The sequence below is a fragment of the Streptomyces sp. CNB091 genome, assembly GCF_000377965.1.
Genome location: NZ_KB899021.1, coordinates 1 through 49,686 on the forward strand (window position 1 = coordinate 1; position 49,686 = coordinate 49,686).

The window sequence follows — 49,686 nt, forward strand, 5'->3', positions numbered from 1 at the left end:
GGAGGCCGGTGAAGGTCCGGGCGGACAAGGCGTACTACTCCGCGGAGCACCTCCGCTGGCTCCGCAGCCGGAACCTCATCGCGCGGATCGCCCGTCCCGGTATCGAGTCCGGCGAGCAGCTCGGTCGGCACCGCTGGAAGATCGAGCGGTCGATCTCCTGGCTCTTCGGCTACCGCCGACTCACCGTCCGGTACGAACGAAAGGGCAGCCACTTCCTTGCCTTCCTCGGCCTCGCCGCAGCCCTGACCTGCTACAAAAGACTTGCGAAAGTCACCACGTGAGACGTCCTCTTAAGAGCTTTAAGAGGCCATGGCACGGGAGTTGGGGCGAGTGACACCACAGCCGAACACCGGACTTGAACGCCTGTACCACGAGAGCCGATGGACCCTGCGGCAGTTCGCGCAGGAGGTCAACCGCTTAGGCACCGAACGCGGAACACCTCTGCGGTACCGGGAGCCCTCGGTCCACCAATGGTTGAAGGGCCACCTGCCGAAAGAGACTGTTCGGCCGCTGATTCTGGAAGCGCTCTCCCGGAGACTGCTCCGTCCCATCACACATGCCGAGGCGGGATTCCCGCCTCCGGAAGGGTCCAGCAGTCACCCGACTACCGTCGAAGGGCTGGTAGACCTCGGGAGGCAAGACATGGACCCCTCACGCCGAAGCGTCCTGAGTGCAGGACTGTTCTCCGTTGCCCTTACTGTCCCAGGGTGGCCGGATGTTGTGGGGCGCGTAGAAGCACTGGAAAAAAACCCTAAACTCCGGATCGGACAGTCAGAGGTAAGCGCAGTCAGAGCAATGACGGAGCGCCTGTCGGACCTGGATGACGATTTTGGCGGTCGTTACGCGCGCCCCATGGCCGCAGCGTTTCTAGTCAACACGGTGACCCCTTATCTCAACGCTGACGCGTCTAGCGAGACACGAAATTCCATGCTGTCCGCCGCCGCCTTTCTCTGCTACCTAACCGGATGGATGGCAGTAGACGAAGGCTCGCACGGCAGAGCACAGCAGTATTACGTGCAAGCCCTCGAACTTGCCGGGGCGGGCGGGGACCACAACACCTACTGCCACGTTCTACGCGGCATGTCCGTGCAGGCCGCGAACCTCGGTCACGGAACCCCAGCGGCGAGACTCGCGAGCGCAGCCGCAGAGGCAGCACCCGAGTCCACTCCTCGCATGCGGGCATTCATGGCGGGGCAACAGGCCCACGCCTATGCTCTAGCAGGAGAAAAGACAAACGCGCTCACGAGCCTGCGCGAGGCGGAGCGGGCGGTAAATCAGGCAGAAAGCCAGCTTGGGACTTTCGGCGGTTTCAGTTCCGCCACCCTCGCCTACTCAACCGCGGAAGTACGTCACGCGTTGGGCGATACCAAGGGTAGTGTCGAGTCTCTGCACGACCATTTCCGACTTCGGGACTCGACGGACATGCAGCGCAGTAAACTGATCTTTAGTTCTCTACTAGCCGAGAGGCAGCTTCAAATCGGCCACCTGGAAGCCGCGTGCTCTACATGGACTTCCGTTCTCGATGAATATCCGGCTATCCACTCGGGAAGAATTGATGGGCAAGTTAGGAAAATCTCTTCACTCTTGTCTCCTTATCGCCGAAATTCGCTCGCTCGGCAAACAACTGAGCGCGCTATCTCGCTCACCGGGAAATTAAAAAAACCGCCCACTCACCTCGCAAGGGTAAAAGGGCGGGTTTCCTGGGCGCTGGAATTCAGTCCCAGATATCCGAGTCGTCGTCATCAAGTTCGGGGCTGGCAATAGAAGTTCGGGAACTCGGCGAGAGACCTAATTCCCTAATTTAGCGGGAAAGCTGGGAACGGCACTGGGCTGCGATGGCCGCCGCACCATTCTTCACCGTGCCCCGCTCGGCGGTCACCATGAGACCCCGGGAGGAGAGGTCTCGTTCGGTCTGGTCAATTCGCGCGACGCAAACGCACGCGTCTTTCACGGTGCTGTAATCAACCTCCCCGATACCGGCAGTGATTTCGAGTATGGGCACCAGACGTCGCCATTCGGCGGAGGCCACGACACGGCACCGGGTGTTGGCAATCTCGGTCGCACTGTCGGGCGAGCGAGTGAACACCTCGGTCCAGTCGGGTTCGATCAGGATGGCGCGGGGCGCGATCGATCCTTCTCTGATTCGCTTTTTGGATGGGTTCCCTTCGCGTGCCTGTTGAACGGCGGGCTTCGGACGGTATCGGTCTGCCATGAACTTCCTTTCCTGGTTTGCCGGGGTTTCCAAAAAAGGCCGCATCCCCACCACGCGACGCACGGTCCGCGTTCGCTTCCCTGGTGTGCTTCGGACAGCGACCACCACGGGGGCAGCTCGGGGCACCTGGGGACGGAGGGGGTCCGGGGTCTACAAGGCGCAGGGGCCCCTCCCCGGCAACCAGCGCTACTACTTGCACACACCGTAACGGGACGCTGATCGATAGCCGCACGTCAGGTGCGTGCATGCCGGGATGGCCCGGAGCGGGAGTCGCCCCTGCCATGACTGCCTGTACGTAGTGTCAAAGATCCCGGGCCGCTTTTGTACACAAGCGGCCCATGACGTCTCGGTAGCAGAGGGCGATAGCCTCAAGTCCTGACCAGCGCGATACGTCTCGGGGGCAGCGAAGCCCCTGGTCGCCGTCCGGAGCGTCTCCGAACCCGGACGGACCGCGAGCTCCCGACTCTGCGTAAGCCAACGAAAAGGCCCCATGCAGTCCCGGGTAACTCTCGAAGCGGCATAGCGTCAGCCGGACCGGAACCCTGCGTCGTGGCGGTACGCCGCTTTTCTCACCTACGTCACGCAACGGCGCGCGACAGGAGTCAGAGGACATGCAGACCAAGCCGAGCAGAGCCCAACGTGAGGACATCGACATGCACCGCAGTGCGGAGACCGTTCCCTGCGCAGTATTCGAACTCCGCTGCGGTGGGCTCCACCTGACGATCCAGCGCGTTCCCGGATGGCTGGTGGCAGCCCTCGCCACGGCCACAGGAACCGTGCTTGCTGCCTGGTTCACCTCGCAGTGACAACGGGGGCACCGGCCCGGCCACGACCGGTCGTCCTCCCCAAGGGAACGTCGACGCGTCCTCGGCCGTACTGACAAGGCGGCGAGTTGGGGCTGATGGACCCCGCCATCCGTCTCTCCCGGTCCATCGCCGCGACACCTCTCGACCCGGAGTTCGTCGGGATCGGACCTTCCGAAAGGCGGTGGACGTACGAGGAGATACTCATCGCCCTCCCCGGCACGGACGCCGGGGGAGCGGACAGCCCGCGCTACGAACCCTCCGGTATGACCGGAGTGGTGCTGGGGCCCGTGCCGGGGTGCACCTCACGTACGAGACCGTCCGACTCCCTGGGACACCACCCCGACGGGCCTGTGCCGCGCGGTGCCCCGTGCCGCGCGGCTCCGAACGAGTGGACTTCGCAGGGCGCGGCCGGGATGCGGTACGGAGTCCGAGGGGGCGGGTGGTGTCGTTGCCGTCGCTCCGCTCCCCTCCCTCCCTCCCTCCCTCCCTCCCGGTCCGGAAGAGGCCCTTGTGCGACGCTCCCCCACCCGACGCCTGTACGCCGCGATGCTCCTCGCGGCGTCCGTACTGGCCCCGATGGCCGTGGCTCCCGCCCCGGCGGTCCACGCCGCAAGCCTCGACCGGCACGATCAGCACGATCAGCACCAAGGGAACGACCGACTCGGCAGACATGACCGGCACGGCCAGGACGACTGTCCGCCCGGCGGTCTCGGTCCCGAGCTGACCTCCAAGCTGGACAAGGCCATCACGGACGTCCGCGAGCAGGCCGGCATTCCCGGGGTCGTCGTCGGACTGTGGATGCCGGGGAAGGGGAGTTACGTCCACGCGGGCGGCGTCGCCGACACGGCCACCGGTGAGCCGATGTCGGCCGGCACCCGGATCCGGATCGGCAGTGAGACCAAGACGTTCACGGTCACCGCGCTGCTCCAACTCGTCGACGACAAGCTCGTCAAGCTGGACGACCCGATCTCGCGTTACGTCCCCGGCGTGCGCAACGGCGACCGGATCACGCTGCGCCAGCTCGCCGGGATGCGCAGCGGCCTGTTCCCGTACACGGCCGACGCGGACTTCGTGCACGACCTGCTGAGCGACCCGTACCGTTCGTTCACCCCTCGGGGCGTGCTCGCGTACGGCATGAAGCACAAGAACACCTTCGAGCCGGGTGCGGAGTTCCAGTACTCCAACTCCAACCTCGTCCTGCTCGGCCTGGTGATCGAGAAGGTCACCGGTCAGAAGCTCCGCCAGGTCATCCACGAGCGGGTGCTCCGCCCCGCCCACCTGCACGACACGCTGTTCGCGACCGGGGCCGAGTTCCCCGAGCCGCACGCCCGCGGCTACACCGACCAGACGCTGAGCGGCGAGACCGAGGACGCCACGGACTGGAACCCGTCATGGGCGTGGGCGGCCGGCGCGATGATCTCCGATCTGCACGACCTGCGCCGCTGGGCCAAGGTCGTCGCGACCGGAGAGCTGCTGAGCCCCGCGACCCAGGCGCAGCGGCTCAGGACGCAGCCGACCGGCTTTCCGGGACTCAGCTACGGCCTCGGCATCTTCGACGCCGACGGGTGGATCGGGCACAACGGCTCCCTGCCGGGGTACGAGACCGTGACCGTCTACCTGCCCGCGCAGAAGGCCACCCTGGTCATCATGATCAACACGGACTCCCTCAGCGATGGCCAGGAGCCGTCCACCCTGCTCGCCCGCGCGGTCACGCGGATCGCCACCCCGGACCACGTCTACGACGGCAGCGCCTCCCGGGAGCCGGCCACTCCGGCCACTTCCTGAGGCCGCCCCGGCCGCTCCCTGAGAGGGCCTGTCGGCTTCGAGCACGTCGGGCTCCGCGTTCCCCGGGCCCGCACCTCGCGGTGGTCATTCATCGGCGGTGCTCGGAGCAGACGCCCCGAACGAAGCGTCGCCCCTGAGGTAGCGTCCCGGTGAAGTGCCGACGGCTCGCCGAAATGCCGCGAGGAAGGCGCTCGGTGTCGCGTATCCCACGGTGTGCGCGACCCGGGAAACGGGCTGGCCCTCGGCGAGCAGGGGAAGCGCGGCACGCAACCGCATCTGGGTGCGCCAGCGGTCGAAGTGCATGCCGGTGTCGTGGACGAACAGCCGGGTCAGGGTGCGTCGGCTCACCCCGACGGCCCGTGCGTGCGCCTCAAGGTTCCGTGAGTCCGCCGGGTCGGCGAGCAGCGCGTCGGCCACGGCGCGCACGCGGTCGTCGGTGGGGTGCGGGACGTCGATGGGCGTGACCGGCAAGGGGCGCAGCAGATCCAGGACGACCGCCTCGGCCCGTAGCCGCGGGCCGTCCTGGAGGTCCGTGCGGCTGAGGTGGGCGAAAAGGTGCGCCAACAGCCCGTCGACGCCGATCGGCGTGGGGTCCGCCCAGTCCAGGTCGCATCTGTCCGGCGCGAAGTAGAGGCTGCACAGCACCGCCTCGCGGGTCGCACCGGTCCGGTGGACCACCCCCGCGGGCAGCCACAGCGCCCGTGTGGGTGGCAGGACCCAGTAGGCGTCGTCGACGGCGACGCCGAGCACGCCGCGCCGCGCCCAGACCAACTGGTGCTGCAGGTGGCTGTGCGGGACGAACCACTCCCCGTACGCCAACGGGAAGCTCCCGACGACGATCGCGCCCACCCCGGGTGGGACAGCTCCCACGAAGGCCTCGGTCATGGCCCCAGCCTATGGCCTCATCGCGATACGACGTGGCCCTGTAGCGCATCGCGGTCAGCCCAGTCGGTGCATAGCGTCATTGGCATGCCGATCGATCACCCACCGCGCCACGGGCGCTACCGCAGTTCGCAGGGGCCGTTGACGAGGACAGGACGCTGCGCATGACGTCGGCACCAACCACCGTCACTGCCAACGCCCTTGGGCGCCGCCGTGCGGCGCTGGTCGTGCTGTGCTTCGTACAGTTCATGCTCGTTCTGGACGACAACGTGGTGAGCGTGGCGCTCCCCAGCATGAGGGAGGATCTCGGCTTCGGCACCGCGGGCCTGGCCTGGGTCGTCAACGCCTACTTCCTCGCCTTCGGCGGGCTGTTGCTGCTGTTCGGCCGCATGGCCGACCTGCTGGGCCGCAGGCGCGTCTTCCTGACCGGTGTGGCGCTGTTCGGCGCGGCGAGCCTGGTCTGCGGGCTCGCGCAGGAACCCTGGCAGCTGGTGGCCGGACGGTTCGTCCAGGGCGCGGGCGCGGCCATGGCCAGCCCGGCCGCGCTGGCGCTGATCGCGCTGTTGTTCCCGGGCACCGAGGAGCGCGCCAAGGCGTTCGGCATCTGGGGCGGCATCGCCGCTCTGGGCGGCACGATGGGCCTGGTGATCTCGGGCGCGCTGACCGGCCTGGCGTCCTGGCGCTGGATCTTCCTGATCAACCTGCCGGTGGCCCTCGCAGCCGTTGTGCTGCTCCCGCGTCTGGTCCCCGAGAGCCGGTCGGGGCGCGCGGTGCGCCTCGACGTACCCGGTGCGGTACTCGGCACCGGTGCCCTGGTGGCCCTGGTCTACGGGCTGCTCCGGGCCGGGGAGTCGGGCTGGGGCGACACGACCGCTGCCGGGTCCCTGGTTCTGGCCGTGCTTCTGGCCGTCGCCTTCGTCGCGGTCGAGGCACGGACCGCCGAGCCGCTGGTGCCGTTGTCGTTCCTGTCCTTCCGCATCCGCGCCGTCGCCAACGGGACGACACTGCTGTTCTCCGCCGCGATGTACGCGATGGCCTTCCTGCTGATGGTGCACCTGCAGACGGTGCTGGGCTATCGCCCGCTCACAGCCGGTGTCGCCTACCTGCCCTATGGTGCGGGCATCCTCGCGGGCATGTGGCTCTCCTCCCGGGCGGTGGCCAGGCTCGGCGTGCGCCCCGCCCTCGTCCTGTCCTTCCTGATCAGCGCGGCCGGACTGCTGCTGCTGTCCGGCGTGGCACCGAGCGACGGCTACGCCTGGGGGGTGCTGCCCGGAATGCTCGTCACGAGCCTCGGATGCGGACTGGCACTGCCCGCCCTGACCGTCGCCGCGCTCACGGGCACCACCGGGGAGAACGCCGGACTCGGCTCGGCCGTCCTGAGCTCCGTTCAACAGGTCGGCGGCGCCGTGGGGGTGGCGGTGCTCGTCGCTCTGGCTTCGCGCCGCAGCGACGCCCTGGCCGCGCGGGAGGGCACTCTGCACGCCGCGACGGAAGGCTTCGCATTCGCGCTCACCGTCGCTGCCGCCCTCGTCGCACTCGGCGCCGTCCTCATCGGCGCCTTGCTCGGGAAGAAACACCGCCTTCAAGGCGCGCTCGACGCCGCGGAGGCTCCGGCCGGCCACGACAACCGTACGTAGCCATCGCTCCGGTCGCCGCCGGGCTCACTCCAGCCCCTCCTCCACCAGCGCCGCCCACTGCGCCACCACCCGTGCCCGCCGGGCGGCGTCGTCGGTGAGGAGGTTGGCCAGGCCGAGGCCGCGGGCCATGTCCAGGAGGCCCTGGACCGTTTCGCGGGCCCCGGGGCGGGATTCGTCGGCGCCCAAAAGTTCGACGGCGATCCGGTGCGTCTCCCGGCCCACCCGCGCCTCCAGTTCCGTCACGCGCGGCCGGAGCTGGGCCTCGTTGGAGGCGGCGACCCAGAGCTGGAGCGCGGCCCGGAAGAGGGGGCCGGTGTAGAGGTCGACCAGGGCGGCGACCACCTCGGCGCGGCCCTGGACGGGGAGCGCGCGCAGGGCGGCGGAGCGTTCCTCGGCGACATACTCCACCGCCCCCGTGAACAGGTCCTCGCGGGTCGGGAAGTGGTGCTGGGCCGCGCCGCGCGAGACGCCGGCCCGCTCGGCGACGACGGAGACGGTGGAGCCCGCCCAGCCGTGTTCGGCCAGGCAGGCCACCGCCGCCTCCAGGAGCCGCTGCCGCGTCGCCCGGCTGCGGTCCTGCTTCGGCGCGTGAGCAGCCTTGGACGTGGAAGAGGAGGAGGTCACCGCACCCATGCCGGGTCCCGTCGTTCGAGGAAGGCCGTCATCCCCTCCCTCGCCTCGTCGGAGGCGAACAACGCGGCGGATCGGGCGACGAGGTCTTCGGCGTACTGGTCGAAACTCCTCAGCACGGTAGCCGTGACCAGCTCCTTCGATGCGGCCAGCCCCTGCGGCGAGGCCCTGCGCAGGCCGTCCAGGATGGGGACGAGTGCCTGGTCGACGTCCTCGGCGGCCGCCGTGACCAGCGAGATCCTGGCCGCCTCCGCCGCGTCGAAGCGCTCCCCGGTGAGGTAGTAGCGGTGCGCCGCCGTGCGGTCCAGGCGCGGCAGCAGGGTGAGGGAGATGACCGCCGGGGCCAGGCCGAGGCGGGACTCCGTGAGGGCGAAGGTCGAGGCCGGGCCCGCCACCGCGATGTCGCACGCCGCCAGCAGGCCCAGGCCGCCCGCCCGGACATGGCCCGTCACCCGGGCCACGACCGGTTTGGGCAGCGCGACGATCTCCCGCATCAGGCCCACGAACGCCTCCGGGTCCGGCGGCTCCTTCAGGTCCGCCCCGGCGCAGAAGGTCGTGCCGGTGTGGGTGAGCAGCACCGCCCGTACGGTGCCGTCCGCCGCGCACGCCGCCAGTGCCGTGCGAAGTTCGCGCACCAGGGAGGCGGAGAGCGCGTTGCGGTTCGCCGGGGAGTCCAGCGTCAACGTCGCCACTCCCCGGTCCGCCGTCCGTCCGATCAAGGTCACTTCTCCTCCGTCTTCTCCCGGTCGCGCAGCTCGCGCCGGAGGATCTTGCCGGACGCCGCCCGGGGCACCGCCTCGACGAACTCGGCCTGCCGCACCTTCTTGTACGGGGATACGCGTTCGGCGACGTACGCCAGGACGTCCTCCACCGTCAGGCCGTCCGCCGCCAGGCCCCGGACCAGGAACGCCTTCGGGACCTCGTTGCCGTCCGCGTCGTACACCCCGATCACCGCCGCGTCCGCCAGGTGCTCGTGCGTGAGGAGCAGGGCCTCCAGCTCAGCGGGGGCCACCTGGTAGCCCTTGTACTTGATCAGCTCCTTGACCCGGTCGACGACGAACAGCCAGCCGTCCGCGTCGACCCGCCCGACGTCGCCGGTGTGCACCCAGCCGTCCGCGTCGATCATGGCGGCGGTGGCGTCGGGGCGGCCCAGGTAGCCCTTCATCACCTGGGGGCCGCGGATGAGGATCTCGCCGTCCGCCCCCTCCTGCGCGTCCGTCGCCGGGTCTTCCAGCGACACGATCCGCATCTCGGTGCCCGGCAGCAGCTTGCCGACCGTGCCCGGCGGCGGCAGTTCGGCGGAGAGCGGCACCACGTGCGTCCCCGGCGACAGCTCCGTCATCCCGTACGCCTGCCGCACCGGCGGCACTCCCAGGCGGGCCGAGCAGGCGGCGGCCAGGTCGGCGTCGAGCGGGGCGGCGGCGCTGACGACGTACTGGAGCGAGGAGAGGTCGTACTCCCCCACCAGCGGGTGTTTCGCCAGGGCCAGCACGATCGGCGGGGCCACGTACAGGCCGGTGATCCGGTGCGTCTGGACGGCCTCCAGGAACTGCGCCAGGTCGAAGCGGGGCAGGACGACCACCGTCGCCCCGCAGCGGAGCGGGGCGTTCATGAGGGCCGTCAGACCGTAGATGTGAAAAAAGGGCAGCACCGCCAGGATGCGGTCGCCCTCGCCCATCGGGATGAACGGTCTCAGCTGCTCCAGGTTGGTCGCGATCGAGCGGTGCGTGAGCATCACGCCCTTGGGGGTGCCCGTCGTGCCGGAGCTGTACGGGAGCGCCGCGACGTCCTCGCCGGGGTCGATGGCGATCGTAGGCACGGGGGCGGTGGAGGAGAGCATGTCCAGGATGGAGGTGTGGCCCTCCGCCCGGTCGCAGACGTAGATCTCCCTTATGCCGCCGGTGAGTTCGGCGGCCCGACGAGCGGTCGCCAGGAGCGGGGAGACCGTCACGATCCACTCCGCCCCGCTGTCCGCGAGCTGCTTGGCGAACTCCTCGGGTGTGGCCAGCGGGTGGACGGTGGTGACCGAGGCCCCGGCGCGGGTGGCCCCGTAGAAGACCGCCGGGTAGGCGATGGTGTTCGGGCTGTGGAGGGCGAGGACGTCGCCCTTGCGGAGACCGGCCTCGGCGAGCGCGGCGGCGATGCGCCGGTGGAAGCCGTCGAGCTGGGCGTACGTGAGGGAGGCGCCGTTCGTCCCGTCGATCAGGGCGACGGTGTCACCGAACCCGGCGGCCCCGCCGAGGACCGCGTCGTGGATGGGCGTGTCGAGGGCCGGTACGTCTGCGTACTCGCTGCGGAACACCATGGCGGTCCCCTGTCGTCGCGGACTCCCGCACCGCCCGGGAGGGGCGGTGCGGGACGCCGTGCGGGTGTGGAGGGTCAGAATCTCCCCTGTGGGGGAGGGATGGGGAGAGGTCGGACGCGTTTCTCTCCGGCCGGGACGGGCCGGGGCGGGCCGGACCGGGGCGAGGCGGACCGGGGCAGACCGGGGCGGGGCGGGGCGAGGCGGACCGGGCCGGGGCGGGGCGAGGCGGGGCGACGCGGACCGGGCCGGGCCGGACCGGACCGGGGCTCAGTAGGACTTCGGCAGGCCCAGCGTCTGGTGCGAGACGTAGTTCAGGATCATCTCGCGGCTGACCGGGGCGATCCGGGCCACCCGGGACGCGGTGATCAGGGAGGCGAGACCGTACTCGCGGGTCAGGCCGTTGCCGCCCAGGGTGTGCACGGCCTGGTCGACCGCCTTCACGCACGCCTCCCCGGCCGCGTATTTCGCCATGTTGGCCGCCTCGCCCGCCCCGACGTCGTCGCCCTCGTCGTACAGCCGGGCCGCCTTCTGCATCATCAGGCGCGACAGCTCCAGGTCGATGTGCGCGGTGGCCAGGGGGTGCGCGATGGCCTGGTGGGAGCCGATCGGGGCCTTCCACACCTGCCGGGTCCTGGCGTACTCGACGGCCTTGGAGAGCGCGAAGCGGCCCATGCCGATGCCGAAGGCGGCCGTCATGATCCGTTCGGGGTTGAGCCCCGCGAAGAGCTGGAGGAGTCCCGCGTCCTCGTCGCCGACCAGGGCGTCGGCGCGCAGGCGTACGTCGTCCAGGACCAGCTCGAACTGCTTCTCGGGGGCGTGGAGTTCCATGTCGATCTGGTGCCGGCCGAAGCCCTCGGCGTCGCGCGGGACGATGAACAGGCAGGGTTTGAGTTTCCCGGAGCGGGCGTCCTCGGTGCGGCCGACGATCAGCGTGGCGTCGGCTATGTCGACGCCGGAGACGAAGACCTTGCGGCCGGTGAGCAGCCAGTCGGCGTCCGGGCCCGTGCCGTCGCGGCGGGCGGTGGTGGTGATGCGGTGGGAGTTGGAGCCGGCGTCGGGCTCGGTGATGCCGAAGGCCATGGTGAGGCTTCCGTCGGCGAGGCCCGGCAGCCAGGTGCGTTTCTGCTCGTCGGTACCGAAGCGGGCGATGACCGTGCCGCAGATCGCGGGCGACACGATCATCATGAGGAGGGGCGATCCGGCGGCCCCCAACTCCTCCAGCACGATGGAGAGTTCCGCCATTCCGCCGCCTCCGCCGCCGTACTCCTCGGGGAGGTTCACCCCGAGGTAGCCGAGCTTGGCGGCCTCCGCCCACAGCTCGTCGGTGTGCTTGCCCTCGCGGATGACGCCGGTCATGTAGTCACGCCCGTACCGCTTGCCGAGGGCGGCGACGGCGGCGCGCAGAGCCTGGTGCTCTTCGCTTTCGAGGGTCGTGCCGACGGCGGTGCGTGCGGTGCTCATACGGTCTCCTCCGGTACGGGGATGGCGGCCGGGTCTTCCTGGACCACGGCGAGCAGCGCGCCGACCTCGACCTGGAGTCCGGGGGCGGCGTGCAGGGCGGTGAGGGTGCCGGAGGCGGGGGCGAGGATGCGGTGCTCCATCTTCATCGCCTCCAGCCAGACCAGCGGCTGCCCGGCCTCGACGGGGCCCCCGGCGGCCAGGCCCTCCGCGAGGCGGACGACGGTCCCGGGCATCGGGGCGAGCAGGGAGCCCGGTGCGGTGTGCGTGGCGGGGTCGGTGAAGCGGGGCAGTGCGGTGAAGGCGTACGAGGCGGCTTCGGCGTCCACGTACACCCGGTCGCCGTCACGGTCGGCGGTCACCGTGAAATGCCGCGCCACACCGCCCACTTCGAAGGTGACCCGGTTCGGGGTGACGGCGAGGGCCCGGACGCCCGGGGCGTCGTGCGGTTCCGGGACGCCGGTGCGCGGGGTGCGGTAGGCGACCTCGTGCTCGGTCCCGTCGGGTTCGCTGCGGTACCGCTTGACCTGCGGTCCCGATGCGACGTTGCGCCAGGCCCCGAAGCGGGTGGGGGCGGGGCCGCCGGAGGCGGCGGTGCGGGCGGCTGCCGCCAGGGCCGCGGCGAGGGCGGCCGTCGCCGGAGCCCGGCCGGGGGCCGGGGCGGTCAGGTCGCCCAGGTGCCGGTCGTAGAACCCGGTATCCAGGCGCGCCGCCGCGAAGTCCGGGTGGCGCAACGACCGTACGAGCAGATCGCGGTTGGTGACCGGGCCGTGGACCCGGGCCCGCTCCAGCGCGCGGGCCAGCAGCCGGACGGCCCCCGCGCGGGTCGGGGCGTGCGCGATCACCTTGGCGAGCATCGGGTCGTAGTGCACGCCGATGGTGTCGCCGCCGGTGTACCCGGTGTCCAGGCGCAGGCCCGGCGCGTCCGGCACGTCCAGGGTGCGGAGGACTCCGGTCTGCGGCTGCCAGTCGCGGGCGGGGTCCTCGGCGTAGAGCCGGGCCTCGACCGCGTGGCCCGACGGCGACGGGGGCGCCGGTTCCAGTGGCTCGCCCTCGGCCACCCGCAGTTGCAGGGCGACCAGGTCGAGCCCGAACACGGCTTCCGTGACCGGGTGTTCGACCTGGAGGCGGGTGTTCATCTCCAGGAAGTACGGGCGCCCATCGGCGGAGACCAGGAACTCCACGGTCCCCGCGCCCCGGTAGCCGACCGCCCGGGCGGCCGCAATCGCCGCGTCGCGCAGCCGGGTGCGCAGGGCGTCGTCCAGGCCGGGGGCGGGGGACTCCTCGATGACCTTCTGGTGGCGGCGCTGGAGCGAGCAGTCCCGGGTGCCGAGCGCCCACACCGTGCCGTGCTCGTCCGCCATCACCTGGACCTCGACGTGCCGGCCGCGCTCCACGTACGGCTCGGCGAAGACCTCGCCGTCCCCGAAGGCGGACGCGGCCTCGGCGGCGGCTGCCAGCAACTCGCCCGGGAGTGCGTCGAGTTCGCGGACGATCCGCATGCCGCGTCCGCCGCCGCCGGACGCCGCCTTCAGCAGCAGCGGCAGATCGTCGGGGCCCGCCGTCGCCGGGTCCACGGGGGCCAGCAACGGCACCCCCGCCCCGGCCATCAGCTCCTTGGCCCGGGTCTTGGACGCCATCAGCTCGATGGCCTTCACCGGCGGGCCCACCCACACCAGGCCCGCGTCCCGCACGGCGGCGGCGAAGGCGGCGTTCTCGGAGAGGAAGCCGTACCCGGGGTGCACGGCGTCCGCCCCGGCGGCCAACGCGGCGGCCACGACGAGGTCGCCGCGCAGATACGTGTCGGCGGAGGCCGCGCCCGGCAGCCGTACGGCGAGGTCGGCCTCCCGTACGTGCAGGGCGCCGGCGTCCGCGTCGGAGTGCACGGCGACCGTGGTGATGCCCAGGTCACGGCAGGTGCGGAAGATCCGGCAGGCGATCTCGCCCCGGTTGGCGACGAGCAGGGTGCCGATGGTCATCTGGGCCTCACATCCGGAAGACGCCGAAGCCGCCACGGGCGCCCTCGACCGGTGCGGTGTGGATCGCGGACAGGCACATGCCGAGGACGGTCCGGGTGTCGCGCGGGTCGATGACCCCGTCGTCGTACAGCCGTCCGGACAGGAACACCGGCAGCGACTCCGCCTCGATCTGCTGCTCCACCATCGCCCGCAGTCCGGCGTCCGCCTCGTCGTCGTACGGCTGCCCCTTCGCGGCGGCGGAGGCGCGCGCGACGATCGACAGGACCCCGGCGAGCTGCTGCGGTCCCATGACGGCGGACTTGCTGCTCGGCCAGGCGAAGAGGAAGCGCGGATCGAAGGCGCGGCCGCACATGCCGTAGTGGCCGGCCCCGTAGGACGCCCCCATCAGGACCGACAGATGCGGGACCTTCGAGTTGGCGACCGCGTTGATCATCATCGCGCCGTGCTTGATGATGCCGCCCTGCTCGTACTCCTTGCCGACCATGTAGCCGGTGGTGTTGTGGAGGAAGAGGAGGGGGATGTCGCGCTGGTTGGCGAGCTGGATGAACTGGGCGGCCTTCTGCGACTCCTCGCTGAACAGCACCCCCTGTGCGTTGGCGAGGATGCCGACCGGGTAGCCGTGCAGCCGCGCCCAGCCGGTGACCAGGCTCGTCCCGTACAGCGGTTTGAACGCGTCAAAGTCCGAGCCGTCGACGAGCCGGACGATGACCTCGCGCGGGTCGAAGGGCGCTTTCAGGTCCCCCGGCACGATACCGAGCAGCTCGTCCTCGTCGTACACGGGCGGCTCGGCGGGACCCGGATCGGCGTGTGCCTTCCGCCAGTTGAGGCGGGCGACGATGCGTCGGGCCTGGCGGATCGCGTCGTGCTCGTCGACGGCGAAGTGGTCGGCGAGCCCGGAGGTGCGGGCGTGCATCTCGGCGCCGCCGAGGGACTCGTCGTCGCTCTCCTCGCCGGTCGCCATCTTCACCAGCGGCGGTCCGCCGAGGAAGACCTTGGACCGCTCCTTGATCATCACCACGTGGTCGGACATGCCGGGGACGTACGCGCCTCCGGCGGTCGAGTTGCCGAACACGACGGCCACCGTGGGGACTCCGGCGGCGGAGAGCCGGGTGAGATCGCGGAAGAGGGCCCCGCCCGGGATGAAGATCTCCTTCTGGGACGGCAGGTCGGCCCCGCCCGACTCCACCAGGCTGATGGCAGGGAGCCGGTTGGCGAAGGCGATCTCGTTGGCGCGCAGGGCCTTCTTCAGGGTCCACGGGTTCGAGGCCCCGCCGCGCACGGTCGGGTCGTTGGCGGTGATCAGGCACTCGACGCCCTCCACCACCCCGATCCCCGTGACGAGCGAGGCGCCGACCGTGTACTCGGGGGAAGCACTGCCCCAGGCGGCCAGGGGCGACAGCTCCAGGAACGGGGTGTCGGGGTCGACGAGCAGCTCGATCCGCTCGCGGGCCGGGAGCTTGCCGCGCTCCCGGTGCCGGGCGACGTACTTCTCACCGCCGCCCGCGAGCGCCTTGGCGTGCTCGGCCTCCAGCTCGGCGAGCTTGGCCACCATGGCGGCCCGGTCGGCCACGTACTCGGGGCCGTCGGTGTCGAGCCCGGTGGGCAGGACGGTCATGCGGTCACCTCCGGGAGGGGGACGCCTTCCAGCAGCGGTACGGGGACGGGGAGCCACCGCGACCGCAGCCACTCCCCCAGCGCCTTGGCCTGCGGGTCGAAACGGGCCTGCGCGGCGACGCCCTCGCCCAGGAGGCCGTGGACGGTGAAGTTCAGGGCGCGGAGGTTGGGCAGGACATGGCGTACGACGGTCAAGTCGGCGCACTCCGGCAGCAGTTCCTTCAACCGCTCGACGGTCAGCTCGTGCGCCAGCCACCGCCAGGCGTCGTCGTCGCGCACCCAGACGCCCACGTTGGCGTCGCCGCCCTTGTCGCCGCTGCGGGCGCCCGCGACCAGACCGAGGGGTGCGCGCCGGGTGGGGGTGGAGGCGGGATAGGGCTCGGGGAGCGGCGGCGCGTCGACCTCGGCCAACTCCCGCGTGCGGGCGGGGGGTGCCTGTAGCTCCCTGCGGCCGTCCGGGAGTACGGCGGTGTGTTCGACGTCCGTCGCCGGTACGGGTCTGGCCTCGAACACCCCGTAGGGCGCGCCCTTTCCGGGCGGGGCGGTGACGTGGAAGCCCGGGTAGCTGCCGAGGGCCAGCTCCACGGCCGCCCCGGAGACGGTCCGGCCGACCGCGTCGGCGTCCCTGTCGCGGACGACGAGCCGCAGCAGGGCGCTGGCCCGCTCCTCGGTGTCGGCGTCGGCGCGGTCGGTCCGGGCAAGCTCCCAGCGCACCTCGGCCGGGGGGCGCCCGCCGGCGCGTGCCAGGGCGTCGGCGAACTGGTCCTTCACCAGCTCCGCCTTGGCCTCGATGTCCAGGCCGGTGAGGACGAAGACGACCTCGTTGCGCCAGCCGCCGAGCCGGGTGAGCCCCGCCTTGAGGGTGGGCGGCGGGGCCTCGCCGCGTACGCCGTCGACACGGACCCGGTCCGGGCCGTCCGGGGTCAGCGTCACGGTGTCGAGGCGGGCGGTGACGTCGGGGCCCGCGTACCGGGCTCCGCCGGTCTCGTAGAGGAGTTGGGCGGTGACGGTGCCGACGTCGACGACCCCGCCCGTACCGTCGTGCTTGGTGATGACCGAGGAGCCGTCGGCGTGGATCTCGGCGAGCGGGAAGCCGGGGCGGCGGAGGAGGCGGGCGTCGTGCTCGCGGAAGAACGCGTAGTTCCCGCCGGTCGCCTGTGTGCCGCACTCCAGGACGTGCCCGGCGACGACGGCCCCCGCGAGCGCGTCCAGGTCGTCCGGGCCCCAGCCGAAGTGGGCGGCGGCGGGCCCGGTGACCAGGGCCGCGTCGGTGACCCGGCCGGTGACGACGACGTCCGCCCCGGCCCGCAGACAGGCGGCGATCCCGGAGCCGCCGAGGTAGGCGTTGGCGGTGAGGAACCCGTCCGGGACGGGCAGGCTGTCGCCCTCGACGTGGGCGACGGCGACGGGCACGCCGACCCTCTGGGCCAACTGCCATACCGCGTCCGCCAGTCCGGCCGGGTTGAGGCCGCCCGCGTTGGCGACGATCCGCACCCCGCGCTCGTGGGCGAGGCCGAGCCCTTCCTCCAGCTGGCGCAGGAAGGTGGTGGCGTAGCCCTTGTCCGGGTCCTTGAGGCGGCTCCGGCCGAGGATGAGCATGGTCAGCTCGGCGAGGTAGTCCCCGGTGACGACGTCGAGGGGGCCGCCGGTCAGCATCTCGCGCAGCGCGTCGAAGCGGTCGCCGTAGAAGCCGGAGGCGTTGCCGATCCGGAGGGGCGCGGGGGCGCTCACCGGGGGTCGCCCTGCTCCGCGCGGGGCGTGCGGCCCGGCCCGGGAGGCCCCGCGAAGGCCTGGGCGATGGAGAGCCACTGGTCGGCTTCGCGTCCCTCGGCGGTGACCGCGAGGTCGGACCGGTGGGCGCGCTGGGTGACCAGGAGGCAGAAGTCGAGGAGCGGCCCGGTGATCCGCTGGGCGGCCCCCTCCGGCCCGTACGTGAGCAACTCGCCGTCGGGCACGCGTAGCTCGACGCGGAACTCCTCCTCGGGCGCGGCGATCCCGCGTACCCCGTAGGCGTAGTTCCGGGCCCGGACGCCGATCCGCGCCACGTGCCGGAGCCGGGCGGTGGGGGCCCGGGTCACGCCGAGGGCGTCGGCGATGTCCTGGCCGTGCGCCCAGGTCTCCATGAGCCGGGCGGTCGCCATGGACGCGATGCTCATCGGCGGCCCGTACCAGGGGATCCGAGCGCCGGCCGGGGCGTCCCTCAGGACCTTGTCGAGCCGCTGCCGCCTCTCCCGCCACCGGGCGAGCAGGGCGTCCGGGTGATGGGCGGCGACCAGCGCCCCGGCCGCCTCGTCGACGAAGGTCTCGGGCGCGGCGAGGGCCTTGGCCACCTCGTCCCCGAACCGGTCCGGCTCGGTGGCCGCCAGCAGCGCGACCTCGTCGGTCCAGCTGAGGTGGGCGATCTGGTGGGCCACGGTCCACCGCTCGGCCGGGGTCGGCCGACGCCAGCCGGGCGCGTCCAAAACCCTCACCAGAGCGTCGAGTTCGTCGCTCTCTTCGCGCAGATCGTCGATCACGGCTACGACAGCGGACACGTGCGCTCCCCTCGGGACCGGGTGTGGTGCCCAGGAGCATGGCAGCGCGCCGGGAAACAATCAAGCACGCTTGCATGATTTACCTGCCGCAGAACGGCCCGCCGCAGGTCGCGACGGTCACGGGGCTCTCAGCGACGGTCACGGGGCTCTCAGCGGTGTGCGTGGGTGAAGACGAATCGGCCCTCGAATTCGATCACCGGCCCGGGGTGGCGGGTGTCGATCTCGCGCAGACCCTCCGCCAGCTCCTCGTCGTCGAAGGTGCCGAGGAGCGACATGAAGCGATTGGCCACCCAGGTCAGCCACTGCTCCTTGGCGATCGACAACTGATACCTCTCGCACGCCACCTCGACCTTCAGACCGCAGGCGGCGAGCACCCTCCTCATGTCCTCGGGGTCGATGTAGGCCTGCTCGTGCAGTTCCACCGCCTTGTCGAACAGCGGATAGTCGATGCGCAACGGCCAGGTCACGATGACCAGCCTTCCTCCCGGAGCGAGCAAGGCCGCCAGGGCGCGCAGTGCCGTCGGCACATCGCGAGCGTGATGAATGACGTCCTTGGCCAGCACCCCGTCGAGCCGCCCCGCGTGGGGGAGCTGGACGGACCCGGTCACCAGATCCTCGATGGACGCGCGCACCGGCACGAAGGAAGGCGAAGTCGGCAGTTTCGCCAGCATCTTCGCGGAGGGGTCGACGCACACGACGGTGCGCGCGTGCTCAGCCATGGACCGCGCGTACAGGCCGCTACCGCACCCGATGTCCGCGGCCCGGTCCCGGGGCTGGAGGCCGAGCCTGGTGTCGATGCACCGGTTCATCCAGGCGACGAACTCCGGGCTGTGGGCCCAGCTCTCTTCGAAGTCGTCGGCGAGGCGCTCGTAGTGGGCGGCAAGGTCATCGGGCTGCAGGGGCATGTCGCCGTGTCCTCACGTTGTTTCTGCGGGTCAGAGCGGAATACACGATGGCATGGACGACTCGATGGCATGGATGACTCGATGCCATAAGCCAGCCTCACCTGCGCGTCGTCCCCCCGCACAGCGGCATCCGCCATTGGAGCCAGGTCGACGCTGGACGACCACGGCGGCGCCCCGGTCCGGATACCGGTGGCCCTACCGGTGGCCCTACCTGGGAGCGCCGGGCGTCCCGGCCGTGTCCAGCGCCGGGGCGAGGAAGGCGAAGGCCCGGACGGTGAGCGCGGCGGGGTCCTCGACTCCGTCGCTGTCGCTCCAGCGCCGCAGCACGGTGTCGAACGCCGCGAGCGCGGCCCCGGCGGCGAGGCGCGGGGAGAGGTCCGCCACCGGGTCGAGCCCGAGGCGGCGGGCCGTCTCCACGGCGAGGTCGTCGCGCCACTGGGCCTGGTGCTCCAGGAAACGGGCGCGCAGGGCGGGTGTACGCAGGATCAGCTGGACGACCCGCAGGGCCCGGCCGGAGTGCTCGGCGCCGTCGGCGCAGGCCGCCATGGCGACCCAGACGGCGTGGCGCAGGGCCGCGGAGGGGGGTTCGGCCTCGGGGCGGGCGGCCAGTTCGGCGCGCATGCCCGTTCCCATGTCGGCCAGGAACTGGACCACCACGTCCTCCTTGGACGCGAAGTACCGGAAGAACGTCCGCTTGGACACGCCGGCGGCGGCGGCGATCGCGTCGACCGTGACCGCGTCGAACCCTTCCCGCGCCATCAACTGGAGCGCCGATTCGGTCAGTTCGTCGGTGACGAGCTGCCGTTTGCGCTGGGCCATGGTCACTGCGGGGCGGGTACTCACGCCCACCATCGTAACGCCATGCCATGCCTGACACTCGGTATCTCCTTGACGTCTAGTATCGACTTGACACCGAGTGACACGCACGACAACGTGTGCCGCATGACAGCACAGGACGGGAAGCAGAAGAAGCCGCGCTGGACCGCCGAGCGGATCCCCGACCAGACCGGCCGGGTCTCCGTGGTCACCGGGGCCAACAGCGGCCTGGGCCTGGCGACCGCCCGGGCCCTCGCCCGCCGGGGCGGGCACGTGGTCCTCGCCGTGCGCGACGAGGAGAAGGGACGCCGGGCCGTCGCCGACATCACCGCCGACCGGCCGGGGGCCTCACTGGAGGTGCGCCGCCTGGACCTGGCCGACCTCGACTCCGTACGGGCGTTCTCCGACGCCCTGCACACCGACCACGCGCGGCTGGACACGCTCGTCAACAACGCGGGGGTCATGGCACCGCCCCGCACGGCCAGCGTGCAGGGGCACGAGCTGCAGTTCGCCTGCAACCACCTCGGCCACTTCGCCCTCACCGGGCTGCTGCTCGACCTGCTGGCGGCCGGGCGGCGGGACCCCCGCGTCGTCACGGTGACCTCGGTCAACCACCGTAAGGCGCACCTGCGCTTCGACGACCTGAACAGTGAACGCGACTACGGGCCGATGGCCTGCTACGACCGGTCGAAGCTCGCCAACGCCGTCTTCGGGCATGAGCTGCACCGGCGGCTGACCGCGTCCGGCAGCCCGGTCCGGAGCCTGCTGGCACACCCGGGCTACACCGCGACGAACCTCCAGACGAGCGGGCCGACCGGCCTGGTGAAGCTGCTGTTCGGCCGCGTCCTGCGGCCCCTCGCCCAGCACCCCGGCGCGGGCGCCCTTCCGCAGCTGTACGCGGCGACCGCCCCGGACGCGCGGGGCGGCGACCTCATCGGCCCGGACGGCCCCGGCGAGCTGCGCGGCGGACCGACCCGGGTGGCCCTCGCCCCGGCGGCCGTCGACGCCGCGACCGGGCGGCGGCTGTGGGAGGTGTCGGAGCAGCTGACCGAGGTCCGCTTCCCGCTGCCGGCGGCCGAGTGACGGGGCGGGGCCCCGGCAGCCCACTAAGGTTTCGCCTACCACCCTGCCCTACGTAGGGCAGGGTGGTAAAATCGGCGGCATGATAAAGACGACCGTGTACCTTCCGGAAGAACTGGAAGTGCGACTGGATGCCGAGTCCTCCGCGACCGGCGTCAGCAAGGCCGAGCTCATCCGGCGGAGCATCGCCTTGCTGCTGGACAGCGCGGAGCGGCCGAAGCGCACCCGGGAACTGCCCGTCTTCGACAGCGGACGCTCCCGCACCGCTGACGAGATGGACGACTCGGTGTACAAGCATCTCAAGGAACGGACCGCACGTCGTTGATCATCGTCGCCGATACCTCGGCTCTCTACGCCGCTTTCGACGCCGCACAGGCGGAGCACTCGGAGGCGGCCAGGATCCTGGAGAACGAGCGGCTCGCCATCTCCCCCCTGGTCGTCACCGAGCTGGACCACCTGGTCCATCGCGACCTGGGATTCCCGGCGGCCATGCAGGTGATGGAGGCATTGAATTCCCGTATGGACGACGGGCAGTACCGCCTCGCCGAACTGAGGCTCGCGGACCTGCGGAACGCTCAGGAAGTCCGTCAGAAGTACGAAGGCCTCCGGCTCGACCTGGCCGACGCGGTCGGAGTGGTCCTCGCCGACCGGTACCGGACGGACCGCATCTTCACCTTGGACCAGCGCGACTTCCGCGCCATGTCCCCCCTGACTCCCGGGCTGAACGCCTTCCGCATCCTGCCCGCCGACGGCTGAGGGCCGGGCCGCAGCCGCCGACCGGGGGCCCGGCCCCGTCCCACCGCCGGGGACTCACCCCTCGCGGCGCGGGCCCGTCCGGCTGCGCACCGCGCCGACGCTGGCCCCGATGACCAGGGCGATGGCGAGGGCGTCCGTGGTGGAGAGGGCCTGGTCCAGGATCAGGAAGCCCGCACCGGCGGCGATGGCCGGTTCCAGGCTCATCATCACGGCGAACGTGGGCGCGGGCAGCCGGCGCAGCGCCATCAGCTCCAGGGTGTACGGAAGGACCGAGCTGAGGAGGGCCACCGCCGCGCCGAGCGCCAGGGTGGACGGGACCGTGAGCTTCGCGCCGGACTCGATGATGCCCAGAGGCAGCGAGAGGACCGCCGCGACCACCATCGCCAGCGCCAGCCCGTCCGCCTGCGGGAAACGGCGGCCGGTGCGGGCGCTGAACACGATGTACGCCGCCCACATCGCCCCGGCCCCCAGGGCGTACGCCGCGCCGACCGGGTCGAGGCGGTCGAAGCCGCCGCCGCCCAGCAGGACGACGCCGGCGAGGGCGAGGCCCGCCCACACGAGGTTGATCAGGCGGCGCGAGGCGAACACCGAGAGGGCCAGCGGGCCGAGCACCTCCAGCGTGACGGCGATGCCGAGCGGGATCCGGTCCAGCGCCTGGTAGAAGAGCGTGTTCATGCCGCCCATCGCCACGCCGAAGGCGAGCACCGTGCCCCAGTCGGCACGCGAGTGGCCGCGCAGCTTCGGGCGGCAGATCACCAGCAGGATCAGCGCGGCGGCCGCCAGCCGCAGGGTGACGACGCCCAGCGCGCCCGCCTTCGGCATCAGGAGCGCCGCGACGGCCGAGCCGAACTGGACGGACAGGCCGCCGGCGACCACCAGCACGATCGGCGTCAGCGCCGCCCGGCGCTCGGCCCCGGTCCGCCCGGCGGGCGCGCCCGCGCCCAGGCCTTCCTGGGCGTCCGCACCCGCCCCGGCGCCTTCGAGTGCCGGCACCGCTTGGGGTACGGCGACGGCTGCGGCGGCCGGTTCGGCGGCGCTGCGCTGGTCGTTCACGGGGGACCTTCCGAGGGAACAGGGAACAGGGAACGGGGAGCGGGGAGCGGGGAGCGGGGAGCGGGGAACGGGAAGCAGGGAACAGGGGCAAGACAGATCAGTCCACTGTAATGGACCGGGGAGTACGACAAGACGTACTGTTCCGCCGACGGCGGGACGTCAGGGCGTACTGCGTCGCCGCTGGGCGTCCCTTCACCGTAAGGACCCCCGCGCGTTCCGTGAAATACCGATCAAGCTCCCGTTATGCTCCCCACGCATGAACGAAGCGCCCCCCACCGGCCGCCCCGTGGAACTCCGGCATCTGCGGGCCTTCCTCGCGGTCGCCGAAGAGTTGAACATCACGCGTGCCGCCGCCCGCCTCCGGCTCACCCAGCCCGCCGTGTCCCGCACCCTCGCGGCGCTGGAGCGGCACCTGGGGGTCCGGCTCGTCGACCGTTCCACCCACCACCTCGCCCTGACCCCCGACGGCGTCGCCTTCCGTGACAAGGCCGCCGCCGCGGTCGCCGCCTTCGACGAGGCCCTCGACCCCGGCCGGCTCCGCACCTGGCCGCTGCGGCTCGGGCACGCCTGGTCGGCCTTCGGGCCGTACACCACGCCGTTGCTGCGGGCCTGGCAGGAGCGCCACTCGGGGACCCCGCTGGAGCTGCTCCGGATCGACGACCGCACCGCCGGCCTGACCCGGGGCGAGGTCGACGCGGCGTTGCTGCGGGGGCCCGTGGACGCGCCGGGGCTCGTCGTCGAGGTGCTGTTCACCGAGGTCCGGGTGGCGGCGGTGACCGCGGACGGGCCGCTCGCCGGGCGGGCCTCGCTCGCCCTCGCCGATCTCGCGGAGGGCCCTGTCGTCCTGAACACCGTCTCCGGCACCACCACCGCCGGCCTGTGGCCGCCGCACGCCCGGCCGGCCACCACCGTCACCGTCGGGAACACCGACGACTGGCTCACCGCCATCGCCGCCGGCCGCGGCAGCGGGGTGTCCACCGCCTCGACCGCGTCCCTGCACCCGCATGCGGGAGTCGCCTACGTCCCGCTCGACGACGCCCCGGGCGTCCCGGTCCTCCTCGCCCACCGCGACGCCCCCGGCCACCCCGCCCTGCCGGAGCTGGCCGCGCTGGCCCGCGAGATCGTCGCCGGGGGCGCGCCGCGCTGAGCCCCGGGCCTGGCCCGGCGCTGAGCCCCGGGCCGGGGCCTACGCCGGGCCCCGGGCCGGGGCCTACGCGCTGCCCCCCGGCCCCTCGTCGACGGCCGTCGCAGCCGCCTCCTCGATGGCCTCCGCGACGACCTCCGCCAGGTGCCGGGCGCGCCGCCCGGCCAGCTGGTCGAGCTGCGTACGGCAGGAGAAGCCGTCCGCGAGGAGTTCCGTACCGGGTTCCGCGTTCCGTACGGCGGGGAGCAGCCGCTCCTCCGCGCAGGCGACGGACACCTCCCAGTGGCCCTTCTCGAAGCCGAAGTTCCCGGCGAGCCCGCAGCAGCCGCCGCTGAGTTCGCCGGTGAGGCCCATCCGTTCGCGCAGCCCGCGTTCCGCCGCGTCGCCGAGGACCGCGTGCTGGTGGCAGTGCGTCTGGCCGGCGGCCGGGCGGTCCAGGCGGGGCGGGGTCCAGTCGGGGGCGTACTCCTCCAGATACTGGGCGAACGTCCGCACCGAAGCGGCCAGTTCGGCGGCGTGCGGGTCGTCGGGGAGCAGTTCGGGCAGGTCGGTGCGGAGCGTCGCGGCGCAGCTCGGTTCGAGGACGACGAGCGGGTGGCCCGGCGGGAGGCGGAGCCGGTCCAGGGTGCGGCGCATCACGCGGCGGGCCGCGTCGAGCTGCCCCGTGGACACGTAGGTGAGGCCGCAGCACAGACCGCGCGGGGGCGGCAGCACCGTGCGCCCTGTCGCCTCCTCCAGGACCCGGACCGCCGCCCGGCCCACCTGCGGGGTGAGGTGCTCGGTGAAGGTGTCCGCCCAGAGCGCCACCACCCGGTCCGAGGAGAGGCGCCGGGTCTCCTTCCCCCGGCGGCGGCGCAGCCACCGGCTGTACGTCTCCGTCGCGAGCACCGGGATCGTGCGCTCGGGCGCGATCCCGGCCAGCCGTTTCGCGAGCGCGGCGAGGGGGCGCAGCCGGGCCAGCGCGTTGAGGGGCCGGGCGAAGGGGGCGGTCAGGCGCAGCCACTGCGGGAGCCGGCCCATCGCGTAGTGGGCGGCGGGGCGGAGCCGGCCCCGGTAGTGGTGGTGCAGGAACTCCGCCTTGTACGTGGCCATGTCGACGCCCACGGGGCAGTCGCTGCGGCAGCCCTTGCAGGAGAGGCACAGGTCAAGCGCGTCCCGGACCTCCTCGCTGCGCCAGCCGTCCGTGATGACCTCGCCCGCGAGCATCTCGTGGAGCAGCCGGGCCCGGCCCCGGGTCGAGTGGGCCTCCTCGCCGGTCGCCCGGAACGACGGGCACATGACGCCCGCGCCGCTCGCCTCGGTCGTACGGCACTTGGCGACGCCGACGCAGCGGCGGACGGCGCCCGCGAAGTCCCCGCCGTCCTGCGGGTAGCCGAACTCCACGTCCACCGGGCGTTTCGGGAGGACCGCGAAGCGAAGGTTCTCGTCGAGGCGGGCCGGGCGGGCGAGGATGCCGGGGTTCAGGCCGCCGTCCGGGTCCCACAGGTCCTTGAACCGGTGGAAGAGGGCGACGAGTTCGTCCCCGTACATCCGGGGCAGCAGTTCCGCGCGCGCCTGGCCGTCGCCGTGCTCGCCGCTGAGGGAGCCGCCGTGCGCGACGACGAGAGAGGCCGTCTCCTCGGAGAACCGGCGGAAGCGGGCCACCCCGGCGTCGGTCATCAGGTCGAAGTCGATGCGGACGTGGACGCAGCCTTCGCCGAAGTGGCCGTAAGGGGCGCCGCGCAGGCCGTGTTCGGCGAGGAGGGTCCGGAAGTCGCGGAGGTACGCGCCGAGCCGGGCGGGCGGCACCGCGCAGTCCTCCCACCCGGGCCAGGCCTCGGTGCCGTCGGGCATCCGGGTGGCGGTTCCGGCGGCGTCCTCACGGATCCGCCACAGGGCCCGCTGCCCGGCCGGGTCCGTGACGACCGTGCCGTCCACCGCGTCGGCGGCGCGCAGGACGCGTTCGGCGTGTGCGCGCGCCTCGGCCGGGGTGTCGCCGCCGGTCTCGACGAACAGCCAGGCGGCCCCGCGCGGCAGCCCGACGGAGCGGGTGACGAGGTCGGCGGCCATGCCCTCGACGGTGAGCGGCCGGTACGGGAGGAGGCCCGGGGCGGCGTCGGCGGCGGCGGACTCGTCGGCGTACCCGAGGACCGCCAGGGCGCGGGCGCGCGGGGCCTCGACCAGGCGGACGGTGGCCTCGGTGACGACGCCGAGGGTGCCCTCGCTGCCGCAGAACGCCCGGACCGGGTCGGGGCCGCCGGGGTGTTCGGGAAGCAGGGCGTCGAGCGCGTACCCGGAGATGCGGCGCGGGAGGCCGGGGTAGCCGGTGCGCAGGAGGGCGAGATGGGCGGCGACGAGCGCTCCGACGCCCTCGGGCCCCTCGCCGTTCCCCTGTTCCAGGTGCAGGGTCTCGCCCCCGTACCGGACGACCGACAGCTTCCGCACGTTGTCCGCCGTCGTGCCCCAGGCCACCGAGTGGGCGCCGCAGGAGTTGTTGCCGATCATCCCGCCAAGGGTGCAGCGGCTGTGGGTGGAGGGGTCGGGGCCGAAGGTCAGGCCGTGGGGTGCGGCGGCGGCCCGCAGGTCGTCCAGGATCACGCCGGGCTGGACGACGGCGGTGCGGGCGGCGGGGTCCAGGTCGAGGATCGTGCGCAGATGGCGGGTGAGGTCGAGGACGAGTCCGGTTCCGGTGGCCTGTCCGGCGATGGAGGTGCCGCCGCCGCGCGCCACCACCGGCACCTCGTGCTCGCGGCAGACGGCCAGGGCGGCGGCGATGTCGTCGGCGTCGCGCGGGGCGAGCACGCCGAGCGGCACCCGGCGGTAGTTGGAGGCGTCCATCGTCGTCAGCGCACGTGCGGCGGCCCCGAAGTCGCTCGTGCCGCGTACGGCGGAGCGGAGGGCAGCGACGAAAGCCGGGGAAGCCGCCCGGGGAGTCGCCGGTCGAGTGTCGGTATGCGGTCGATGCTGTTCGGCCATGGTCTCAGCATGCCGTCGCGTCAGGTGAACTCTTGGTATGCGCCAGGATCAAAGCACGTAAGCAGTACAAAAAAGCCCACAAGATCTTCCCAAACAGACCGTCAAGTCTCCTATAGTGACCAAGACTTGCGCAGGAATTGGCAGCTCCAGTTGTGCCGGATCGCCTATAACCGTGCCGAACTGTCCTGAATTCGACTAGTCGATTTCACCCGGTTCGCACCACCTCGCAGCGTCTCGCACCACCTCGCACCACCTCGCAGCGTCTCGCACCACCTCGCACCGCCTCATACCGTCCCGCACCGTCCGCCACCGAGGACTCCGATTGCGCCCCTCACACCGGCCCACCGCACTCGCCCTGCTGATCTCGGCAGCCGCAACCGGCACGCTGACCCTGTGGGGCGTCGCCGCGGCCCCCGACGCGGTACGGACTCCGCTGGCCTGGGGCGCGGGCGCAGCCGCCGTGCTGCTGAGCGTCTGCGTGGCCGTCACCGTCCACACCCTGGGGACCGCGCGGACCCTGCGCGCCCTGCGGGCCGCCGACGCCCAGCGGTTCACCGCCGAAACCTCGCGCCTGGTCTCCGCCTCCGCCGTCGAGGCCCAGCGCTTCACCGCGGAGACCGCCCGGATCAAGGGCGCCGCCTCCGCCGAGACCGCCCGGGTCGTCGCCGACGCCCGCGCCGAGAACGAGCGGATCGCCGCGGCCGCCGCCGCCGAGCAGGGCCGGCTGGCCGTCTCCGTCGACCGGCTGACCGCCCGTGCCACCCGTGCCGAGACCGAGCGCTCCGCGGCCGTCGCCGCCTGCGCCAACGCGGCGGGGCGGATGCAGGCGCTGGCCACCAGCATGCTGGCCGACCTCCGCGAGATGGAGCACCGGCACTCCGACGAGTCCGTCCTCGGGGACCTGCTCCACCTGGACCACCGCACCGCCCAGGCGGGCCGCCTCGCCGACTCCATCGCCGTGCTGACCGGGGCCCGCTCCGGCCGGCGCTGGGCGAAGCCGATCGTCATGGAGTCGATCCTGCGCGGCGCGATGGGCCGGATCGGCAGCTACCAGCGGGTCCGCCTGCACTCCACCAGCGATGTCGCCATCGCCGGCCACGCGGCCGAGGGCGTCATGCACGCGCTCGCCGAACTCCTCGACAACGCTGCCAACTTCTCGCCGCCCACCGCCGAGGTCCACGTGTACGTGGAGGAGGTCCCGGCGGGCATCGTCATCACCGTCGAGGACAGCGGGCTCGTCATGAGCGAGGTGCAGCTGCGCCGTGCCGAGAAGGCGGTCTCCGCCGACCACCAGGACCTCACCAACCTCTCCGGCACCCGCCTCGGGCTCGCCGTCGTCGGCAGGCTGGCCCGCAAGCACGGACTGACCGTCTCCTTCCGGCCGTCCGCCCGGGGCGGCACCGGCGCGCTGATGATGCTCCCCCAGGACCTCATCTCCCGCGCGACCGCACCGCCCGCACCGACCGCGCCGACCGCGACGACCGCGACGGTCCCGGCCCAGGCTGTGGCGGCCCCGGCCGCCGCCCCGGCCGCCCTCACCGCCCCCGCCGAGCCGGAGCCCTCGCACGCCTCGGCCGCCGGAACGGACACCGCCGGCGCCGCCCCCGCGGCCCGGTCCCTTACCGAGGACGACGCCTCCACGCCCCTGACCCCGGCGGCGGAGTCGGAGCCCTCGGGCTCTTCGGTGGATTCGGCGTCCGAGTCCACGGGCGCCGTGCCCGCGTTCGGCGAGAGCGGCCTGCCCAAGCGCCGCCGAGGCCGCACGCTGGCCGCCGCCGAGGCCCGTACCGGCAACGCCACCCCCGGCGGAGCCGACACCCCCCGGGCCCGCACCACCGACCCGAAGGTCCAGGCCGTGCGCTTCAGCACCTTCAGCAAGGCGGTACGGGCCAACTCCACGCACCCGGAAGGCAACACCCGATGACCGCGACCACCGACGAGAAGCTCAACTGGCTGCTGGAGGGGCTGCTCGACCGCACCCCCGGTACCCGCCACGCCCTCGTCCTCTCCCGCGACGGCCTCAAGCTGTGCCGCACCCCTGAGCTCTCCGTCGACCAGGCCGACCAGCTGGCCGCGATCTCCGCCGGGATCCAGAGCCTCTCGCACGGCGCGTCCATCGAATTCGGCGACGGCACCGGCGGCGTACGGTCCGCGATGGCCGAGTTCTACGGCGGCGTGCTGTTCATCGTCGAGGCGGGAGCCGGGGCCCACCTGGCCGTCGTCGCCGACGAGGACTCCGACGTGGGCCTCGTCGGCCACAACATGAGCGAGCTCGTCGAGCAGCTCGGCGAACACCTCGTCGCGCCGCCGCGCGAACCCGTCGAAGCCCCGGCCGTATGACGACGGCACCCCGCCCCCGGCCGGGCCGCGACGAGGACCCGGACCGGCTGTACACCCTCACCGGGGGCCGCAGCCGCTCCGACTCCGCCGCGTTCGACCTGGTGACGCTCGTTGTCGCCGAGTGCGACCCGGCCCCCGGGATGCAGTCCGAGCACGTCGCGATCCTGCGGATGTGCCAGGGCCCCACCGCCGTCGTCGAGATAGCCGCGACCCTGAACCTGCCGGTCAGCATCGTCCGCATCATGCTGTGCGACCTGCTCGACACCGGCCGGATCAGCGCCCGCCACCCCCGTACAGCCCGTGTCGCGGACCGGCTCCCCGACCCCGACATCCTGGAACAGGTGCTCGTTGGACTCCGCAACCTCTGACCGCGCCGCCCTGAGCGCGACGGCCGACAACGGACTGAAGATCGTTGTCGTCGGCGGCTTCGGGGTCGGCAAGACCACCATGGTCCGATCCGTGAGCGAGATCCGTCCGCTCAACACGGAGGAGACCATGACCCGCGCGGGCGAGGCCGTCGACCATCTCGACGGCATCCAGGCCAAGTCGTCCACCACCGTGGCGTTCGACTTCGGCCGGATCACGCTCGACGCACGCTCCGTGCTGTACCTCTTCGGCGCGCCCGGACAGGAGCGCTTCTGGTTCCTGTGGGACCGGCTGTTCTCCGGCACGCTCGGCGCGGTCGTCCTCGTCGACACCCGGCGGCTCGCCGACTCCTGGTACGCCATCGACCGCCTGGAGCACCACGGCACACCGTTCATCGTGGCGTGCAACGACTTCGGCGGGCCGCTCCACAGCGAGCAGCAGATCCGGGAGGCCCTGGACCTCTCGGAGGACGTGCCGCTGGTGGAGTGCGACGCGCGCGACCGCTCGTCCAGCAAGTACGTGCTCATCACGCTCGTCGAACACCTCGCCGCGCTCTCCGCCGCCCGCCTCCGCGCACCCGAGGCGGCCCTGGCGGCGGCCGCCCCGACCCCGGAGCCCGCCCCGTGACCCCTGTCTCCGGCTGCCCCGTCACCCACGGGTCCGTCCCCCTGTCCGGGCCCCGCTTCCAGAGCGACCCCGTCCAGCTCTACCGGGACATGCGGCGCGACCACGGGGCGATCGCCCCGGTCGTCCTCGACGGCTCCGTGCCCGCCTGGCTCGTCCTCGGCTACCGCGAACTGCACCAGGTCACCGGCGACCCGGTCCTCTTCAGCCGGGACTCCGACCTGTGGAACCAGTGGGACCGCATCCCCGACGACTGGCCGCTGCTGCCGATGATCGGGCGCAAGCAGCCCTCGATCCTCTACACGGTCGGCGAGCGCCACAGCGTCCGCGCCATGATGATCAGCAACGCGCTGGAGGGCGTCGACCCGTTCTCCCTGAAGCGGTACGCCGAGGAGTTCGCCGACGAGCTGATCGACCGGTTCTGCACCAAGGGCTCGGTCGACATCATCGCGGAGTACGCCAAGCTGCTGCCCGCCCTCGTACTGGCCAGGATCTACGGCTTCTCCGACGAGAAGGCCCACCCGCTGGTCGGCGCGATCAACGACATGATCGACGGCCGGGAGCGGGCGCTCGCCGGACAGCAGCACCTCGCCACGTCGATGTTCCAGCTGCTGGCCGACAAGCACGCCGGGCCCGGCGACGACGTCGCCACCCGGATGCTCGCCGACCCCGGCGGCTTCACCGACGAGGAGGTCGCCCAGGACCTCATGGTGATGATGGCGGCCGGCCACCAGCCGACCGCCGACTGGATGGGCAACTCGCTGCGCCTCATGCTCACCGACGACCGGTTCGCCGCCTCGCTCTCGGGCGGCCGGCACAGCGTCGCCGAGGCGATGAACGAGGTTCTCTGGGAGGACACCCCCACCCAGAACGTGGCCGGCCGCTGGGCCGCCCGCGACACCCACCTCGGCGGCCGCCACATCCGCGCCGGCGACCTGCTGCTCCTCGGTCTCGCCGCCGCCAACGGCGACCCGCAGGTGCGGACCGACGGCTCGACGCTGACCGGCGGCAACAACGCCTTCCTCTCCTTCGGCCACGGCGAGCACCGCTGCCCGTTCCCGGCCCAGGAGACCGCCGAGGTCATCGCCCGTACCGGCATCGAGGTCCTCCTCGACCGGCTGCCCGACGTGGACCTCGCCGTCCCCGCCGAGCAGCTCACCCGCCGGCCGTCGCCGTGGCTGCGCGGGCTGACCGACCTGCTGGTGCTCTTCACACCCACCCCCGCCGTCGGAAGACCCGGAAGCTTCGGAGGCCCCGCATGACCCGCATCGCGCTCGACCCGTTCGTCACCGACCTCGACGGCGAGAGCGCCGCGCTGCGGGCCGCCGGCCCGCTGGCCGAGGTGGAGCTGCCCGGCGGTGTACACGTGTACGCGGTCACCCGCCACGCGGAGGCCCGCGCGCTCCTCACCGACAGCCGCCTGGTCAAGGACATCAACGTCTGGAACGCCTGGCAGCGCGGCGAGATACCCATGGACTGGCCGCTGATCGGCCTGGCCAACCCGGGCCGCTCGATGCTGACGGTCGACGGGGCGGACCACCGCCGGCTCCGTACGCTGGTGGCGCAGGCGCTCACAGTAAAGAGGGTGGAGCGGCTGCGCGCCGGGATCGAGGCGCTGACGGACGCGAGCCTGGAGAGGCTGGCGGCCCTCCCCGCCGGACAGCCGGTCGACCTGAAGGCCGAGTTCGCCTATCCGCTCCCCATGAACGTGATCAGCGAGCTGATGGGCGTGGACGCGGCGGACCACCCCCGGCTGAAGGAGCTGTTCGAGAAGTTCTTCTCGACGCAGACGCCGCCGGAGGAGGTCCCGCAGATGATGGCGGACCTCGGGACCCTCTTCACGAAGATCGTCGACTCCAAGCGGGCGAACCCGGGCGACGACCTGACCAGCGCCCTGATCGCGGCCTCCGAGGACGGCGACCACCTCTCCGACGAGGAGATCGTCAACACGCTGCAACTGATCATCGCGGCCGGGCACGAGACCACGATCAGCCTGATCGTCAACGTCGTCGAAGCGCTGGCGACCCACCCCGAGCAGCGCGAGAAGGTGCTGAAGGGGGAGATCGGGTGGGACGGCGTGATCGAGGAGACGCTGCGCTGGAACACCCCGACCTCGCACGTCCTGATCCGCTTCGCGACGGAGGACGTCGAGGTCGGCGACAAGGTCCTGCCGAAGGGCGAGGGGCTGATCGTCTCCTTCGGCGCGCTGGGCCGCGACGAGGAGCAGTACGGCCCGACGGCCGGCGAGTTCGACGCCACCCGCACCCCGAACCGCCACATCGCCTTCGGCCACGGCCCGCACATCTGCCCGGGTGCGGCGCTCTCCCGCCTGGAGGCGGGCATCGCGCTCCCGGCGCTGTACGAGCGGTTCCCGGAACTGGACCTGGCGGTGCCGGCCGCCGAGTTGCGCAACAAACCGATCGTGACCCAGAACGACCTGCACGAACTGCCGGTGGAGCTGGGCTGCCCGTTCGGCCGCGCTTCCTGATCGCCCGTCGTGGGTGACGTCCACGGGCCGGAGCGCGCGTCTCATCCGACGGACACGGTTGCTGAGCCGTGCCACCGAGGGACTACGCTCCGTCCCGTGGCCGACATCCAGATTCCCGCTGACATCAAGCCCGCCGACGGACGCTTCGGCGCCGGTCCTTCCAAGGTGCGGACGGAGGCGCTCGACGCGCTGGCCGCCACCGGCACCTCTCTCCTCGGTACGTCCCACCGCCAGGCCCCGGTCAAGAACCTGGTCGGCGAGGTACGGGACGGCGTGCGCAGCCTCTTCTCCCTCCCCGAGGGTTACGAGGTCGTCCTCGGCAACGGCGGCTCCACCGCCTTCTGGGACGTCGCGACGCACGGTCTGATCGAGTCGAAGTCCCAGCACCTGAACTTCGGCGAGTTCTCGTCGAAGTTCGCCAAGGCCGCGAAGCTCGCGCCCTGGCTGTCCGACCCCACCGTGATCGCCTCCGACCCGGGCACCCACCCGGACCCGAAGGCCGAGGCGGGCGTCGACGTCTACGCCTTCACCCACAACGAGACCTCCACCGGTGTCGCGGCCCCGGTCAAGCGCGTCGCGGGCGCCGACGAGGGCACCCTCGTCCTGGTGGACGCCACCTCCGGTGCGGGTGGCCTGCCGGTCGACATCACCGAGTCCGACGTCTACTACTTCGCCCCGCAGAAGTCCTTCGCCTCCGACGGCGGCCTGTGGATCGCCGTGTTCTCCCCGGCCGCCCTGGAGCGCGCCGCTCGGATCCACGCCTCGGGCCGGCACATCCCGGAGTTCTTCTCGCTGCCGACGGCGATCGACAACTCCCTCAAGAACCAGACGTACAACACCCCGGCGCTCTCCACCCTCTTCCTGCTGAACGAGCAGTTGAAGTGGATGAACACCCAGGGCGGCCTGGACTTCACGACGGGCCGCACGGCGGCTTCGTCGGGCCACCTCTACGGCTGGGCCGACGCGTCGAAGTACGCCACCCCGTTCGTCACGGACCCGGCGAAGCGCTCGCAGGTCATCGGCACGATCGACTTCGCGGACGAGATCGACGCGGCGGCCGTCGCCAAGGTGCTGCGCGCCAACGGCATCGTGGACACCGAGCCGTACCGCAAGCTGGGCCGCAACCAGCTGCGCGTGGCGATGTTCCCGGCGATCGACCCGGCGGACGTCCAGGCGCTGACGGCGTGCGTCGACTACGTGATCGAGAAGCTGTAGCTCCTACCGGCTCAAGCTCCTACCGGCTCACGGCTCGACGGCTGTACGGAGACGGCCCGGCACCCACGCGGTGTGCCGGGCCGTTTCTGCTGCACTCGACCGGGTGGCATATGCCAGAAACGCGATCTTCGGCTGTCCCGCCCTACGATGATGTTCTCGACACCAGCCCATTCCAGGAGGCCCGCAATGTCTGCAGCAGCAGTCGAGCACCCCTGTGACGATGAGCCGGAAACGCTGCTGGAAACGGCCAACCGTCTCATGGAACAGCTTCCGGGGCATCGCGTCGAGATCATCGGAGGCGTCATCACCGTGGCACCACCCCCGGACGGCCCGCACGCCGTAGCACTGACCACGCTCATGATCCCCTTCCTCTCCGCAGGTCTCCACGGCGAGGAGTCGGACGTCCTCCAAGGCATCGGTCTGTGGCTCCCCAGCGGCTCCGAGGACTATGTGATCCCCGATCTGGCGATCGTCGACGCCGACTTCGTCGAGCACCTGATCGAGAACAACTGCTACGACCCCGCCTGCTTCCGCCTGGTCCTGGAGGTCACCTCCGGGAACTACCAGAACGACCTCCGCAACAAGGTCACCGCTTACGCCCAGGCCAAGGTCCCGGTCTACGTGATCGTCGACCGCAAACATGGCCGCGTCCACGTCCTGACCGAGCCGCTCCCCGGCGGTTACGACCGCCACGAGGTCTACGCCCCCGGCCAGGAGGCCCCGCTCCCCGCCTCGATCGGCGCCGAGGTCTCCCTGAACGTCGACGAGATCGTGCGCGCGGGCCGCTCGAAACGCTGAGGACGCGGGTCCCTGGCCCGGGCTCACCGCACGCGGGAACCGCCTCTTCCGGAATCGGCATCGTCCGAGTCGTCCTCGTCGTCCTCGCCCGGGATGTGCACGTCGAAGACGTTGATGTTGATCTCGACGACCTCCAGACCGGTCATCGTCTCCACGGCGTCGACGACGTTCGCGCGGATCCGGTCGGCCAGCTCATGGATCGGAACGCCGTACTCGACCTCGACGTCGACGTCGATCGCCGTCTGCTTCTCGCCCACCTCGACCTTCACGGTCCGGCCCCTGCCCGAGGACCCGGACACCTTGCTCGCCACCGCGCCCAGCGCCTTCGACGCGCCCTTGCCCACCGAATGAACGCCTTCGGTCTCGCGGATGGCGATCTCCGCGATGGTGGCCACGACGCCGTCGGCGATGGTGGTCCTGCCCCGCACGCCGCTTCCCTGATCCCCGCCGCTCGCCGCCGGGTTTCCGCTCCGAGATTCGATGTCGACCATGTCCGCCTCGCAGAGAGTGATGGCCACGGGCGCTCCTCCCGCCCGTGCGGCCCCCTCACTCACTCTCCGCCCGCCCATGACCATCCGCCATTCGAGGGACCGGGATTCAGTCGCGGGGCAGCAGCGTCCCCAGCGGTCCGAGGTCCAGGTTGAGGTCCTCGGGCCGCATCCCGTGCTGGTCGCAGAGCTCTTTCATCCGCTGGTCGAGCAGCATGAGCGTGGTCCCGATCTCCTCGACCTGCTCGTCGCTCAGGTCGCCCTGTTCGACCCGGCGGATCGCCTGCCGCTCCATCAGCTGACGGAGAAGCTCCACCACGGTGAGGACCAGGGCCACCAGGTCCCGCCCCATCTGCTCGGAGTCCAGATCGACCCGGGAACCCGGGGCCCGGCCCGCGCCCGTCACAACGGCCCCCCGTCGGCCCAGGGCGCCGGAACCCGCTCGCTGACCGACGACAGCAGGGCGTGCAGTGACACCCGTACCAGAGGTACGTCGGCGATGGCGATCACCAGGTCCCCGCTGACGACGACACCGGTCGCCAGAACACGGTCCAGCAGGTCCACCAGCGGCACTCCGATGGGACCGCTCAGGGGCTCCGGGCTGTCCCAGGGGACCACCGCGCGCTCCGCCGCTGCCACGGCTACACCTCCCCGACGAAGGAGTACGGCACCCAGGGGCCGGTCAGCTCGATCCGCGCCCCGTTCCGCTCGCCCAAACCCCGTACCAGAGCGCCCAGTTCCTCCGACCGGTACTCGGCCACGAGGTACGTGGCATTGAGCACGTGCACCCGGTCGTCACCTCCCGGCACGGCTCCGTGCGTACGGAGCCGGCGGGATGCGGTCGCCAGCTCACGGAGTTCGGCGTCCACGGATTCCGCGACGGACAGGGCTTGTTCCCGGCGCCGCTCGCGTCGCTCCTGGACCCCGCGTCTGCGGTTCAGGTAGGCGAGCCCGGCACCGGCGGGAACCTCGCGCCCGCCGCCTCCGGCGGTGACGGGTTCCGTTTCCTCGGGGGCCGTCGCGGGCTCGTACACCTTCACGCCCCACTCGGCGTGGTGCGCGATGTGCTTCAGCACCCGGTGGAAGCGGGGTGACTCGTCGTCGAGAGCACGGCGGGCCCGGTCGTCGTCGTGGTAGAGCGTGGCGAGGGGCAGCGGTACGGCGGGCCCGTGCGCGGCCGCGGCGGACACGACCTCGTGGTGGGCCCGGGCGTACCGCTCGATCTCACGCGGGTCGGAGAGTCGCGACTGCCAGACCTCGTCCGTGAAGTCGGCGGCCGGGACGGTCTGGACCACAGCGGTCAGCGGTCCGGAGGGCAGCAGCCGGACGGCCGCACCACCGGGCATGCCGACCAGGCCGGTGACGTCGGCCGTGTGCGTGGCACGGGCGCCCCGGCAGACGGCGAACACGTACGTGACACCGGCGCCCGGAGCCCGGTCCCGGTGGGCGTGATGCGTCATCTCTGCCCGGTCTCCTTGCTGTCGTTTCTGTCAGCGCTCCGGTTCGGGCGCGGGCCGGGGTTCTCGTCCGCGTCCGTGTCCGTGTCCGTGTCCGTTCCTGGTTCGAGGGCCTGGAGGCGTTCCCGCAGTCGGCGGTTCTCGTCCTCCAGGGCGTTGCGCGAGGCCCGGGAGCTGAGGGCGGGATCGGTCTCCCACCAGTCGATGCCCGCCTTCTTCGCGGTGTCGACGGATGCCACGAAGAGGCGGAGCCGGATGGTGAGGAGTTCGATGTCGAGAAGGTCGATCTTGATGTCCCCGGCGATGACGATGCCCTTGTCCAGGACGCGTTCGAGGATGTCGGCGAGGTTGGTGGTCTGAGGGCCGTTGGCCGGCGGCCCTCCCTGCCGGAAGTCGAGGTCGGTCACCGCGAGGCCCCGGACCGGCGCCTGCGGCTCGCGCGCTTCTTGGCGGGCGGCTCCTCCGGCTCTTCCTCGTCCTCGTCCTCGTCCTCGTCCTCGTCCTCGTCGTCTTCGTCTTCGTCTTCGTCTTCGTCTTCGTCTTCGTCTTCGTCTTCGTCTTCGTCTTCGTCAGGCTCGTCCTCTTCCTCCTCGTCGTAGTCCTCTTCCTCGTCCTCCTCCCCGTCCTCAGGCTCCTCTTCCTCGTCCTCCTCCCCGTCCTCAGGCTCCTCCTCGCCGTACCCCTCGTCCTCGTCCTGGTCCCCCTCGTCCTCGGACTCTTCCGCCTCCTCGCGCTCGACGGCCTCCTCGTGGCTGACCACGACCTCGCCGTCGCGGATCTCGCCGCGCCACCCCTCGGGCTCTTCTTCGGTGAGGCTCACGTAGCGCTGGAAGTGCTTGAAGTCCAGCCGTACGCGACGGCCCTGGGCGCGCCAGAGGTTGCCCGTCTTCTCGAAGAACCCGGACGGGTAGTACTCCATGACCAGCACGATGCGGGTGAGGTTCGGGGCCAGCTCATGGAAGCTGATGGCTCCGCGCGTGCTGCCCTTGGCACCCTCGGAGGTCCAGACGATCCGGTCGTCAGGCACCTGCTCCTGCACCGTGGCCTTGAAGCTGCGCGTGGAGGGGCCGACCTTGACCTTCCAGTCACTTTCCTCGTCCTCGCCCTTGGAGACGCTCTGGACGCCCTTCATGAAGCCGCTGAACTCTTCGTACTGCGTCCAGGCGTCGTAGGCGGTGCGCAGCGGCACACCGACGTCGATCACTTCGATGATGTTCATGAACTTGCCGCCGCCGGCCTTGCGGTTGCCCTTGCCGCCGCCCCCGCCGAACGCGCTCTTCGCCTTGTCCACCACCGCGTCCTTCGCGCCCTTGGCCTTCTCCGAGACGAACGCCTTCACCGGGGATTCGCCCTGGAGCACGCGAGAACCGATGGCGGGCAGGGAGCCGCCGTTCTCGGCTGCGTCGGTCAACTGGCCCGTGAGATCGGAGAGTTTGCTGCCTGCCTTCTCGGCGAGCTGCTGCACCTGAGCACCGGCGAATTTCGACAGCTCTTCCTTGATGCGGCCGACACCCGACTCCGCCGGAGCCTCGGATTCGTCCTTGTCCGTCGTTGCCATGGCTGACTACCTCCGGCGATCGGCGCGCTTGGATGCTGACCGCTTCGACGTCGCTGTCTTCTTCGCGGCAGACTTCTGAGGGGCGGACTTCTTGGCTGCGGACTTCTTGGCGGCAGACTTCTTGGCCGGAGCGGTCTTCTTCGCTGACGTCTTCTTGGCCTGAGCCGCCTTCTTGGCCGGAGCAGCCTTCTTGGCTGAAGCCTTCTTCGCCGGAGCCTTCTTGGCGGGGGCCTTCTTCGCCGGAGCCTTCTTGGCGGAGGCCTTCTTGGCGGGGGCTGCCTTCTTCTCCGCCGACTTCCTGGACGGGGCCGCCTTCCTGGCCGGGGACTTCCTCGCCCGGGACGGCTGCGGCGGGGCCGCCTCTTCCTCTTCTTCCTCTTCTTCCCCTTCGGGCTCTTCGGGCTCTTCTTCCTCGTCTTCCTCTTCCGGCTCCTCCTCTTCCGGCTCCTCCTCTTCGGGCTCCTCCTCTTCCGGCTCCTCGTCCTCGTACTCCTCCTCTTCGGGCTCCTCTTCGTCCTCCTCCTCGTCCTCGCCTTCCGGCTCTTCCTCGGGCCCCTCGTCCTCGTACTCGCCCTCGTCCTCGTCCTCTTCGTCCGCCTCGTCGTCCGGCGCAGCCGCCGTGAGCCGGGCCGTCCGGTCGCCGATGGCGTCCGCCAGGGAGGCCATGGAGCGGTTGGCGGCGGCCGTCACCGCCTGGCGTCCCGCGTCGAGGACCTCGCCCCGCAACTGCTCTTGCAACTCGGCGACTTGCGGCACCTCACCGAGCCTGCGCATCCCTTCGGCCGCCAGCTGGCGGGGTTCGAGTCCGAACCGGCGCCCCGCCAGATAGGTCGCGACGCTCAGCGCGACCCGGCCCTTCTTCGTCCGGCCCAGCACATATCCACCCACTACGGCGGCTGCGAGCGCCACCTTTGACTGGTCATCCATGTCTGTCACCTTCTGTCGTCGGTGTCCTGCCGGTCTGCGCGGCGTACATCCGGTCGAGCAGCCTTTCCTCTTCTGCCTCGAACTCGTCCAGCCCGATGTGCCCCTCGTCGAGCTCCTGGTTGAGGGCCGCCAGCTGCGCGCGGATCACCCCGGGGTCGTAGAGTTCGCGCTCGGCGGCGTCCTGCAACCGCTCCGCGACCCACACCACGCCCCGGGCGGGTGCCAGGGGGAGCATCAGCAGTCCGGAGATCAGCCCCATCGTCAGCCTCCACCGACCGGCGCGGGCGGCCTCGTGCTGCCGGCGTCGACGAAGCTGTAGCAGGGCAGCGGCCCCGCGAGGCGGAGTTCGACGTGGTCGCGGTGGGCCGCCGCGAAGCGATCGGCCGTCGCGCGGAACCGGTCGCTGTCTGCCCGCGCTACGAGGAACGACACGTTGAGCGCGCAGCCGGGAACCTCGGGGCCCCCGGCCGTCGCCCGGGCCATCGGAGCCAGATCGCGCAGCGCCCGCCGTCCCGCCGCGTCCGCCCGGCGCGCCAGGGCGGACGCGACAGCCGCCCCCAGGCGCACATTGGCCTCGTACCCGGGCCGCCGGCGGGTTTCCTCGCGCAGCCGCCGTACGGTCGCGTCCCCCGCCACCAGTGCGGCGAGGGAGTCATGGGCCAGCAGGGCCTTGACGTTCATCTCGATGTGCCCGGCGACCCGGTCCAGGGCGGCGAGGTGGCCCGCCTGCGCCCCGGTCAGCTGGGCGCGCAGCGCGTCGTCGTCCGGTGCGACCATGCCGAAGCGCATCGGCAGGACCGGTCCGCTGTCCGCCAGACGCGTCAGGAGTTCCTGGTGAGCCAGCAGATCACGCCGCCGGGCCCGCAGCTGCGCGGGGGCGGCGCTGACGACGGCGGCCACCGGGCCCACGGCGACCTTCCGCAGCGGGGCGGGCGGGCTGCCGACGCCCGCGGACTTCCCGGGCAGCGGCGTCCCGGCCCGGACGACCGCGTACACGTACAGCCCCGTTCCGGCGGCCTGGCCCGTCCCCGGGCCGTCCACGCGCACGTCAGGCCTCTGCCCTGCGGCGACGGCTCGTGCCGCCGCTGCCGCTGCTGCTGCGGGCGGGGGCGCGACGCTTCTTCGGGCGCGCCGGTCGTTCCTCCGCCTCTTCCTCGTCGTAATCGTCGTACTCGTCGTCATCGTCGTGGCCGCCGGCCCCGACCGCCTTGCGTACGGTGTCGCCGACGGACTCCGCGGCCTTGCGCACCTTCCGCTTGCCGATGGAGCGGGCGGCGGAGCCGCCGAGCAGCTCGGGGACGGTGGTGCTGCCGGAGTCACGTTCGAGGTCGAGACGGTTGCACGCCTCGGCGAAGCGCAGGTAGGTGTCGACACTCGCCACGACTATGCGTGCGTCGATCTTGAGGATCTCGATGCCGACCAGGGAGACGCGTACGAATACGTCGATCACCATGCCCCGGTCGAGAATGAGCTCCAGCACGTCGTAGAGCGTGCCTGCGCGGGGCGGGCACGGAGCGGCGCCGTCGACGTAGGTGGTGGTCGTCATGGGGGTCCTTCCAGCTGTCGGACGCAGTGGGGTCACTCGTCGGCGGCACCGCGCCGGTAGCGGCGGACCCGGGTGTACTCCACGAGTTCGCAGGCGCCGTCGAGCCGCACCTCGTACGAGGCGAGGAGACTGGTCGTGTCCGGGATGCGGGGCACTTCGAGGACGTCCACGACGACGCACCAGCCGTCGTCGTCGGATCGTCGGATCGCGGAGACGCCCTCGGCCGGGTGGCTGATCAGCGATTCCAGGCTCTGACAGGCGGCGCGGGCCGCGTGCTCGGGCCCCTTCCTGGCCGAGGGCTTCTTCCGAGTCCCCGGGGAGGAGCGTTCGGCGCGCGCTGAACGTTGGTCTGCCATGGTGACCAGTCTGGTCACCACGGGTCACTTCGCATCCTGAGTGAGCCGGTGGGGCGACACCCCGCCCGCCCGGGCCGGTCAGCAGTCAGAGCCGGGCAGGGCAGGGGCGGGCAGGGCAGGGGACGACAGCCGGGATCAGAGACCCAAGACCGCGGGCGGCCTCCGCGCCAGCACGAACCCCTGCGGCGCCCGCTCCGGGAACGGCCCGTCCGTGTCCCGCTCCCGCCACACCCGGGACATCACCTCCAGGCCCGCGTCCCGCAGCAGCCCGGCGATCCGCTCCGGCTGCCGCCGGTGGCAGTCGAGCGAGATCTCCATGCCCCACGCCTCCGTCAGCCGCAGCGGCTCGTCCCCGACCTGGAAGCCCAGCTGTACGTGCGCCCCCGGGGCCAGGACGCGGTGGAACTCCGCGAAGACGCCAGGCAGTTCCTCGTCCGGGACGTGGATCGTCGAGTACCAGGCGAGCAGCCCGCCCAGCGAGGCGTCCGGCAGCCCGAGGTCGAGCATGGAGCCCTCCTCGAAGCGCAGGCCCGGGTGCTCCTCCCGCGCCACGGCGACCATCCGAGGGGAGAGGTCGATCCCGAACACGTCCAGCCCCAGGCCCAGTCCGTGCAGGTGAGCGGTCACCCGGCCCGTCCCGCAGCCGACATCGGCCACCGGGAGGCCGCCGCCAGCGGTCGCCGCGAGTTCGGCGAACGCACCCAACAGCGCACGCTCCAGAGGCTTGGCCGCCAACTCGCCCCGGGCGTGCTCGGCGTAGCCGGGGGCCATGGCGTCGTACGAGGACCGAGTGGCGTTCAGGAACTCAGGTTCGGCGGTCATGGACCGGAACCCTACGACAGGCCTGATACCGCGCCATCCATCGGTGCGTACAACCCCTGCCCCGCGCGGGCCGGCTCCGCCGGAACACAAGCGGAGCATCTGCTTCCTCCCTCGGTGGCTCGGCTTTTGCGGTGAGCCGCAACAGCATGGCCGGGCCACTGCCACCTGCGCGATTCTTCCCGTGGACGGGGGACCCGACCGGAGTCGAGTTCCGGACTTCCAGGACTCGACTCCGGTCGTGCACCCCGGCGACGGAAAGGCGCCGAGGTACCGGCGCCGTATCGGGGGGAGCGGCGATGAAGAGGGTGTACGTGTCCACGTGCGCCGGGGTGGCGGCCATGGCGGCCTTCCTCGCCGGCTGCGACGCGGACGCCGGTACCGCGCCGGAGCGCGCCCACCCGGCGGTTGCGGCGCAGGTCACCGGACGGGAACTGTCCGCCGCGGAAGAGCTTCTGGTGCAGCGCGCGGAGCAGCTGTTGGTGAAGGAGTGTATGGCGGAGGCCGACTTCCGCTACTGGGCCGGTGTCCTGCCGTCGCCCGACGATCTGCGGGGCGGAGGTTACGTGCTGACCGACGCCGCCTGGGCGAAGCGCAACGGGTTCGGGAGCCGGGTCCGTGAGAGGCTCCAGCGGTTGCAGCGCGACGACCCGAACCACGCCTATGCCAACGCGCTCCCCGAGGACGAACGCGCTCGCTACACCAAGGCGCTCGAAGGGGACGCGTCGAACGGCACGGTGACGGCCGAACTGCCCGGCGGGGGAACCGTCGGCATCCCACGGGACAGCTGCCTGTCGGATGCGAAAGGCCGGCTGTACGGCGACTTCGAGACCTGGTACCGGTCGGACAAGACCGTCACCCACCTGGCCCGCCTCTACGCGGCGGAGGTCGTCGAGGACGGTCGCACCGCGAAGGCGTTGGAGGCGTGGTCCGCGTGCATGCGGGAAGCGGGCCACGACTACGCCGACCCGCCGTCGGTCCGCGACGGCCTTCCCTCGCTCACCGAAGGGCTGACCACCGCCCAGGCGTTCGCCGTCGAGAGCGGCTTGGCCGTCACCGAGGCCCGCTGCGCGACGCGTACGCCACTGGCCGCGACCCTGCGGGCGCTGACCGCCGAGTACCGCTCCCCCCTCCTTGCGATGTACGGCGACGACGTCGCCGCGCACCGGCGGATGGGCCTCGCCGCTCTCGCACGGGCCGAGGACATCACCGGCGCGACCGCCTGACCGAGCGACTGCCTGACCGAGCGACCGGGGCTGACGCCCCGCTGACAACGACTTCCGCGGCCCCGTGCCGTGGGTTCCGCACAGCACCCGAACACACAAGGAGTGATGCACCATGCGCAAGACCCTGGCCACGGCCGCCACCCTGGCACTCGCCGGCCTCGGCGTTGTCCTTCCCGCCGGAGGGGCGCAAGCGTCCGACACCTGCAACCGGGCCTACCAGACGGCCCTGGGCGGCTACTTCTACGCCTACTCCGGCGACCACTGCAGCGGCTACCTGGGCAAGACCACGAGCTGGGACTCGGACTGGGGCAACAGCTCCGGACCGTTCCAGGGCGGCGACACCAACAACGCCCAGTCGATCCTGCACAAGGGCACATCCGGGCTGGCCGTACAGGTCATCAACGGGACCGGAAAGGACTGGGGCGGCGGCTACACCTGCCTCACGAAGGGCGAGAAGTACATGAGCGACCTCAGCGGCTTCACGTTCAGCAGCGGAGCGGGCGTCGACAACGGGATCAGCTCCCACCAGTGGATCTCGCAGACGTCGTGCGGGAAATGGATCCTCGACTCCTGAACCGCCCGTCCTGACCGGCTCGCACTCTGAGCCGCCCGGCCTGACCGGCTCACTCTCCGAGCCGGTCAGGCCGGAGGGTCACGCCCCCGGTCCACGGCTCACGAGGATCAGCGGACGGGAGTCCTGCCGCAGGGCTCCGACGTGTTTGCTCACCTCGGGGTAACCACCCACTAATGAGTGCGTACTTGATCGCCCGCAGGCCTGCGACCAGCATGATCCGCATGGCAAAGAACACTGTTGAGAAGACCCCCGTCACCCTGCTGGGCCTCGGCGCGATGGGCGCCGCACTGGCCCGTACCTGGCTTGCCGCAGGCCACCCGCTCACCGTCTGGAACCGCTCCCCGGCCCGCGCCGCGGCGCTCGCCGCCGAGGGGGCAGAGGTCGCGGACACCGTCACCGAAGCGGTCGCGGCGAACACCCTCGTCGTCGTCTGCCTGTTGGACGACGCCTCGGTCGCCGAGGCGCTGGCGGGCACCGACCTGGCCGGCAAGGACCTGGTCAACCTGACCACCAGCACCCCTGCCCAGGCCCGCGCCCGCGCCGAGTGGGCCCGTGAGCGTGGCGCCCGCTACCTGGACGGCGGGATCATGGCCGTCCCGCCCATGATCGGAGTCCCGGAGGCCGGCGGCTACGTCTTCTACAGCGGCTCGCCGGAGCTGTTCGAGCGACACCGGCAGACGCTGGGCGTCCCGGTCGGCACCACCTACGTCGGCGAGGACGCCGGATTCGCGGCCCTGCACGACGTGGCCCTGCTCAGCGCCATGTACGGAATGTTCGCCGGGGCCGCGCATGCCTTCGCCCTGATCCGCAAGGAGGACATCGACCCGGCGGCGCTCGCCCCGCTGCTCGCCGACTGGCTCGTCGCGATGGCCCCGTCGGTCCACCAGACCGCCGACCAGCTGCGGAGCGGTGACTACACCAAGGGCGTCGTCTCCAACCTCGGCATGCAGGTGGCCGGCACGCCGACCTTTCTGGACACCGCCGCACAGCAGGGGGTCAGCCCCGAACTGCTCAGCCCCTACTTCGAGCTGATGCGGCGCCGCCTGGCCGAGGGCAGTGGCGAGGAGGACCTGTCGGGCGTGATCGACCTGCTGGTGCGCTGACCGGCCACGTGCCGCCTGCTGGCTTCCGTGCGCCAGGACTCTTTGTCATGCCTGCTCACCGAGGCGAGGTCAGACGGGTTTGAGCAGGTCGCGGAGGTTGCTCATGTGTGCTTTGACGTCGGCGATCTCGGCGGGGCGGATCGAGTTCCCTTCGTCCGCTGAGTGGGCGAAGCGGCAGGAGCGGCAGAGGCCGTCGGGGAGCGCTTCCGGCCGCCCGGGGCGTCCGCAGTCGGTGCATTCCACGAGGAGGATGCGGCGGCTTGGGGCGGCGGGGGTGGCGGGTTGAGTGTTCTCGGTGGGGAGCCGGGGCGGCATCTTGTCGGTGAGGCGGCGGCGGACGAAGCCGAGGGGGCTGTCGACCTGGGCGGGGAGCCCTGCGGTCAGGGCGCTGGTCAGGTAGTCGACGCTCACGCCTCGGGCGAGCCACTCCGCCGCCTGTGCTTCCAGGGCGGCGCAGTCGTCGGCGGAGAGTGCGAGGCGGTGGTCGTCGCGGCCGAGACGGGCGAGCGCGAGGTAGGCGGGGCCGGCTTCGACGGCGTGGGGCGTCGCGTGAACGGTGGCCGGGGCGGGCGGCGTTGGCGGCTCGGGCTCGGTGTCCGGGGCCTGGGCCGGGGTGCGTTGCTGCGGTACGGCGGTGGGTTCGGGAGCCTGTTCGGTGTCGGGGCGCTCCGGATCGGGCGGAGGCGGCGGCTCCTCGGCCGGGACCCAAGGCGGCGGCGGTGCCGTGTCGAGGGCCGACGCCTCCGGTACGGGGGCTACGGCCAGGACGGCCTGCTCGGTGGCGAGGTACGCGTTCCACCACTCGTTGTCGCGTGCGGTACGGGACCAGAAGGTGCGGAAGACCCAGCGCGTCTCGTCCCCGGCACCGACCGGACACCGGACGCGCCGCAGGTGCCCGGCGACGGACAGGGCGTTCAGGGAGGTGGAGATGGCCTGCTGGCCGTAGAGCGGGAGCTGCTTCGCCAGCATCTTCACGCTCATCGCCGCGCCCTCGGGGAGGTGGTCGACGAATCCGGCGACGTACCGCTCGCGGGCGGGGAGAAGAGCGAAGTCGTGGGGCGTGCGGGCCTGTTGGTCCGGTGCGGAGCGTTTGCCGTAGCCGGGCTTGGCCATCGGGTACGCGGTGGAGCGTGCGGGAGCGGGCAGGGCGGAGCTAGTGTGCTGGGTAGCCACGGGATCGGCTTTCTGGGTTATCGATCTTGCGGTAAGACCCCGGCCCGGTGTGGCAACACCGGTCGGGGTCGTTTGGTTCTCGCACCGTAAGCAGTCGTGACGCTGCGCCGCAAGCCGTCACGATTAGTCATACTTGCTGACCGTTACGGGGTAGGGAGGTGGGGGAGGTTTTCCCAACCCTCTTCTTCTACCTACCGGTTAAAGAGGGAGCTCGAACCCCGGGTCCCGCATCCCGAAGCCCGAGTCTTGGTCCCCGAGCTTCGGGCCGGGGTCTCATTCACGTACCCCCGGAAGAGTGACCCGGCCGCCCCGAAGCCCGAAGCTCAGGGCTCGGGACCCGAGCTTCGGGACGCGCTCGCCCGGTCACCGCCAGGCAGCCCCAGCGCTTTGACGAGTCGGATCCGGACGGTGACGTACGTGAGTCGCTCAACCACCCCCGCGTGCGCGGGGACCGTCCAGCAGTTCGCCCATGAACAACGCCGCCGAGGCAACCACCCCCGCGTGCGCGGGGACCGTGGTGCCGGGCGTGTCGGTCATCGGGGCAGTTGGCAACCACCCCCGCGTGCGCGGGGACCGTAGTTCGTGACCTGTGGGTTTATGCGGCCGAGGGGCTGGTTTTACCCACTTCTTGAGAAACGGACATATCTCCCCGTTATGGAAAGCCGTTCTGGCTTGGAGCTGGGCGTGTACGGGGGTGATTCTGCCCTTCCCCGGACGTGTGCGGTATCTCGTTCTCTGTATGAGGAGGGGCGTTCGTCGTCGTGTTCGGGATTTCAGGGAGTCGCCTGCCTACCGGTCACAGAAGGCGCTCGAACCTCGGATCCCGCATCCCGCATCCCAGGTCCCGGCACCCGAGCTTAGGGCCGGTGCCCCGCCCGCGTCCCCCGCAAGAGTGACCCGACCGTCCCGAAGCCCGAATGGCCCATGGGCGAGAGGATGTCGCGGTGCCTGACCGTCGCCCCTAGGCTCGACGTGTGAAGACGTTCGTGTTCGACATAGGCGAGACTCTCGTCCGCGACGACCGCTACTGGGGTTCCTGGGCCGACTGGCTCGGCACGCCCAGACATACCCTGTCCGCCCTTGTCGGCGCCGTGACCGCCCAAGGGCTCGACAACTCCGAAGCACTGAAGCTGGTGAAGCCGGGCATCGACATTCCGGCCGAATACTCCGCCCGCGAGGCAGCCGGACGAGGTGAGTACCTCGATGAGTCCGACCTGTACGAAGACGTCCGCCCCACGCTTGCGAAGCTCCGCCAACTCGGGATGCGCGTCGTCGTCGCCGGCAACCAGACCGTGCGCGCGGGTGAGTTGCTCCGGGCGCTCGACCTGCCCGCCGATCTCGTCGCGACCTCCGCGGAGTGGGGCTGCGCCAAACCTTCACCGGAGTTCTTCGCAAAGGCTGTGGATGCGGCCGGTGTTCCCGCGACAGACGCCGTGTACGTCGGTGATCACCCCGCGAACGACACGTTCCCCGCAGCCAGGGCCGGGCTCCGCACCGTACACATCCGCCGCGGCCCCTGGGGGAACCTATGGGGCACCGACGACCAAGTGCACGCGACTGCCGACTGGGTGATCCAGTCGCTCACAGAGCTCATCGCGATCGCCGAGAAGAAGTAGAGGAATCAGGTTCCACAACGTCATCGCGCGCGTACGGTCAGTGGGTGTCTTCCGACAGCCCGCAGGAGATCGGCAGGCGGATCGCCGCCTGCCGCCGTGCACGCCGATACACCCAAATCGCACTTGCGGCGGCCTCCCATGTGTCCTACGCCATGGTTCGCGCCGTCGAGCGAGGTGCCCGCCGCCCCAGCGACGAGGTGCTCGAAGCGATCGCGGACGCCCTTGAGGTGGACGTCACGCGTCTGCACACGGATCACGTCGGCACGAAGCGACGTGTTCACCAGGCGCTGCCTGCCCTGTCGGAAGCGATCGCTGGTTATGACCTGGCTCTGGGCCCACCGACGCGTGGGCCGGAAGAGCTGGCCGCTGGGATCACCACGGCGGTGGGCTGGCGTCTCGCCGCCCAGTACGGCCGGATCGCCACCGTCATCCCTGGTCTGCTGACCGATGCGATTCGGTACGTCCATACTGCGTCCGGTGCCGAACACCAGGATGCCGCGCGGATGCTGGCCTCCGCTGCTCGAACCGCCGATGCCGTCGCCTACAAGCACGGGGCACACGACCTCTCCGCGCGCCTCATCGACCTGATGCGCTGGGCAGCCGACCGCGCTGCAGACCCTCTCGTCCAGGCGACCGCCTCATACGTTCGCGCCGAGACGTTCTTCGCCGCCCGCGCTCACGCTGCCGGCCTGGTAGCGCTGGAGCAGGCCATCGAGGCCGCTCCGCCACCGGACGGGGGCACGCAGGCAGCCGCTCGCGGCGCACTCCACATGAGGGCCGCAGTGATCGCGAGTCGCGCCCAGAACGTAGGGGCGACCGACACTCACCTGGCCCACGCCCGACAGCTGAGCAGGCAAGTCGGCCGAGAGGGCTGCTACCTGGGCACGGCCTTCGGGCCTGAAAGTGTGCGCATCCACGAAGTGTCCGTCGCGGTCAGCCTCGGACCTGGCCACGCCGACCGGGCTCTCCGCGCCGCTGCCGCATGGGCACCGGGCATTGATCTGCCGGCCGAGCGCCGCAGCGGGTTCTACATCGAACTCGCCAGGGCTCAGGATTGGGCAGGCCGCCCCGTAGAGGCCTTCACCAGCCTCCGGATGGCACGTGCTGCGGCACCTCAGCACACGCGCGAGCATCCTTGGGCGCGCGAGGTCGCCCGGAACCTACGTCGCTTCCATCGCTCCGACTCCGAGAGTCTGACGCGCTTCGCCCACTGGGTCGGAGCGGTCTGAACCACGCCCCTTGCTGCTACAAGCCGTAGCAGTCATGACCAGCCCCTGCCTCCATGCTCTACCCGTCCGTGCCAGACAGGTAGTTGAGGAGACTGAAATGACCATCCCCGAGCTGGTTAAAGGGCGGAGCATCACCCGGCCACATGGCGGGGCAAGCTCCGGGAGAAGCAGTCGGTGCGAGGGTGGCGACACCGCGTACAGGGTCTGGCTCGCCCACACTCAGTGCTGCTCCACCTGCCGTGCCGGAATCTTCTGTCCGGCCGCTGTCCACCTTGGTCGTGCCTGGCGGGAGGCCCGACGCGGGTGAGGTGCTACGCGGAAGGGGACGCGCACGAGGTGCCGGTCGAGGGCGCCACCGGCGCTCACTGCCCGCAGCATGAGGTGACCTTGTTGTGGCGGGGTGACCCGATCACGGCCGTTGATGTGCCTCCGGGGGCGGTGGCTGATCTGGATGGGTTGTCGGCGGGGGCGGACGGTCCGTACGGCGTTGCTTGCCGCAGTGCCTCGGTGACCGGTCTCGCCGATGTGCACGCCCTCTGCCTGCGTCCGGACTGTGTCTGCCCGTGCCATGCGGCGGCCACCGCTCTCCGGGAGGCCGGATGAGCGTCAGCCTGTCGGCTGTGGATGTGCGTACCTGTGAGGCGTGTTGGCGTTCCCCGGTGACCGCCGCCCGGCACACCGCTCACGGCCGGGACCTGCTGTGCCGGGCGTGTGCCGAGAGTGGCTGGCCGCTCCGCGTCGACCTCTTTCCGCCGTACGGGATCTACCGGCTGCACCACCGCCCCGCCAATCGAAATGTTCCGAAGAACAGAGGAGATGGACGATGATCACTACCCCCGTAGTGGCCGATGCCGGCAAGCATGGTGGGCCGCCGTCGGACAAGCCGTGGACGCCTCCCCAGGAGCCGAAGCCGACTCCGGACGGCAGTCGCCCTCAGTGCCTCCCGCAGTGGTGAGCGCCGCACACCGGGCACCCGTCTACCCGGCCCTGGTACAGGAGTTGGCCGATCGTGGGCTGCTGACCGGCCGGTGGCGGCGGGTGTTCGAGGCCGTTCCGCGCAGCCGGTTCGTCCCGGAATCTGTGTGGCGCCAGTTGCCCGACCGGTGTGAGCCGGTGGTGGGGGCGGATGCGTGGCTGGCGTTGGTGAACTCGGACGAGCCGGTCGTCACTCAGCTCGACGACGGGGTCGAGGGCGGTCCCGGTGTCGCGACGTCGTCGAACTCGATGCCCTC

49 protein-coding genes and 1 pseudogene are annotated in these 49,686 nt (G+C 71.4%); 23 read left to right on the forward strand and 27 right to left on the reverse strand.

Translation table 11 applies throughout. The features are described from left to right. Positions 1-281: transposase (locus D581_RS0135400; protein ID WP_018961695.1), on the forward strand; the 281-nt coding region annotated here is incomplete at its 5' end. A gap of 28 nt (positions 282-309) precedes the next feature. After that, complete coding sequence (locus D581_RS1000000140435; RefSeq protein WP_486585919.1) at positions 310-1,764, forward strand: NsdA family TPR-like regulatory protein; 1,455 nt, start codon at positions 310-312, stop codon at positions 1,762-1,764. Between the two features lie 37 nt (positions 1,765-1,801). Here D581_RS1000000140435 and D581_RS1000000140440 read toward each other — a convergent pair whose 3' ends face one another. After that, positions 1,802-2,212 carry a P27 family phage terminase small subunit gene (locus tag D581_RS1000000140440; protein WP_469222046.1) on the reverse strand — a complete coding sequence of 137 codons (411 nt, stop codon included), beginning with the start codon at positions 2,210-2,212 and terminating at the stop codon, positions 1,802-1,804. Positions 2,213-2,823: 611 nt separating this feature from the next. Here D581_RS1000000140440 and D581_RS0135405 point away from each other — a divergent pair. Beyond that, positions 2,824-3,018 carry a hypothetical protein gene (locus tag D581_RS0135405; protein ID WP_018961849.1) on the forward strand — a complete coding sequence of 65 codons (195 nt, stop codon included), beginning with the start codon at positions 2,824-2,826 and terminating at the stop codon, positions 3,016-3,018. A gap of 510 nt (positions 3,019-3,528) precedes the next feature. Continuing rightward, positions 3,529-4,803 carry a serine hydrolase domain-containing protein gene (locus D581_RS0135410; RefSeq protein WP_018961850.1) on the forward strand — a complete coding sequence of 425 codons (1,275 nt, stop codon included), beginning with the start codon at positions 3,529-3,531 and terminating at the stop codon, positions 4,801-4,803. 84 nt (positions 4,804-4,887) lie between these two features. Here D581_RS0135410 and D581_RS0135415 read toward each other — a convergent pair whose 3' ends face one another. Then, the gene (locus tag D581_RS0135415) at positions 4,888-5,688 is read right to left on the reverse strand and encodes an AraC family transcriptional regulator (protein WP_018961851.1); all 801 of its coding nucleotides are present in this window, start codon (positions 5,686-5,688) and stop codon (positions 4,888-4,890) included. A 161-nt stretch (positions 5,689-5,849) separates the two neighbouring features. Between D581_RS0135415 and D581_RS0135420 the strand changes: the two genes are divergently transcribed. Further along, positions 5,850-7,322 carry an MFS transporter gene (locus tag D581_RS0135420; RefSeq protein ID WP_018961852.1) on the forward strand — a complete coding sequence of 491 codons (1,473 nt, stop codon included), beginning with the start codon at positions 5,850-5,852 and terminating at the stop codon, positions 7,320-7,322. A 24-nt stretch (positions 7,323-7,346) separates the two neighbouring features. On the opposite strand, the gene D581_RS0135425 is transcribed toward D581_RS0135420, so the two are convergent. The 10 genes from D581_RS0135425 to D581_RS0135470 all read right to left on the reverse strand — a co-directional run bounded on the left by D581_RS0135425 (position 7,347) and on the right by D581_RS0135470 (position 19,599). Beyond that, complete coding sequence (locus D581_RS0135425; RefSeq protein ID WP_018961853.1) at positions 7,347-7,955, reverse strand: TetR/AcrR family transcriptional regulator; 609 nt, start codon at positions 7,953-7,955, stop codon at positions 7,347-7,349. Beyond that, positions 7,943-8,677 carry an enoyl-CoA hydratase family protein gene (locus tag D581_RS0135430; RefSeq protein ID WP_018961854.1) on the reverse strand — a complete coding sequence of 245 codons (735 nt, stop codon included), beginning with the start codon at positions 8,675-8,677 and terminating at the stop codon, positions 7,943-7,945. The genes D581_RS0135425 and D581_RS0135430 overlap by 13 nt, the downstream gene beginning before the upstream one ends. Then, positions 8,674-10,257, reverse strand: coding sequence for an AMP-binding protein (locus tag D581_RS0135435; RefSeq protein ID WP_018961855.1), 1,584 nt, complete (start codon positions 10,255-10,257; stop codon positions 8,674-8,676). The genes D581_RS0135430 and D581_RS0135435 overlap by 4 nt, the downstream gene beginning before the upstream one ends. Positions 10,258-10,524: 267 nt before the next feature. Continuing rightward, positions 10,525-11,718, reverse strand: a complete 1,194-nt coding sequence (locus tag D581_RS0135440) for an acyl-CoA dehydrogenase family protein (RefSeq protein ID WP_018961856.1) — start codon at positions 11,716-11,718, stop codon at positions 10,525-10,527. Then, positions 11,715-13,694 (reverse strand): ATP-binding protein, encoded by a 1,980-nt coding sequence (locus tag D581_RS0135445; RefSeq protein WP_018961857.1) that lies wholly within the window; start codon positions 13,692-13,694, stop codon positions 11,715-11,717. Before D581_RS0135445 ends, D581_RS0135440 begins: the two co-directional genes overlap by 4 nt. A gap of 7 nt (positions 13,695-13,701) precedes the next feature. Beyond that, positions 13,702-15,309, reverse strand: coding sequence for a carboxyl transferase domain-containing protein (locus D581_RS0135450; protein WP_018961858.1), 1,608 nt, complete (start codon positions 15,307-15,309; stop codon positions 13,702-13,704). Continuing rightward, entirely contained in the window at positions 15,306-17,039 is a 1,734-nt protein-coding gene (locus D581_RS0135455; protein ID WP_018961859.1) for an acyclic terpene utilization AtuA family protein, read from the reverse strand. Before D581_RS0135455 ends, D581_RS0135450 begins: the two co-directional genes overlap by 4 nt. Next, positions 17,036-17,842 carry a TIGR03084 family metal-binding protein gene (locus D581_RS0135460; RefSeq protein WP_018961860.1) on the reverse strand — a complete coding sequence of 269 codons (807 nt, stop codon included), beginning with the start codon at positions 17,840-17,842 and terminating at the stop codon, positions 17,036-17,038. The genes D581_RS0135455 and D581_RS0135460 overlap by 4 nt, the downstream gene beginning before the upstream one ends. Positions 17,843-17,991: 149 nt before the next feature. Continuing rightward, positions 17,992-18,747, reverse strand: coding sequence for a methyltransferase domain-containing protein (locus D581_RS0135465; RefSeq protein ID WP_018961861.1), 756 nt, complete (start codon positions 18,745-18,747; stop codon positions 17,992-17,994). Positions 18,748-18,954: 207 nt separating this feature from the next. Further along, complete coding sequence (locus D581_RS0135470) at positions 18,955-19,599, reverse strand: TetR family transcriptional regulator (protein ID WP_018961862.1); 645 nt, start codon at positions 19,597-19,599, stop codon at positions 18,955-18,957. A gap of 90 nt (positions 19,600-19,689) precedes the next feature. Between D581_RS0135470 and D581_RS0135475 the strand changes: the two genes are divergently transcribed. From D581_RS0135475 to D581_RS0135485, 3 genes are all read left to right on the forward strand, one after another. Then, entirely contained in the window at positions 19,690-20,646 is a 957-nt protein-coding gene (locus D581_RS0135475; protein WP_018961863.1) for an oxidoreductase, read from the forward strand. Positions 20,647-20,725: 79 nt separating this feature from the next. Then, positions 20,726-20,968, forward strand: a complete 243-nt coding sequence (locus tag D581_RS0135480; protein ID WP_078626014.1) for a ribbon-helix-helix protein, CopG family — start codon at positions 20,726-20,728, stop codon at positions 20,966-20,968. Next, the gene (locus D581_RS0135485) at positions 20,965-21,399 is read left to right on the forward strand and encodes a type II toxin-antitoxin system VapC family toxin (RefSeq protein WP_018961865.1); all 435 of its coding nucleotides are present in this window, start codon (positions 20,965-20,967) and stop codon (positions 21,397-21,399) included. Before D581_RS0135480 ends, D581_RS0135485 begins: the two co-directional genes overlap by 4 nt. Positions 21,400-21,453: 54 nt before the next feature. On the opposite strand, the gene D581_RS0135490 is transcribed toward D581_RS0135485, so the two are convergent. Further along, positions 21,454-22,452 (reverse strand): EamA family transporter, encoded by a 999-nt coding sequence (locus D581_RS0135490; RefSeq protein WP_018961866.1) that lies wholly within the window; start codon positions 22,450-22,452, stop codon positions 21,454-21,456. Between the two features lie 256 nt (positions 22,453-22,708). Between D581_RS0135490 and D581_RS0135495 the strand changes: the two genes are divergently transcribed. Beyond that, on the forward strand, positions 22,709-23,599 hold the full coding sequence (locus D581_RS0135495) for a LysR family transcriptional regulator (RefSeq protein ID WP_018961867.1): 891 nt from the start codon (positions 22,709-22,711) through the stop codon (positions 23,597-23,599). 63 nt (positions 23,600-23,662) lie between these two features. On the opposite strand, the gene D581_RS0135500 is transcribed toward D581_RS0135495, so the two are convergent. Then, positions 23,663-26,551 (reverse strand): FAD-binding and (Fe-S)-binding domain-containing protein, encoded by a 2,889-nt coding sequence (locus D581_RS0135500; RefSeq protein ID WP_026291198.1) that lies wholly within the window; start codon positions 26,549-26,551, stop codon positions 23,663-23,665. Between the two features lie 322 nt (positions 26,552-26,873). On the opposite strand from D581_RS0135500, the gene D581_RS0135505 reads away from it, so the two are divergent. The 8 genes from D581_RS0135505 (at position 26,874) to D581_RS0135540 (ending at position 34,382) form a co-directional block, all read left to right on the forward strand. Then, positions 26,874-28,475: an ATP-binding protein gene (locus D581_RS0135505; protein ID WP_018961869.1), complete on the forward strand. Its 1,602-nt coding sequence runs from the start codon at positions 26,874-26,876 to the stop codon at positions 28,473-28,475. Continuing rightward, positions 28,472-28,891: a roadblock/LC7 domain-containing protein gene (locus D581_RS0135510; RefSeq protein ID WP_018961870.1), complete on the forward strand. Its 420-nt coding sequence runs from the start codon at positions 28,472-28,474 to the stop codon at positions 28,889-28,891. Before D581_RS0135505 ends, D581_RS0135510 begins: the two co-directional genes overlap by 4 nt. Beyond that, on the forward strand, positions 28,888-29,259 hold the full coding sequence (locus tag D581_RS0135515) for a DUF742 domain-containing protein (RefSeq protein WP_003967208.1): 372 nt from the start codon (positions 28,888-28,890) through the stop codon (positions 29,257-29,259). Before D581_RS0135510 ends, D581_RS0135515 begins: the two co-directional genes overlap by 4 nt. Beyond that, on the forward strand, positions 29,240-29,884 hold the full coding sequence (locus D581_RS0135520; protein WP_018961871.1) for a GTP-binding protein: 645 nt from the start codon (positions 29,240-29,242) through the stop codon (positions 29,882-29,884). The genes D581_RS0135515 and D581_RS0135520 overlap by 20 nt, the downstream gene beginning before the upstream one ends. Further along, positions 29,881-31,143 carry a cytochrome P450 gene (locus D581_RS0135525; RefSeq protein ID WP_018961872.1) on the forward strand — a complete coding sequence of 421 codons (1,263 nt, stop codon included), beginning with the start codon at positions 29,881-29,883 and terminating at the stop codon, positions 31,141-31,143. Before D581_RS0135520 ends, D581_RS0135525 begins: the two co-directional genes overlap by 4 nt. Beyond that, positions 31,140-32,369: a cytochrome P450 gene (locus D581_RS0135530; RefSeq protein WP_018961873.1), complete on the forward strand. Its 1,230-nt coding sequence runs from the start codon at positions 31,140-31,142 to the stop codon at positions 32,367-32,369. The genes D581_RS0135525 and D581_RS0135530 overlap by 4 nt, the downstream gene beginning before the upstream one ends. A gap of 96 nt (positions 32,370-32,465) precedes the next feature. Then, complete coding sequence (serC, locus tag D581_RS0135535; RefSeq protein WP_018961874.1) at positions 32,466-33,584, forward strand: phosphoserine transaminase; 1,119 nt, start codon at positions 32,466-32,468, stop codon at positions 33,582-33,584. 186 nt (positions 33,585-33,770) lie between these two features. Then, positions 33,771-34,382, forward strand: a complete 612-nt coding sequence (locus D581_RS0135540) for a Uma2 family endonuclease (protein WP_026291199.1) — start codon at positions 33,771-33,773, stop codon at positions 34,380-34,382. Between the two features lie 23 nt (positions 34,383-34,405). Here D581_RS0135540 and D581_RS0135545 read toward each other — a convergent pair whose 3' ends face one another. The 12 genes from D581_RS0135545 to D581_RS0135600 form a co-directional block, all read right to left on the reverse strand. Next, positions 34,406-34,873 (reverse strand): Asp23/Gls24 family envelope stress response protein, encoded by a 468-nt coding sequence (locus D581_RS0135545; protein ID WP_026291200.1) that lies wholly within the window; start codon positions 34,871-34,873, stop codon positions 34,406-34,408. A 106-nt stretch (positions 34,874-34,979) separates the two neighbouring features. Further along, a complete protein-coding gene (locus tag D581_RS0135550; protein WP_018961877.1) occupies positions 34,980-35,276 on the reverse strand; it encodes a gas vesicle protein K in 297 nt (98 codons plus the stop codon). Further along, positions 35,273-35,509: a gas vesicle protein gene (locus D581_RS0135555; RefSeq protein ID WP_003967217.1), complete on the reverse strand. Its 237-nt coding sequence runs from the start codon at positions 35,507-35,509 to the stop codon at positions 35,273-35,275. The genes D581_RS0135550 and D581_RS0135555 overlap by 4 nt, the downstream gene beginning before the upstream one ends. A gap of 2 nt (positions 35,510-35,511) precedes the next feature. Next, positions 35,512-36,330 (reverse strand): GvpL/GvpF family gas vesicle protein, encoded by an 819-nt coding sequence (locus tag D581_RS0135560; RefSeq protein ID WP_018961879.1) that lies wholly within the window; start codon positions 36,328-36,330, stop codon positions 35,512-35,514. Then, on the reverse strand, positions 36,327-36,734 hold the full coding sequence (locus tag D581_RS0135565; protein ID WP_018961880.1) for a gas vesicle protein: 408 nt from the start codon (positions 36,732-36,734) through the stop codon (positions 36,327-36,329). Before D581_RS0135565 ends, D581_RS0135560 begins: the two co-directional genes overlap by 4 nt. Further along, positions 36,731-37,885, reverse strand: coding sequence for an SRPBCC family protein (locus D581_RS0135570; RefSeq protein WP_020679274.1), 1,155 nt, complete (start codon positions 37,883-37,885; stop codon positions 36,731-36,733). The genes D581_RS0135565 and D581_RS0135570 overlap by 4 nt, the downstream gene beginning before the upstream one ends. Positions 37,886-37,891: 6 nt before the next feature. Beyond that, entirely contained in the window at positions 37,892-38,812 is a 921-nt protein-coding gene (locus tag D581_RS1000000141490) for a hypothetical protein (protein WP_026291201.1), read from the reverse strand. Then, positions 38,805-39,071 (reverse strand): gas vesicle protein GvpG, encoded by a 267-nt coding sequence (locus D581_RS0135580; protein ID WP_018961882.1) that lies wholly within the window; start codon positions 39,069-39,071, stop codon positions 38,805-38,807. Before D581_RS0135580 ends, D581_RS1000000141490 begins: the two co-directional genes overlap by 8 nt. A gap of 2 nt (positions 39,072-39,073) precedes the next feature. After that, on the reverse strand, positions 39,074-39,859 hold the full coding sequence (locus D581_RS0135585) for a GvpL/GvpF family gas vesicle protein (RefSeq protein ID WP_026291202.1): 786 nt from the start codon (positions 39,857-39,859) through the stop codon (positions 39,074-39,076). A gap of 1 nt (position 39,860) precedes the next feature. After that, a complete protein-coding gene (gene gvpJ, locus D581_RS0135590; RefSeq protein ID WP_018961884.1) occupies positions 39,861-40,358 on the reverse strand; it encodes a gas vesicle protein GvpJ in 498 nt (165 codons plus the stop codon). Between the two features lie 32 nt (positions 40,359-40,390). After that, entirely contained in the window at positions 40,391-40,714 is a 324-nt protein-coding gene (locus D581_RS0135595; protein ID WP_026291203.1) for a gas vesicle protein GvpO, read from the reverse strand. A gap of 135 nt (positions 40,715-40,849) precedes the next feature. Continuing rightward, a complete protein-coding gene (locus D581_RS0135600; protein ID WP_018961886.1) occupies positions 40,850-41,536 on the reverse strand; it encodes a class I SAM-dependent methyltransferase in 687 nt (228 codons plus the stop codon). Between the two features lie 296 nt (positions 41,537-41,832). On the opposite strand from D581_RS0135600, the gene D581_RS0135605 reads away from it, so the two are divergent. The 3 genes from D581_RS0135605 (at position 41,833) to D581_RS0135615 (ending at position 44,436) form a co-directional block, all read left to right on the forward strand. Continuing rightward, positions 41,833-42,759, forward strand: coding sequence for a hypothetical protein (locus D581_RS0135605; RefSeq protein ID WP_018961887.1), 927 nt, complete (start codon positions 41,833-41,835; stop codon positions 42,757-42,759). Between the two features lie 112 nt (positions 42,760-42,871). Beyond that, positions 42,872-43,333, forward strand: a complete 462-nt coding sequence (locus D581_RS0135610) for a hypothetical protein (RefSeq protein ID WP_018961888.1) — start codon at positions 42,872-42,874, stop codon at positions 43,331-43,333. 221 nt (positions 43,334-43,554) lie between these two features. After that, positions 43,555-44,436, forward strand: a complete 882-nt coding sequence (locus tag D581_RS0135615; protein WP_026291204.1) for an imine reductase family protein — start codon at positions 43,555-43,557, stop codon at positions 44,434-44,436. 69 nt (positions 44,437-44,505) lie between these two features. On the opposite strand, the gene D581_RS0135620 is transcribed toward D581_RS0135615, so the two are convergent. Next, positions 44,506-45,549 carry a hypothetical protein gene (locus tag D581_RS0135620; protein ID WP_018961890.1) on the reverse strand — a complete coding sequence of 348 codons (1,044 nt, stop codon included), beginning with the start codon at positions 45,547-45,549 and terminating at the stop codon, positions 44,506-44,508. Positions 45,550-46,583: 1,034 nt separating this feature from the next. On the opposite strand from D581_RS0135620, the gene D581_RS0135625 reads away from it, so the two are divergent. The 3 genes and pseudogenes from D581_RS0135625 to D581_RS1000000142435 form a co-directional block, all read left to right on the forward strand. After that, entirely contained in the window at positions 46,584-47,225 is a 642-nt protein-coding gene (locus D581_RS0135625; RefSeq protein WP_018961891.1) for an HAD family hydrolase, read from the forward strand. A 44-nt stretch (positions 47,226-47,269) separates the two neighbouring features. Continuing rightward, a complete protein-coding gene (locus D581_RS0135630; protein WP_026291205.1) occupies positions 47,270-48,454 on the forward strand; it encodes a helix-turn-helix domain-containing protein in 1,185 nt (394 codons plus the stop codon). Positions 48,455-49,390: 936 nt separating this feature from the next. After that, a pseudogene (locus tag D581_RS1000000142435) lies at positions 49,391-49,686 on the forward strand (methyltransferase domain-containing protein); the annotation flags it as partial.

Bases quoted from the DNA above. Each gene is read 5' to 3' on its own strand.
- D581_RS0135595 (WP_026291203.1), bottom strand. From the start codon at position 40,714: ATGGCAGACCAACGTTCAGCGCGCGCCGAACGCTCCTCCCCGGGGACT.
- D581_RS1000000141490 (WP_026291201.1), bottom strand. From the start codon at position 38,812: ATGGATGACCAGTCAAAGGTGGCGCTCGCAGCCGCCGTAGTGGGTGGA.
- D581_RS0135620 (WP_018961890.1), bottom strand. From the start codon at position 45,549: ATGGCCAAGCCCGGCTACGGCAAACGCTCCGCACCGGACCAACAGGCC.
- D581_RS0135530 (WP_018961873.1), top strand. From the start codon at position 31,140: ATGACCCGCATCGCGCTCGACCCGTTCGTCACCGACCTCGACGGCGAG.
- D581_RS0135425 (WP_018961853.1), bottom strand. From the start codon at position 7,955: ATGGGTGCGGTGACCTCCTCCTCTTCCACGTCCAAGGCTGCTCACGCG.
- D581_RS0135540 (WP_026291199.1), top strand. From the start codon at position 33,771: ATGTCTGCAGCAGCAGTCGAGCACCCCTGTGACGATGAGCCGGAAACG.
- D581_RS0135445 (WP_018961857.1), bottom strand. From the start codon at position 13,694: ATGACCATCGGCACCCTGCTCGTCGCCAACCGGGGCGAGATCGCCTGC.
- D581_RS0135420 (WP_018961852.1), top strand. From the start codon at position 5,850: ATGACGTCGGCACCAACCACCGTCACTGCCAACGCCCTTGGGCGCCGC.
- D581_RS0135560 (WP_018961879.1), bottom strand. From the start codon at position 36,330: ATGACGCATCACGCCCACCGGGACCGGGCTCCGGGCGCCGGTGTCACG.
- gvpJ (WP_018961884.1), bottom strand. From the start codon at position 40,358: ATGACGACCACCACCTACGTCGACGGCGCCGCTCCGTGCCCGCCCCGC.
- D581_RS0135465 (WP_018961861.1), bottom strand. From the start codon at position 18,747: ATGCCCCTGCAGCCCGATGACCTTGCCGCCCACTACGAGCGCCTCGCC.
- D581_RS0135580 (WP_018961882.1), bottom strand. From the start codon at position 39,071: ATGGGGCTGATCTCCGGACTGCTGATGCTCCCCCTGGCACCCGCCCGG.
- D581_RS0135480 (WP_078626014.1), top strand. From the start codon at position 20,726: ATGATAAAGACGACCGTGTACCTTCCGGAAGAACTGGAAGTGCGACTG.
- D581_RS1000000140440 (WP_469222046.1), bottom strand. From the start codon at position 2,212: ATGGCAGACCGATACCGTCCGAAGCCCGCCGTTCAACAGGCACGCGAA.
- D581_RS0135545 (WP_026291200.1), bottom strand. From the start codon at position 34,873: ATGGTCGACATCGAATCTCGGAGCGGAAACCCGGCGGCGAGCGGCGGG.
- D581_RS0135605 (WP_018961887.1), top strand. From the start codon at position 41,833: ATGAAGAGGGTGTACGTGTCCACGTGCGCCGGGGTGGCGGCCATGGCG.
- D581_RS0135450 (WP_018961858.1), bottom strand. From the start codon at position 15,309: ATGACCGTCCTGCCCACCGGGCTCGACACCGACGGCCCCGAGTACGTG.
- D581_RS0135440 (WP_018961856.1), bottom strand. From the start codon at position 11,718: ATGAGCACCGCACGCACCGCCGTCGGCACGACCCTCGAAAGCGAAGAG.
- D581_RS0135515 (WP_003967208.1), top strand. From the start codon at position 28,888: ATGACGACGGCACCCCGCCCCCGGCCGGGCCGCGACGAGGACCCGGAC.
- D581_RS0135600 (WP_018961886.1), bottom strand. From the start codon at position 41,536: ATGACCGCCGAACCTGAGTTCCTGAACGCCACTCGGTCCTCGTACGAC.
- D581_RS1000000140435 (WP_486585919.1), top strand. From the start codon at position 310: ATGGCACGGGAGTTGGGGCGAGTGACACCACAGCCGAACACCGGACTT.
- D581_RS0135570 (WP_020679274.1), bottom strand. From the start codon at position 37,885: ATGGCAACGACGGACAAGGACGAATCCGAGGCTCCGGCGGAGTCGGGT.
- D581_RS0135500 (WP_026291198.1), bottom strand. From the start codon at position 26,551: ATGGCCGAACAGCATCGACCGCATACCGACACTCGACCGGCGACTCCC.
- D581_RS0135405 (WP_018961849.1), top strand. From the start codon at position 2,824: ATGCAGACCAAGCCGAGCAGAGCCCAACGTGAGGACATCGACATGCAC.
- D581_RS0135415 (WP_018961851.1), bottom strand. From the start codon at position 5,688: ATGACCGAGGCCTTCGTGGGAGCTGTCCCACCCGGGGTGGGCGCGATC.
- D581_RS0135615 (WP_026291204.1), top strand. From the start codon at position 43,555: ATGGCAAAGAACACTGTTGAGAAGACCCCCGTCACCCTGCTGGGCCTC.
- D581_RS0135495 (WP_018961867.1), top strand. From the start codon at position 22,709: ATGAACGAAGCGCCCCCCACCGGCCGCCCCGTGGAACTCCGGCATCTG.
- D581_RS0135510 (WP_018961870.1), top strand. From the start codon at position 28,472: ATGACCGCGACCACCGACGAGAAGCTCAACTGGCTGCTGGAGGGGCTG.
- D581_RS0135475 (WP_018961863.1), top strand. From the start codon at position 19,690: ATGACAGCACAGGACGGGAAGCAGAAGAAGCCGCGCTGGACCGCCGAG.
- D581_RS0135435 (WP_018961855.1), bottom strand. From the start codon at position 10,257: ATGGTGTTCCGCAGCGAGTACGCAGACGTACCGGCCCTCGACACGCCC.
- D581_RS0135470 (WP_018961862.1), bottom strand. From the start codon at position 19,599: ATGGTGGGCGTGAGTACCCGCCCCGCAGTGACCATGGCCCAGCGCAAA.
- D581_RS0135610 (WP_018961888.1), top strand. From the start codon at position 42,872: ATGCGCAAGACCCTGGCCACGGCCGCCACCCTGGCACTCGCCGGCCTC.